This window comes from Rhodococcus sp. KRD175, assembly GCF_017168275.1.
In the GTDB taxonomy this organism is placed as follows: domain Bacteria; phylum Actinomycetota; class Actinomycetes; order Mycobacteriales; family Mycobacteriaceae; genus Rhodococcoides; species Rhodococcoides fascians.
The window spans coordinates 56,058-112,508 of sequence record NZ_JABFAQ010000006.1 but is presented as its reverse complement, the minus strand read 5'-3'; the positions used below and the strand labels follow the sequence as shown (position 1 = coordinate 112,508).

Here is a 56,451-nt window from a genome sequence, read left to right as displayed (position 1 = left end):
GGAGCACCCGTCGAGGGTCTCGACACGACCTCGGATGACACCGTCGTCGACTCCACCGGCGCTACTGTGTGGGAGTTGCCGGATCCGTTCGATACGGACAAGGTCATCGGCAACACTCGTTATTCGATCGACGGTCCGGCGTACGTCGCAACCACGGATTCCGGTGATGTGCGGTGGCATTGGACCATCCCGGCTGGATCCGATGGGTTCACCGACAGCGGCACTATCGCCCAGACGCGATCGGGTGTGTTCTTCCTCGGAACCGATTCGATGGTTCGTCTCGAATCGGTTCCGAGTTGACGCCGAGCAGCACTACCGTGCGGCAGTGCTATTCCCGGTGCGGAGTGCGCTCACCGGTGTTCGGGTCCACGTCGAACAGTTGATCGGTGTTGTCGGGGGAGTAGACGACGGTGTCGACTTCCCGCGTGCGTCGTCGGGCACCGTCGCGAACGGCGAAGAACGCGGCTGCGAACAGTACGACCACGGTGATGCCGGCGACGATCGCCCATCCCTCGAAGCCGCCCGCCAGAGCCGCGATCAGACCGCCCGCGGATGCGATTCCGGCGAAGATCAAGATGACGGCCAGCATGTTCTCGACTGCACGTGCCCAGCTCGTTTTCGAAGGCCTTTTCTCGACCATGGGGATGTTCCTCTCGCTAAGTTCCGTCGCCGAATACCCGAAACCCGGTCGTCTAAGCCCTGCGGTGCTACTGGGCCTTGCGTGCGCGGTACGCGGCAACTGCCGCGCGGTTGCCGCAGGTGGTGCTGCAGAAGCGGCGAGAGCGGTTTCGGGAGAGGTCGAGAACCAGCCCGTTGCAGTCCGGATCGGCGCAGACGTCGAAACGAGAGAGCTCGTCGGCTCGGATGACGTCGATCATGGCCATCGCGGTCTCGACGACGATGCGGGTTGCGAGCGGACTGTCGTCGGCGACGGCATGGATGTGCCAGTCGAGAGTGTCGTGCCGGACCAATCGGGGCAGGGCCGAGGATTCGGCAAGCAAGCGGTTCACCTCGATCACGGCGTCCTCTCGACTGCTGGTCAGCAGTGATCGCAGGGTCGGGCGCAGTGCCCGCACCGCTTCGAGCTCGGCGTCGTCGCCGTCGAACCGTCCGGAGTAGCCCTGGTCGGTGAAGAAGTCGGCCAGCTCCTCGCGAGTGGTCAGCGTGTCCGGGTCTTCGGCGGAATTGACCAATGCCACGGCGGACAGAAGCGACAGTTCTGCGTCATGAGCAAAAAGCATGTTGACACCTTACCAATTCACTCCCTACTGTCACATGTCATGACGGCTTACACTCATGACGCGCAGGTGGATCGCGCAGCTGCACACGACGCTGCGGCACGGTCGCGTCGACTCTCGGGGCTCGGGTTCGCGCTCCTGTCCGCGGCATCGTTCGGGCTCTCCGGCTCGCTGGCCAAAGGCCTGCTCGATGCCGGCTGGACCGCCGGTGCCGCCGTGACGGCGCGCATCCTGCTCGCGGCAGCGGTGTTGCTGATTCCGTCGGTTCTCGCGCTGCGTGGGCGCTGGGGCCTGTTGGCCAAGAATTGGAAGCTGCTCGTGGCCTACGGTGCCTTCGCGGTGGCCGGTTGTCAGCTCGCGTTCTTCAACGCCGTCGGCCGAATGGACGTGGGTGTCGCGCTGCTGATCGAATTCACCTCGCCCGTAGCCGTCATCGGCTGGATGTGGTTTCGGCACCAGCAGCGTCCGGGTCGGCTGACGCTGGTCGGTGCGCTGTTGGCCGCAATGGGACTGGTGCTCGTGCTCGACCTGATCTCCGGCGCGGACGTCGACAGCGTCGGCGTGCTGTGGGCGCTCGGTGCGATGGCGGGAGCCGCCGTCTACTGGGTGCTCTCCGCCGACGAGAGCAACGGCTTGCCGCCGATCGTGCTTGCCGGGGGCGGTCTGCTGGCGGGTGGACTCATTCTGCTCGCCGCCGGGCTGGTCGGCATCGTCCCGTTCGCGGCTCCGCTGACCGACGTCACGTTCGTCGATGCCGTTGTGCCATGGTGGGTTCCGATCATCGGTCTCGGTGTGGTGACCGCCGCTCTGGCGTACGTGCTCGGAATTGCGGCCGGCCGACGCCTCGGCTCGCGGCTGGCGTCGTTCATGGGTCTGATGGAAGTTGTTGCAGCGCTTGTGTTCGCGTGGCTGCTACTCGGCCAGGCTCCGGGACCGATCCAATTGGCCGGTGGCGCACTGATTCTGCTCGGTGTCGTCGTCGTCAAATCAGGTGAACGCGTCACCTCGGACGAACCGGTGGAGCCGCTGCAGAGCAGAGCATGACAATTGCTCAGCCGTCGACGCGTCCGAATACGACGGCGGCCAGAATGGTGTGCGCGCTGGCGATCACGGAGTCGAGAGGTTCGCGTTCGGGGGACAGCAACCATTGCTGAGCGATGGTGAGAACCGCGCCCACCAGCCCCATGGCCAGTGTTTTACGGTTCGGCCCGGCCAGGCCTCGGCTGGACCCGACGGTGTCGGCTACCTGTAGCACCGTCGCCGAGAACGACGTGGTGGTCTTGCGGTACAACGCGTCGACAGTGGGGGATACGCCGAGGATTTCGACGAAGGCGATACGAGCGGACTTCGGTTGCTCGGCGACGAACGTGAAGAAGCCGGTCAGGGCTCCACGGAGCACCTGTTCGCTGGACTCCGTTTCCGAGGCCGCGGCGGCGAGGATGCTCTCGCGCATCGCGTCGGTGGCGCGGGCGTAGGTGGCCATCAGGAGTTCTTCGCTGTTGGTGAATGACTCGTAGAAATAGCGCTTGGTCAACCCCGCTTCGCTGCAGACCTTCTCCACGGTCGCCGTCCGGTACCCGGTGGTGCCGAACACTTCGACGGCGGCATCGAGCAGCCGGGTTCGACGCTCCTGCTGCCGCTGCTGCGGATCGGCACCTCGATAGGTGCGGCCGACTTCACTGTGATGGGTAGTCACAGACAGATCTTGACACCGCTCGGTATCAGATGCAAAGTGTTCGCAGGAATGCATCTCGATCGAGGGGGAGACATGGCGTCATCGACGCTCCGGAACAAGGTCGTTCTGATCACAGGCGCGGCACGAGGAATCGGTGCCGAGACCGCACGTGCGTTGGCAGGTCGTGGAGCCAAGTTGGTACTCGTCGACGTCGACGAGGCTCCGCTGCGGGAGGTCGCGACGCAGCTGAAGGCCGAGGCGTTCGTCGCCGACGTCCGAAATCTGGACGACATGCAGCGCGCCGTCGACGGCGGCATCGCGGCCTACGGAGGCATCGATCTGGTGCTCGCCAATGCGGGAATCGCCAGCTACGGATCGATCCTGCAGGTGGACCCGGCCACGTTCCAGCGCGTCATGGACATCAACGTGATGGGCGTGTTCAACACCGTCCGCGCTGCGTTGCCGTCTCTGATCGAACGCAACGGCTACATCCTCGTCGTCTCCTCGCTGGCCGCGTTCACCCCGTGCCCCGGCTTGGCCGCGTACAACGCCAGCAAGGCCGCAGCCGAGCATTTCGCCAATGCGCTTCGGCTGGAAGTGAACTACCGAGGAGTCGACGTCGGCTCGGCCCACATGGCCTGGATCGATACCCCGATGGTCCAGGACGCGAAGTCCGATCTCACGGCATTCCAGGATTTGCTCGCGGTACTGCCCGGCCCCCTCGGGAAGACGATGACCGTCGAGCAGTGCGTGGATGCGTTCGTCGACGGCCTGGCCAAGCGCAAGCGCCGCGTCTACGTACCGCGGTGGGTGGGTGCGGCGTCCTGGTTCAAGGCCGTCATCACCTCGCGCGTCGGCGATCGCAGCATGTTGGCGCACGTGCCGACGATCCTGCCCAAGATGGACGAAGAAGTAGCGCGTCTCGGTAGGTCCGAGAGCGCACGCAACAAAATCAGCTGACCCCCCACCGAAGGAATCGTTGCTCATGACTGCCGTACTGACCACCCCCGAGGTCGATGTCCTCATCATCGGTGCCGGCCTGTCCGGGATCGGTGCCGCGCGTCACCTCGGGCACGATCTGCCCGGGAAGACGTACACCATCCTCGAAAGCCGCGGGGCGATCGGTGGCACCTGGGATCTGTTCCGCTATCCCGGTATTCGCTCCGATTCCGACATGTACACCCTCGGGTACAGCTTCAAGCCGTGGACGGGAGAGAAGTCCATCGCCGACGGTTCCGACATCCGTAACTATATTGTCGAAACCGCACGAGAAGCGGGTGTGGACAAGCACATTCGATACCACCACAAGGTCGTCGCCCTCGAATGGTCGTCCGAGCAGCAGTTCTGGACGGTCACGGCGCAGCGCAGCGACACGAACGAGACCGTCACGATTACCGCGTCGTTCGTGTTCTCCTGCAGTGGTTACTACAACTACGACATGGGTTTCAGCCCGGAGTTCGTCGGCCAGGAGAACTTCGGTGGGCAGGTGATCCACCCGCAGCACTGGCCCGAGGATCTGGATTACGCGGGCAAGAAGGTCGTCGTGATCGGCAGCGGTGCAACGGCGATCACGTTGGCTCCCAACCTCGCTCGTGAGGCCGAGCACGTGACGTTGCTGCAGCGCTCGCCGAGCTACATCCTCTCGCTCCCCTCGAAGGATCCGATTGCGCAGACACTGCGGAAGCGTTTGCCGAAGAAGTTGGCGTACAGCGTGACTCGGCTCAAGAACGTGTCGATGGCCATGTTGATCTTCACGTTGAGCCAGAAGTACCCGGAATTCATGAAGAAGCGAATCCGGAAGATGCAGGAGGGATGGCTGCCGAAGGGATACGACCTCGACACCCACTTCACCCCGTCGTACAACCCGTGGGATCAGCGCCTGTGCCTGGTGCCCGACAACGATCTGTTCCGCTCGATCCGCAAGGACGAGGTCTCGATCGTCACCGATCACATCGACAGCTTCACCGAGACCGGCCTGAAGTTGAAGTCCGGTCAGCACCTCGACGCCGATATCGTCGTCACTGCAACGGGATTGAACCTGTCCGCACTCGGCGGCGCGACCTTCCGCGTCGACGGTAGAGACGTGGATCTGCCCAGCACCATGGCGTACAAGGGCATGATGCTCACCGGAATCCCCAACTTCGCTTTTGTCGTCGGGTACACCAACGCGTCGTGGACGCTCAAGGCCGACATGGTCTCGAACTACGTCATGCGCCTGCTCGCACACATGGACGAGAACGGGTACAGCACCGTCGAGCTCGAACGCGACCCGTCCGTGGACGAAGAGCCGTTCCTCGATTTCGCCGCCGGCTACGTGCTGCGGGCCGTGGACAACTTCCCGAGGCAGGGCAGTGAAACTCCGTGGAAGCTGCGGATGAATTACTTCCGCGACCTGCCGGTTCTGCGGTACGGCAAGCTCGTCGACAAGGCGATGAAGTTCGGGCGGCCTCGATCGAAGGTCGCGGTCGCTTCCTGACGGGAATAGATCGAGTCCCTGATCGTTTGTTCCGGACATGAAAATTGGCATCATCGGAAGTGGATTCATCGGTGGAACGCTCGTGCGCCGGTTGACGGCGCTCGGTCACGAGGTTCGATTCTCGAACTCACGCGACCCGGAGACTCTGGCGGAGCTGGCGTCGGAAACCGGAGCGACGGCGGTGTGGGCAGCGGACGCGGCGCAGGATGCGGACCTGGTCATCCTCAGCATCCCGCAGAAGAACGTGCCCGACCTCGCCGCCGGTATCGCCGGCGCACGCAAGCCCGGAGCGCCGATCATCGAAACGAACAACTACTACCCGCAGCAGCGCGACGGTCTGATCGAAGACATCGAAGGCGGCACACCCGAGAGCGTATGGGTGTCGCAGCAGCTCGGTGAGCCGGTGATCAAGGCGTTCAACGGAATTTGGTACAAGCATCTGCTCGAGAAGGGTGTTCCTGCCGGAACCGACAAGCGCATCGCACTGCCGATCGCCGGGGACGACGCAGAGTCGAAGAAGTTGGTGTTCTCGGTGATCGACGAGCTCGGCTTCGACCCGGTCGATGCCGGTTCTCTCGCCGAGTCCTGGCGTCAGCAACCGGGAACCCCGGTGTACGGCAAGGACTTCGGCGTCGACGACACGGTGAAGGCGTTGGCCGAGGCGTCCCCGGAACGCTCCGCGGAATGGAAAGCTTGAGCCGAGCTGCTGAACTACCTGACGCGACCCTCGCGGAGTGTGCGCTCCGCGAGGTCGCGTAGCGGCCCGGTCAGGGCCGAATCGCCGACCCGGCACGATTGCTCGCCCACCGACACGTTCCACACGAAGGTGTCGCGGGCCTGCGACTCGGCCGGCTCGGGTGGGGGCGGCTCAGCCAGGTACGGGCGCGCAGCCTCGACCAGCGACTGCCATTCCGGCTCGTCGGTCTCGACCACTCCGCGCTTGGACATTCCGGCGATCCCGCCGGTTCGCAGTACCTCGATGCGCAGGCTCATGCCCCTCGATCACACCCGATCGTCGCTCGGCTCCCGTGTTGACTGAACTCCCACGGTAGACCAACCGGTGGCCACGGCCCGTGCGACGTCGGAATCGGCACCGAATCGCTTCTGCGCTGCGAGCAGCGTCGCCGCGGAGAAACCCGCGAAGTCGACCGTCGGTGCCAGACCCCCGACAGTCATGGTGTCGAACCAGACCTGCCCGACGCGGTCCCACGCCGGGCCACCCAAGGTGGTTGCGGCGACGGCGAACGCGCGGTTGGGAATGCCCGAGTTGATGTGCACACCGCCGTCGTCCTCGGTGGTGACGACGAAGTCGTCCATGCTCGCCGGCTGTGGGTCTTTGCCGAGTACATCGTCGTCGTACGCGGTACCGGGCTCGAGGAGCGACCGCAGCGCCTTGCCCTGCACCGCAGGCAGGAACAGACCTTCGCCGATCAACCACGACGCGTCCTCGGCGTTCTGCTTCGCGGTGTACTGCTCCACGAGTGCACCGAACACGTCGGAGATGGATTCGTTCAGTGCGCCGGCCTGGTCCTTGTATTCGAGCGGGGTGGTGTACTGCGTGAACCCGTGCGCGAGCTCGTGCGCGATGACGCCCAGAGAAACGGTGAAGCGGGCGAACACTTCGCCGTCGCCGTCGCCGAACACCATGCGAGAGCCGTCCCAGAACGCGTTGTCGTAGTCCCGGCCGTAATGCACCGTCGCATCGAGGGGCAGGCCGCTGCCGTCGAGACTCGAGTAGCCGTACACCTCGTCGAAGAACAGATACGTGGCACCGAGACCGTCGTATGCCTCGTCGGTCGCAGCATCACCGGTGGGATCCTCACCCTCGGCGCGAACCTGCTGACCCGGGAGGTCGCGGGTCGCTTTCGCATCGGAGATGGTGCGTTCGAGGGTGCCGCCGGTCCGCGGTGCGATGGCGGTACGTGCCTGGACGACCTCTCGGCCCGCCCGCATCTCGCGGTCGGCCAGCAGAGTCGCGCGGGCACCGGCTCCCTGCAGACGCTCGAGCAGAAACGGTGGAACTACGCCATGCGAGTGGAGCCTGCGGAACGATCCGGAATCGGTATCTGTCGTCATGTGCGGTGACCCCCTAGGTCCGTTGCATGTGCGGTGATGATTCCCAGTGTGCCCGAGGGCACCGACACAATCGGCTCCACCGCACCGAGCTCACTCACGCAGCGTCGACAGATCGATACTGTCCACCTCGCTCGGGGGACGCAGCGCGGTGACGGTCGCCCAGTTCCGGGCCAGCAGGGAGGCGTCGGAGTCGTCGTCCTCGGCGTGGATCTCGTCGAACCGGACGGTGACGAAATCTTCTCCGCGATCGCCTATTTCGGCCTGCACCGCGCCGTACCGGGCCAGCGAGGCCGGAACGATCCCGGCAAAATCCGACCGTGCAACGTCGGGAATGTTGACGTTGACGACCGCATCGACGGTCAGATGCGAGATCATCCATGTCACCGCCAGATGCGCGACGTGTTCGGCGGTGTCCCAGTGCGACGGCCGGGTGGCGAGCGACGACAGCGCCATGGCGGGAACCCCGTGCGTCAGGGCTGTCAGCGCCGCGCCCACCGTCCCCGAATGCAGCACGGCCGCACCGGTATTGGGGCCGTGATTGATGCCGGAGAGGACCACGTCGGGTGGATCGCCGAACGCACCTCGAGTGGCGACGAACGCGATGAGGGCCGGTGAGGCCTGTACCGCATACACTTCGACACCGCGCAACCCCTCGATCTCGGTTCGCCCGATACCCAGGTGATCGTCGACGCCCATCCCCGTCAACGATGCACTGGCACCGCTGCGTTCCTCGTGGGGAGCGGCCACCACGACGTCGAGGCCGGCGTCGAGCGCGACCCGCGCCAGCAGCGCGATGCCTGCGCTGTCCACACCGTCGTCGTTGGTGATCAGGGCTCTCATTTCTTGCCCGCCTTGCCGTACGGACGCACGTCGACCGATTCGGTGAGTCCGAGAACCAGGTCTTTTCGGCCGCTACCGAGGCCGCGGCGGGTGACGTTGGCGGTGCCCGCGCCGCCGCCCAGGCGGAGCGCCTCCGGCATCGACATTCCCTGGGCGATTCCGGCGGCGATCCCGGCGCTCATCGAATCGCCTGCGCCGTGATGGTCGACCATCTGTAGACCCGGGGTAACGATCTCCAGCACGTCTCCTTCGACCAACGCCAAGGCGGGGTCTCCCGCTCGGGAGATCACAACCACCTCGGCACCGTCGTCGTGCATCTTTTTCATCGCGTCGATCAGGTGCTTCGGGTCCTCGGACTCGGCTCCGCCGTCGGCAATGAGGTCCTCGTGGCTGACCTTGAGCACCGTGAGGCCGCCGGCGAGGGCGGCCAGCATGGTGGGGCCTGACAGGTCCGCCACCACCGGGACGTCGAGCGCACGTAGGTCTGCGCACAGTCGCTCGTAGACCTCGGGCGGCACGATGTTGTCGGCGTGCGGACCGCCGAGAATTGCCACGTCGCTGCGGGCACCGGTGGCCAGTGCCGCGCCGAACAGGTCGTCGAGCGCGTGCCTGGCCAGCGGCGGCGGATCGACCGTGGCCAGTACCTCACGCTCTCCGCTTCGGCGATCGTGCACGTAGGAGCCGCTTTCCTGGCCGATGTCGACGGAGACGACGGAGATGCCCTCGCTCTCGACGATGCCCCGCAATACGGCACCGATCTCGCCGCCGAACACCCCGGCGAGGGTGACATCGAGACCCAGCACCGACGCCATCCTGGCGATCCAGTGACCCTGACCGCCCGCGTGCACGTGCAGTTCGGTACTGCCGTTGGGGGCAGCGTCGAGGGTCACCGTCAGTAGTGGGGACGGCGCGAAGACGAGCGCGCTCGGTGCGCGAGAGGAGGTGGACATCGTGAGCGAATGCCCGATATGTCAGGTCCGAAACAGCTACAACTCGAAAACGTGGACTCAGAATCGACGACGCAGGCGCATCCCGACAGGGCGTCCGTCGGGGTCGACGAACAACCGGTAGGCGAGTGCGGCAAGTCGCTGCTGCCAGACGGGCGGCACCGTGATCTCGTGCATTCGCAGTCGGCCGACGGGCCGGGGCTTCGCGGACGGGTTGCGGTGCCAGTTGTCCAGGGCCGTCGCGCTCGCCGAGATCACGTCGAAGAACTGCTGCGGGTCGACGAGGTCGGCGTCGTCGCCGTCGGCCCGCCCGAGGTGTTCGCGGATCAGTTCGAGTCTCAGGTTGCGCGCGTGGGTTCTGGCGCCGTCGCCGAGGCCTGCTGGGTCCAAGGGTGCCCGATCGTCGCGCTGCTCGTCGACAATGGCCGCGGTCAGCTCCGAATCATGGGTCCAGGAGCGGCGATTGAAGTTGTCCGACCCCACTGCCGCCCACACGTCGTCGATGATGCAGACCTTGGAGTGCACGTATACCGGTATGCCACGGTCGTTTTCGATGTCGAGTACCAGTACGCGGTCACCGCCGGCTGCGCGGATGACCCCGAGCGCCGCCGAGTGTCCCAGCAGCGCAGAGGGAATGGTCAAGTTACTGTCGTCGTCGAGGTGCTTGGGGACCACCACCACCAGCCGCAGGTTCGGCTTGCGGCGCAGTGCCGCGGCGAACACGCGCGCGACGTCGACGGACCACAGATATTGGTCCTCGATGTAGATCAGCTCGGTGGCACGGTCCAGGGCTTTGGCGTACGCACGGGCCGCGCTGCGCTCGCCTCTCGTCGCGAACGGGTAGGCGGGGCGTCGACGCGGGTAGGTACGCAGCAGCTGAACCGAGCACGTGCCCTGCGGCTCCGGGGCGGCGGCAGCGGGTGGCAACTCCGACGGTTCACGCGTGACTCCGCGCAGGAAATCGGGAATGGCGTGCCACGGTAGACGCGAGAGCGCCGCGGGATCTTCCCACCGTTCGCGGAAGACGTCCTCCACATCCCGGACTGCGGGGCCCTCGATCTGCACCTGCATGTCGTGCCACGCCGGAATCTCGCCGTACTCGGGCGGGAAGGGGCGCGAGACGGGATCGCCGAAGTGATCGGCGTCGTCGCGTCGAGCACGGGCCAGATCGATACCGCCCACGAAAGCGACGTCGGGCAGATCTTTCCTGCCGTACCGCACGACCACGAACTTCTGATGGTGGCTCCCGGTGACCAGCGCGCGCTGGTCCAGAATGACCTCGCCGCCCGCCTCCTCCAGCCGCAGCGCGAGCTTGCGGTTCTTCGGACCGGTGAAACCGAGGGTTTCCATGTGGGAGCGCCACACCATGCCCTTGACGACGCCACCGCGGTGCGCGACGGCGGCCAGCGCATCCTCGACGGTCACGCCGTCGTCGGTGAGCAGCTGCTCCGGGTCCCCGCGCCAATCGGTGAAGAGCACCAGATCGTCGCGCTCGGTCTGCTCGAGGGCCCGTGCGAGTGCCGCGAAGTACGTCTTGCCGTGCACGAGGTTCTCGACGCGATTGCCCTCGGTCCAGGCCGAAATTCGGGTGTCGTCGTTGCCTCGCTCGGGCGCGGTCAGGAACCATGGGTGCCCCGGATCGAAACTGCGCTCGGGAGCTGTCAGAGCAGAGGTGGACCGACCGAATTTCTCGGCAACTCCGTCTACGACGCGCCGGATGCGCTGCACTATCACGATGGCATTGTTCCACCCGGTTTGAAGGCCACAGTGGGCGGGCACCCCGGCGATATGACTCAGGTACCCAACGTCACGCTCAGAAACGGCAAGCAGATTCCCCAGCTCGGTTTCGGCGTCTTTCAGATCGACGCCGACGAGACCGCGAAGGCCGTCGAAACGGCGCTCGAGATCGGCTACCGACACATCGACACCGCGCAGATGTACGGCAACGAGAAGCAGGTCGGCGAGGGCATTCGTAACTCCGGCATCGACCGCGAATCGGTGTTCGTCACCAGCAAGCTCAACAACGGTTTCCACCGGCCCGACGACGCGCGCTCGGCGTTCGACAAGACGCTCAGCGACCTCGGGACCGACTACGTCGATCTCTTCCTCATCCACTGGCCGCTGCCCACCCGGTACGACGGCGACTTCGTCTCCACGTGGAAGACGTTGGAGGAGTTCGCGGCCGACGGCCGGGCCCGCAACATCGGCGTCTCGAACTTCCAGCCCGCTCACCTCGATCGTCTCGCCGAAGAGACCGAGACGGTTCCCGCGGTGAACCAGATCGAGGTGCACCCGTACTTCGTCAACCACGACGTGTGGGCCTACGGCCGCGAACATGCCATCCCCACCGAGGCGTGGTCGCCGATCGCTCAGGGCAACGTTCTCGACGACGCGGAACTGAAGCGAATCGCCGATGCCGCAGGCAAATCCGTCGCACAGGTAGTGCTGCGCTGGCACATTCAGCGTGGCAACATCATCTTCCCGAAGTCGGTGACTCCGGAGCGCGTGAAGGCCAACTTCGACATCTTCGACTTCGAGCTGAGCTCGGCCGACGTCGATGCGATCACTGCACTCGACAAGGGCGAGGAAGGCCGGAACGGTCCGAATCCGGACACGTTCGACATGATTCCGGACTAGAACGTAACACTGTGGGCCCGAACGTCTTCGGACGTTCGGGCCTACAGTGCTGTTCGAACGGCTGTCGGTGCTTCAGTGCTTCAGGGTTGATCCGGTGGCGGCGATGACCTGTTCGGTGGTCACCCCGGGTGCAAGTTCCACGAGCTCGAGCGTGCCGTCGCCGACGACATCGATGACGGCCAGGTTGGTGATGATGCGGTCGACGACGCCCTGGCCGGTCAGCGGCAGGGTGCACGCGTCGAGGATCTTCGGATTGCCGTCGCGGTCGGTGTGTTCCATGACCACGATGACGCGTCGAGCCCCGTGCACCAGGTCCATCGCCCCGCCCATGCCCTTGACCATCTTGCCCGGGACCATCCAGTTGGCGAGGTCGCCGTTACGGGAAACCTGCATGCCGCCGAGGACGGCCGTGTCGATGTGTCCGCCTCGGATCATGCCGAAGCTCAGCGACGAATCGAAGTACGACGCACCGGGATTGACGGTGACGGTCTCCTTTCCGGCATTGATGAGGTTGGCGTCGACCTCGTCCTCGGTGGGGTAGGGGCCGGTGCCGAGGATGCCGTTCTCCGAATGCAGAGTGACGTTCACCTTGTCGGTGAGGTAGCCCGGGATCAGCGTCGGCAAGCCGATGCCGAGGTTGACGTATTCGCCGTCGACCATCTCGGCCGCCGCACGCTCGGCCATCCGGTCTCGGGTCCATCCTGCGGTCATGCTCGAACTCCTGAACTGACGGTGCGCTTTTCGATGCGCTTGTCCTGTGGACCGGTATGTACGACACGTTGGACGAACACTCCGGGGAGATGCACCTGGGCCGGGTCGATTTCGCCGGGCTCGACGAGCTTCTCCACCTGAGCGATGGTGATCCTGCCCGCCATCGCTGCCAGCGGGTTGAAGTTCATCGCCGTCTTGTCGAACACGAGATTGCCTGCGGTGTCGCCGATCTCGGCGTGCACCAGAGCGAAATCGGCGTTGATCGCCTCCTCGAGCACGTAGCGTTTGTTGCCGAACACCCGTGTTTCCTTGGGCGGTGACTCGATCGAGACGGAACCGTCGACGTTGTAGCGCCACGGCATTCCGCCGTCGGCGATGGGGCTGCCGACCCCGGCGGGGGTGAAGAAAGCGGGAATGCCGGTGCCGCCGGCGCGGAGACGCTCGGCGAGCGTGCCCTGCGGTGTCAGTTCCACTTCGAGTTCGCCGGCGAGGTACTGCCGGGCGAACTCCTTGTTCTCGCCGACGTACGACGCAGTGACGCGGCGAATACGTCCGGCTGCCAACAGAATTCCCAATCCGTAGCCGTCGACGCCGCAGTTGTTGGAGAACACCTCCAATTCGTCCGCGTCGGTGTCAGCGATGGCCTCGATGAGGGCATCGGGGATGCCGCATAGGCCGAAGCCGCCGACCGCGATGGTCGCTCCTCTACCGATGTCCGCCACCGCGTCGGCTGCGGAGTCGTAGGTCTTTCCTGTCACGTGAACTCCTGATGTGTTCGTTGAGCAAACGATGGGTCCAGTGAACTCGACCAGCGTGCATCGCGGCTGTTTTAGGAAATTCTGCTCGAATGTCGAACATCAAGTGCGTCAGCGTTCACTCAGTGGACGTACAGTGGTGCGGTGACCGTACTCGATGCCAACGCAGGCGTCATCGCCAAAGTGTGTGCTCTGCTGCGTGCCGCCAGTGCGGCGGAGGCGACCGGTACCTCGACCACCGAGTTGGCGAGGTCCGCTGGAGTCGCGCGCCCGACGGCGCATCGTCTGTTGACGGAACTGGCCGACGAGGGATTCGTCGACCGCGATACGGCGACCGGACGGTGGGCACTGGGACCGGAAATCTATCTCCTCGGCTCCATGGCCGCGTTACGCTACGACGTCACCGATCAGGCCCGAGATATCTTGCAGGACTTGGCAATGCGGAGTGGTGAGAGCGCGTTCCTGTCCGCGCGTCGAGGTGGCGAGACGGTGTGTCTGCTTCGGGTGGAGGGCAGCTTCCCGCTACGGTCGCATGTGCTGTACGAGGGCATCCGATTGCCGCTCGGGGTGGCCTCCGCAGGCTTGGCCGTTCTCGCCCATCTCCCGGACCGCGAGGTCGACGACTACCTGGACGGCGTCGATCTGGTGCCCGAGTGGGGAACCGACCATTCGGAGTCGGCCATTCGCCACCGTATCGAGCTGACGCGGTCCTCGGGCTACGCCGTCAACCCGGCGTTGCTCGTGGAAGGCAGCTGGGGACTGGGAGCAGCGGTGTTCGACCGCGGCCGCAGGCCGGCATGGGCGTTGAGTCTGACCGGTGTGGAAACGAGGTTTCGAGAGGACAGACGTCGGGAGTTGGGAAAGATGCTGCTCGACGCGGCGCACCGGCTCACCCTGCAGGTGGGCACCCGTCCCGATCCGATCTAGCCGTCCAGTTCTTCGAGAATGTCTGCGGCATCCTGACTTCCGCCGGCTGCCAGCCGCTGCAGTTCGTCGCGGTCCTCGCGCTCTCCGGCGCGTTCGACGAGCATGTCGACGGCGTCGCTGTTGCCGGCTGCGGCAAGTGAACGCAGGTCGTCGACGGTGCCCTGCTCCACCAATTCGTCGATCGCGTCCTGGTCACCGCCCGCAGCCCGTGCACGTAGCGCGGTCAGGTCGGATGGCGTGGGTTCGGTCATGTACGGAGTCTAAGTCGCCCGTGCGAGGCGAGGAACAATTCTGACGTACGCGATCATGCCGATCAGCTCCACCAACGTCTGCGTCACCACGACCACTGCGGCGAGGGAAAGAGCCGGCGGCAGCGCGAGCGCGAGAGGCAGCACCACCAGCGAGTTCCGGGTCGCCCCGGAGAAGATCAAAGCCCGGGTCGCGGGCACGTCCTGGCGGGTGACCCGAGCCGTCGCGAGTCCGACGACGGCCATGACGACCAGGAACGCCACGAAGATCGGCACTGCTGCGATGCGATCAGCTGAGATGCCTCGCTGCGGACTGCGTCGGCTTGAGATGCGACGACGACTGCGAGGGTCGCCATCATGATCGGCACCATCGCCGCTGCCATGGCGTCCATGATGCGAGTGCCGAGGCGTGTGCGTCGTGCCAACCATTGCGTTGCCGCAGCCGATGTCAGTGGCAGCGCGATCAGTAGGACGAAGGCCTCGACGAACGGTGCGACGTCGATGATCTTCACCAGGTCGGGTCCGACGAACAACCAGAGATACAGCGGCAAGAACGCGATCTGCAGCAGCATCAGCAATGGAGCAGCGGCGAGAAGTCGTTCCGATGCCGCCCCGGCCAATCCGCTGAAGACGATGACGTAGTCGATGCACGGAGCCAGCAGCACCAGAAGTATCCCGACGAGCACCGCTTCGTTACTCGCAACGAACCGGGTCAGTGCGAACACGACGATCGGGACGAGTACGAAATTGAGCACCACGACGCTGAGCAAGAAATTCGTGTCGCGAAGCGATACACCGATGGCGGAGAACGGAACTGCGAGGAACGTGGCGTAGAGCAAGACGATCAGCACCGGATTGATGGCGATCTCGAATGCGGGAGCCGATGCCGGTGCCGCCAACCCGACAACAACTCCGACGGCCAACGCCAATAGGTACAGCGGGATCTGGAACTTCTCCAGCCACGCCACTGCCGAACCGGTCACGTGGTACTCGTCGGTGAAGTGCAGAGGGTGGGCACGTACCGAGGATAGGCGTTGTCGAGTATTCGGGGGATGTGGCTCGGGTGCGCGATCATCGCCGCGTCGGTCCGACGACCTGGGGTTCGACGGGTCCGGCGTTCTTGTCGGTGGGTCGGGATACTCTTCTTGCAGTTCGAACATGCGTTCTTGTTTCGATTCACTGGGGGGTGAAGAGATGGCGATACCGACAGTCTCGTTGGATGCGTTGACCGCCGCTGCGCGAGAAGAGAATCGGCTGGCGGCTCGCAAGATTTCCGCGTGCTACTACGTCCATCGGAGCTGGATCACTCTCGACACCAAGCACAAGCACTACAGCCGGTATGGGCGCACCGAGATGGCGGTGGCGTTGGGGTGTTCGGCGACGGTCGCCGAGGCGTATGTCTCGGTCGGGGTCGCCCTGCACACTCGACTGCCGCTGGTGAAGAAGGCATTCGAGGCTGGGGAGATCGACCTCCCGCGAGTGAGGGTGGTGTGCCGGATCCTCGACAACCTCTCCGACGACATCGTGAAGTCGGTCGAGGACGAGATCGTCGAAGCAGCCCGACGGTCGTCACCGGGGCCGCTGGAGAAGGAGATCTGGGACATTCTGCTGCGCGTCGCACCGGAGGAAGCAGCAGCGTTGCGGGAGTTCGCGAAAAAGTTCCGCAGTGTTTCCTACGCCCGGGCTGGGGAGTTGGCGCGGATCCGAGCAGAATTGACCGCCCCCGAAGCCGCGGCCGCATGGCAGCTCCTGGAGGAAATGGCCGACACACTCTGCCCGAAAGACCCACGCGGCAAACAGGATCGGCTGTGTGACGCCTTCATGGCGCGGATGCACGGAGAACCCCGGCTGGTATGCCTGTGTCAACGTGAGGACTGCCCGAAGAAAGATGCAGAGCTGCCGGATCGTCGGGTGCCGTTGACGATGGTCACTGTCGATATCGCGACGCTGATCGGACTGCTCGCGAATCCGGCGTACCTGGCCGGGCACGGATCCATCGATCCCGACCTCGCGCGGGAGTTGGCGCGCAACAGTCACTGGCAGGTCCTGCTCACCGAGGCGGTGACGTTGGCAGAGAAACTCGGACTGGCAGTGCAGAACCCGGAAACCGGTGAATGGGAACAACGCTCGGCAGAAACAACAGCCGAACCGAGTGCGACAGAGCCTGACGCGACACAACCCAACGCGGAACCGAATACAGTGAAATCGGATACGCCGGCAACGCAGACGGATACAGGGACGAGGAGCGCAGGCACGGACACCGCACCACCTCCGCCATCACCACAGTCGCCGCCTGACCCAGGACCGCACACCGGGGCCGGTTCATGCCCACACCCGGGTTCGGTTGCGCCAGAATATCATTCGACGACCAACACAACGCCACCCGAGTCGACCGCGGATCCCGACACCCGGCAACGACGTCGGAATGCCTTGGCGGCCTCTGCAGCCCTGTTCTGTACTCACACACCCGTCGGCAGGGGCACACGGCACAGCTCTGCCCTCGACCTATCCTCGGCGGTCCGCCCCGACAACCCGACGATCCGCCCCGCAGGCCGCACCGCACAGCGCACTTCCTCAGCCATCTACCTCGGCAACGCCTCCCTCGCCGCAGCACTCGAAGCCGCCATCGCCGCCGACCCCACTCTCGGGAAATCCGTAGCACGTGACCCCCTGACCGACCGAGCGCTGATCTACCGACCTGACGCCCTCACCACCGCCGCCGTCCGGCTACGCGATCGCCATTGCCGCTTTCCCGGCTGCCACCGACCCGCGGCACGCTGCCAACTCGACCACATCATTGCCTTCGATCACGCCAATCCCCTCGGCGGCGGCTGGACGACAGTCAACAACCTCCAATGCCTCTGCGAATACCACCACAGCGTCAAAACCGCAGGCTACTGGACCGCCGTTATGCTCCCCGGTGGCGCGGTTCTGTGGACCTCCACCTCGAAGACCGCCCGAATCACCCTGCCCGCCAACGGAACAGCCGTACCCATCATCGGCAACGACCTCCGGCCGTACATACCCACCAAGCCCAAACGATCTGGCATCATCGCCTACCCCGACCCACCGGACAACGAACAGCCCGAGACAGACGACACGGCAGCACCGCCCTTCTAGAGGCCGCGTTCTTGGATGCAACGTTCAGTAGTCGAACGCCTCGAACCTGACGTCTTCACCGGCCACCCACTTCAGAACTGCTTGGTGCAGAGGCCGATCCGCGCACACGTAGAACTGTCGTCGCCCCACGTGGCCTACGGCTTTGACGTCGGACTCGGTCATTCGTCGTATGTAGGTCCGGGCTCGGAGCTGTTCGAGAGTGCGTGCCTTGGCGTGCCCGTCGGTGTCCAACTGTCCGGTGATGAACACCGTGATCGCCATCTCCAAGTGGCCGACCTGCTCGATGACGTCGACGGCGAGAGCCAGGTCCTCTGCGCGGATGCTCCACAGCAGGGTCAGCGCGAGTCCGGATTCGTGGGCAGCATGCGCCTGCGCCATGAAGGGCGTGATCCCGATCCCCGATGCCACGACCACTACTTCGTCGGTATCGGGCTGCGTAGCGGCGTATCTGGTGTCGTCCTCGCCGCCGAAGCCCATGACAGGGACGGCCAGGTCCGACCCTGGAGTCCACCGCGACAGCAGGCGGCTGACCGGTCCGTGCTCCCGAACGGTTATCTCGAATACATTGCTGCCCGAAGTGTTCGGTTCGCTGGACACCGTGAACGTTCTGATGAAGTCGTCGTTGAGGGAGCTCGGGTCATGATCGCGCATGTGCGACCAGCCACGATCGAGTCGATCCGAGAAGTCGAGGGTGACGTGTTGCCCTGCACGCCATCGCACCGGCGTCGACGACTCGCCCGGAGAAAGCCGGAATGTGTAGCGCGATATCGTCGGTGTGATCGGCAGCTTGTGGATCAGCGAGGCAAGCATTCTGTCCGCTGATCTGGGCCGCCGGCCCGAACCTCCGACCTCGCGGGCCAATCTTCGAACCGGCGGGTTGTACGGCGACGGGTCGAGCAGCGTGCCTCGGAATGCAAGGCCCACTCTTACGAAGCGCACTGCCTCGATATCGATCCGTACAGCCATACTGCTATGTGGCAGAACGCTTTCAGCGGCATCTCCGATCAGTACCTCTGCGCGTCCCGTCAGGTAGAGGATGTCGCCGGTGTCGAAATCGGGGAAGGTGAGTCCCACTGCCCGGTCGGAAGTGATGTTTCCCAACGTCTGGTAGAGGCGGTTCCCCGAGTACTCCGGGTACACCAGGGTCACGCCCTCCGTGTCGGAGTTGCTGAATATCCGGACGAATCCTGGTGCCCCACCGCGGATGTTGGTGTCCATGCTGTGGGCGCCGTGTCGGCTGGAGATGAGGAACGTGTCGGATCTGCCGATGAGGGCGAGGGCGTCGGCTGGTAGCGGGAGTGAATCGGTGATCAACTGCGGAGATGATGCGTAGGGTGTTATCGCCCGCTTGTTCAGATATTTGGGGCAGTTTCCGAGGGTTTCGTCGACTGCGACATTCACCTGTACGTCGATAGGTTCGCTGGTCTCCGAAGGCGTTGTGTTCGTTCGCCTTTCCATCACCATCCCGTCGTGCAGCCGTCCTGCGATCTTGACCCGACCCCTGTGCTCGAGATCGATGACGAGGCCCGAGGCCAGCTTTCCTCGTCCGTTCGTGGCTTCGTCGCCCACGAGACCCTCGAGCACTGGGTCGGTGCCCGCCCATCGAGCGTCCGGATCTGCGGGGCGAGGTTCGAGCCAAGTCCTAAACCTCACTCGCAGAACACTGTCCGCGGCCACGGTTGCTGTTCCCGGAGCGCCTCCGAGCAGCGTTGTCCACACACGGCCGTCGACGCCGATCGTCCCGAGCGCCACGAGTGGGCTCCGGCTCATCCAGGGTCCGTATGCGGCGGGCAGCCCTGGGACAGTGGGGTTGTCCTCGTACGGCACCTGCAGAAGACGGTGCATCGTCTCCTCCCCTGGATGCCACTGGCTCGGCATGTGGTCGTCATCTGCTCGCATGACGTCTGGCCTTTCTCGGAGGCTGTTGGCGTACATGGCTATTGGGAATAACTGGTGCGGAATCGAGAACAAGTTCTCTATCAGGCTGCGTGTCGCGCCCCGGAAGATCGGTGCAGGAAGGTGGTGATCAGGGTGGCGACGTCGTCGAGGTGGCTTTCGAGGAGGAAGTGGCCCCCGTCCAGTAGATGAATTTCCGCGTCGGGGAGATCGCGCAGGAACGCGCGCGCGCCGTCGGGTCCGAAGATTTCGTCGTTCTTGCCCCAGACAGCAAGGAGCGGGGGACGACTATCGCGAAAGTAGCGCTGCACCGCGGGATACAGGCGGACGTTGGTCGGATAGTCGGCGAACAGCCGCAGTTGGATCTCGTCGATGCCGGGGCGGGTGAGTAGCGCGTGGTCGTGGATCCAAGCGTCGGGACTCAGGAGCGTCGAATCGGAGACACCGTGGACGTACTGCCATCGGACCGCGTCCAGTTCGAGTGCTTCGCGCAGCGGAGCCGCGGTTTCCGGTGTGCGGTTATTCGCGTAGGTCCATAGAGGAGCCCAGAACGAGTCGACGAACCCTTCCTCGTAGGCATTTCCGTTCTGAGTGACGATGGCGGTGATGCGATCGGGATGGCTGAGGGCGAGACGCCATCCGACGGGTGCGCCGTAGTCCTGGGTGTAGATCGCGTACCGGTCGAGACCCAGCTGCTCGAGGAGGTGATCGGTCACCGCGGTGAGCGTGTCGAAGGTGTAGTCGAAGTTGTCGACGGATGGAGCTGACGAGTATCCGAAGCCGATGAGGTCGGGTGCGATCACGTGAAAATGTTTGCCCAACAACGGGATGAAGTGGCGGAACATGAAAGAGCTCGAGGGCGTTCCGTGCAGCAGCACGATGGTGGGATCGGCGGGATTGCCGGCCTCGCGGTAGAAGACTTCGAGTCCGTCGACGGTGGTGGTGTGGTGATGAACGGCGACCATGAATAACCCCTATGGGTACTTGATGTGGTTACTCCCATGACGGAACCACACTGGCCGTAACCTGTCAAGCGGTCTATGATGGTTACATGGACACCGCGGAAGCACGGGCGATCGATGAGGCACTGCTGATCGACCTGCTCAACACCACACCGGTCGTGGATGATCAGCCGATCGATCTCCTGGCGGGCGACGCCGACGGCCGAGACTGGCTGAGTGCACGCGGCGGGACCGGAAGCGCCGAGGAGCTTCGGGTGTGTCGCGCTCTGCGTGACGACCTTCAGCGGGTGGTGCGGGGTGAGGCGTCACCGTCATCGCTGAGAACGTACTTGGATGGCCTCTCGCGGGTGCCGGTGCTGACCGATGACGCGCTGGACTGGAATCTGCAGGTGGCCGAGGATCGCCGACTGGCTGCGCGAATAGTGCTGGCCTGGGCGGAGATTCGTGAGACTATTCCCGGCGCACTGCGTCCGTGTGCGAATGACGAGTGCCGCCTGTTTCTCCTGGATCGCTCCCGTGCGGGCACCGCGCGGTGGTGTTCGATGGCCACGTGTGGCAACAAGATGAAGGCCCGACGGCACCGTGCTCGGGCAGCGGGCGACTGATTGTCGCGCGCCGCAGCGGGCGCAGGGCGATCGCCCTCGTCGCGAACATTCTGCTGGCCGGCGCGGGGTGTGCCGTCTCCTGCTCGGGCGCAACACGCGAGCCCACGACCGACCGATCGTGGGCTCGTCGTACAGCAGGTGAGAGTCGCCCTCGGGCGCTAGGACCCGAGGGCGACCAGGGCTGGGGGTGTCAGACCAGGTTCCGAATGTGGTCGCGCGTGAATTCGATGCGCTCGTCGACGCGGCCGTCGCCGACCTTGTTCACCCACTCCGGATCGGAGAGCAGCACCCGTCCGACGGCCACCAGGTCGAACTCGCCGTCCTGGAACTGACCGGCCAACGCGTCCAGTCCCGTCACACCGGAGGCCGCGTCCTCCGACCATGCCGAGGTGAACACCGAATCGAGGCCCACGGAGCCGACGGTGATGGTCGGAACGCCGGTGAGCTTGCGCGTCCAGCCGGCCAGACCGAGCTTGCCGTCCACTCCGTCCAGTTCGGGGAATGCCGGATCCCAGTGCCGACGAGTCGAAGCATGCAGTACGTCCACGCCTGCGTCGACCAGTGGCGTGAGGACGCGATCGAGTTCGGCCGGGTTCTCTGCGAGTCGAGCGTCGAAGTGGTTGCTCTTCCACTGCGAGAAGCGGTAGACGATCGCGAAGTCGTCGCCCACCGCGGCACGGATCGCAGCGACCACCTGTGCGGGGAAGCGGGTCCGGGCCTCGAGAGATCCGCCGAACTCGTCGTCGCGCACATTGGTTGTTGCCCAGAGGAATTCGTCGAGGAGATAACCGTGAGCACCGTGCAGTTCCAGGCCGTCGAAGCCGGTGTTCTTCGCGTTGACGGCAGCCTGAACCCAGTGCGAGGTCAGTTCGTCGAGATCGGCGTCGGTGAAGGCGCGACCGACCGAGGAGCCGTCGAGAGCGATGCCGGACGGGCTGACGGTGGTGACGTCGGGGAACAGGCGTGGCTCGGTGCCGCGCTCGACCCCCAGGTGCCACAGCTGCGGGATGATCGCGCTGCCCTCGGCGTGGACCGCATCGACGACGCCCTTCCATCCTTCGAGGCTGGTGTCGCCGTAGATCCTCGGTACGCGGGTGTGCGGTCCTGCGGCGGGGTCGGGGATGTAGGTGCCCTCGGTGATGATGAGGCCGGTGCCGCCTGCTGCACGTTTGCGGTAATACTCCGCCACGTCCGGGCCGGGGATGCCGTCGGGCGAGAACGCCCTCGTCATCGGGGCCATGGCGAAGCGGTTACGCAGCTTCAGCGACTTGACCTCGAACGGCTCGAAGAGCCCGGCGGTGGACAGGTGCGGTGTTGTCGTTGCAGTTTCGGTCACGCCTGCGCACAACCTGGTCGGACTCCGAGCTATTCCCCCTCCCGGACTGTAGCGTCGAAACACTATGAGCCAGTCGCCGCTGATATCAGCTTCCGAATTACACGATCTGTTCGAGATGGGTCGCGGCCCCGTGGTCCTGGACATTCGGTGGACCCTCCAAAACGGTAGCGACAGAGCAGGTTACGAGGCGGGGCACATCCCGACCGCGCAATTCGTCGATCTCGGTACGGAACTGGCCGCACCGCCGGACGATCGTGGTCGCCATCCGCTGCCCGACGCGGATACGTTCGTCGCGGCAATGCGAGGAGCCGGAGTCGGCGACGATTCCGCGGTGGTGGTCTACGACGCGGGCCCGGCAACTGCGGCTGCGCGGGCCTGGTGGTTGCTCCGCTACTTCGGTCACCGGGATGTGCGCGTCCTCGACGGCGGGTTCGCGCGATGGGTCGACGAGGGCTATTCCGTCGGTACCGAGCCCTCGATCGTGGCGGCCGGATCGTTCACGGCGCGGCCGCCGCTGGCCCGGGTCCTCGAAGTCGAGGACGTGCTCGACTTCGCACGCGAGAACGTCCTTCTCGACGCCCGCGCACCCGAGCGATTCCGCGGCGAGGTCGAGCCAGTCGATCCTGTGGCCGGCCACATCCCCGGGGCGATCAACAGGCCGACGACCGACAATGTCGATTCCGACGGGCGCTTCCTGCCCCCGGAGGTACTCGACGGCGCATTCGGTGGACTCGTGCCGAAGGGAAAGGACGTCGCCGTCTACTGCGGCTCGGGTGTGACCGCTGCGCATCAGATTCTCGCACTGGAGTTGGCAGGTATCGATGCCGCGTTGTATCCCGGCTCGTGGTCGGGTTGGATCACCGATCCGACGCGGCCGAGGGCATGACACACCGGCGCTGAGCTGGCAGTTCATTCAACCAGGGTTGAACTTGAATCTGACTTCAACTATACCTGGGGAATGAAGGTTGCAGGCAAGGTCGCCATCGTCACCGGAGGTGGTGGCGGAATCGGCGGAGCCATCGCCGCCAGACTCACCGAACACGGAGCCCGCGTCGTCGTCTCCGATGTCGACGAGTCCACGGCCCGATCCGTGGTCGACGCCATCGAGCGAGACCGGCCGGGCACAGCCGTCGCTGCCGCGGCCGACGCGTCGGACATCGGGGATATCGAGCGGCTGATCGCGGTCGCCGAAGAGTCGTTCGGTCCGGTCGATCTGTATTTCGCAAACGCCGGCATCAGCGGTGCCCCCGGGCTCGACGCCAGCGAACCGGACTGGGACCTGTCCTTCGACGTCAACGTGCGCGCACACATCCGCGCTGCGCAGCTGTTGGTGCCGGGTTGGCTCGAACGTGGTGAGGGCTACTTCGTCAGTACGGCCTCCGCAGCCGGCTTGCTCACCCAGATCGGTTCCGCGACATACGCGACGACCAAGCATGCCGCGGTGGGATTCGCCGAATGGCTCAACGTCACCTACGGCAATCGGGGCATTCGCGTCAGCTGCCTGTGCCCGATGGGCGTCAATACCAAGCTGCTCTACGAAGGCCGCGAATCGGGAGATGCCTTGGGAGCGGCCGCAACTGCCGCGGTGCTGAGCGCGGGCGCTGTGCTCGAGCCGCTCGACGTCGCCGACGTGGTGCTCGACGCGATGGACCGGGAGCAGTTCCTGATCCTGCCCCACGAGAACGTACTGGACATGTACCGCAACAAAGGTGCCGATTACGACCGGTGGTTGCGCGGCATGCGCCGCTACCAGGACAGCTTGCTCGACAACCAACAGGGGAACTGAACGTGGCATTTTTCGAGACCAGCGACCGCGCAAAGAAGTACGAGTCGGATCTGTTGGAGTTCATGGACTCTCACGTCTATCCGGCGGAGGCGGTGTACGAGCAACAGATGCTCGAAGCCGGTGACCCGCACTTCCATCCCCCGATTCTCGAGGACCTGAAGAAGGAAGCGCGCTCGCGTGGACTGTGGAATCTGTTCCACCCGCACCCCGAGTGGGGCCCCGGCCTGACCAACCTCGAATACGCTCCGCTGGCCGAGATCATGGGCCGCAGCCTGCTCGCCCCCGAGGCATGCAACTGCAACGCACCCGATACCGGCAACATGGAGGTGTTCACCCTCTTCGGTACCGACGAGCACAAAGAGAAGTACCTGAAGCCGTTGCTGGACGGTAAGATTCGTTCGGCCTTCGCGATGACCGAGCCCGACGTCGCCAGTTCCGATGCCACCAACATCGCAATGAAGATGGACCGCGACGGCGACGACTTCATCCTGAACGGGCGCAAATGGTGGACGTCGAACGCGATGCACAAGAACTGCAAGGTTCTGATCGTCATGGGCAAGACCGATCCCGAGGCAGCAACGCACCGGCAGCAGTCGATGCTCGTCGTGCCCATCGATGCGCCCGGCGTCACCGTGCTGCGCAACCTGCCCGTCTTCGGCTACGTCGACCGAGAGGGCCACGCCGAGGTTCTCTTCGAGGACGTGCGGGTGCCGGCGAAGGACGTGCTGAAGGGGCCGGGTGAGGGATTCGCCATCAGTCAGGCTCGGCTGGGGCCCGGCCGTATCCATCACGCGATGCGGACCATCGGTGTTGCGGAACGGGCGCTCGAATTACTTTGTCGCCGTGCGGTTTCACGGGTGACCTTCGGCAAGCCGGTCGCCATGCGTGCGAACATCCAGGACTGGATCGCCGAGGCACGCATCGAGATCGAGAAGACGCGGCTGCTCACGTTCAAGGCCGCGTACCTGATGGACACCGTCGGAAACAAGGAAGCACGCACCGAGATCGCCGCGATCAAGGTCGCTGCGCCCGAGATGGCGCTGAAGATCATCGACCGCGCCATTCAGGTGCACGGCGGCGGCGGAGTCAGCAACGACTTCCCGCTCGCCATGATGTACGCACACGTGCGGACGCTGCGGCTCGCCGACGGTCCCGACGAGGTACACAAGATGTCCATCGCGAAGATGGAGCTGCGCAAGTACATGTGAACGTAGCTCACCTCAGGAAGGCAAGGCTGTGCTAATTTCTGCCGATGACAAGGACCTTCCTGGGGTGCGCCTTTGCCGTCGCCACGGCCCTGACGCTGGCATCGTGCAGCAGCAACACCGCTGACGACGCCGGCTCCGACACCCGCAGCGTCACCGTCGACACACTCGCCGGACGCACGCAGATCACGGGAACGCCACAGCGCATCGTCGCATTCGGGCAGCAGTGGGTGGACGCGCTGCTCGAATTCGACGTGCAACCCGTCGGGTATGTCTCCGCCGGATCGAACGGCGACGAACGCGGGCTCTACCCCTGGCAGTCCGCAGTGGATACGGATGCCCAGATGCTCGACTCGGCCGCCGTCGATCAGATGGGGGCTTCGGTGCCGACCGAGCAGATCGCGGCGCTACAGCCCGACCTGATCCTGCTGTCGGGGATACCGTCGATAGAGCCGTACAAGAGCTTGTCCGACGTCGCGCCCACGATATTTCCGAAGGCGGAGAAGGTCGAGACGTGGGAATCGCAGATCGAGACGCTCGGGCGGGTGCTCGATCGCGAGGACGATGCACAGAGCATCATCGACGAGGGGCATGCCGTAACCGATGGCATCCGTCAGCAGTACCCGGCGCTCGACGGTAAGTCGGCTGTGTTGTCGCAGTTCGTTTTCGACAGTCAGCAGCTTGCCGTCGTCGCCGACCCGGAGGACGGTGCCGCGAAGGTCTTCGACAGCATCGGACTCGACGTCCCGCAGGATTTGGTGAACTCGCCCGACATCTCTCACGGCCGGATCGTGCTGAGCCCCGAACGGCTGGACGTTCTCACCGCAGACCTCGTGGTCATTCTCCCCAACGGCGGCACGCGCGAAGACCTCGAACAACTTCCGGGATTCACCAGCCTGCCCGCGGCGACCGGCGGCGGAGTTGCCGTCGTCGACTACGCGACGGTGGTGGGATTCAATACACCATCGAAAGCGTCGGTCGAGTTCTCGCTGAACAAGATTCGTCCGCAGCTCGAGGCTGTGGGTAGCTAGTTGTCGGGTGACCAGGACGGGTCGCGTCCGATGAAGGCCATCAACCTGTCCTGGGCGGACGCGTTGTCGTCGACGTCGACGGCGGGGCCGAACTGCCCGCTCTCGCGGAGCACACGATCCATCGGCTTCATGGCGATCAGCGCTGCGGCGCAACGCTCTTCGTCGAGACCGGGTTCGCGTCCCAGGGCTTTGGCCAGGTCCCAGGTGTGCATCCACACATCGGCGGTGTAGAACCGGTCGATCGCGTCTTCGACCGGCATGTCGCCGATGTGCGGATTGCTCAGGATGCGGCCTGCGGGGGCGTCGAGGATGGCTTGGATGTCGGCGACGTGTTGCGCCCACGCGGCGGCAGGGTCGCGCGTCACGTCGAGTTCGGCGAGCTCGACACCCTCGACACCGCCGAGGAAACCCCGTGACCAACCGACGAGATGTTCGACGACACCCAGCGCGTTCCACTCCGGTACCGGACTGGGTCGAGACCACGCGTCCCCGGAAACGGATTCGACCAACGCCGTGAACGCGGCGGCGTCCCGTGCATGCTGTGCAGCCGGTCCAGTCAACAGTGCATCGAGTTTCTCGTAGCCCTCCCTGACTCCGACATCCATTCCGCTGGAGAGCATCCCGTCTCGGGTTGCGAAGTCGGACAGGACGCTCAACACCCTCAATCGCGTACCGCCGTCGTCGCGGGCCTCGAAAGCCATGGTCTCGAGGGCGACCGAATCCGGATCGCCTTCGTAGGTGAAGGTCCACACGATCCGCTCGTTCGCGCGAACCTCGTGGAAGCTGCCGAAGAATGACGCGATCTCTTCGCCGTCGCGGTCGTTCGCGAACGACCATGCGCCGCCGGTTCGTGCGTTCCACGCGATGATTCGCGTCGTCACCGACCGTGGGCCTACCCACTGCCGATACAGATCGGGGTCGACATGCGCGCGGAACACCTGCTCCGGCGACGCGTCGAACTGCCGGATGATCTCGATTGTGGGTACTTTGTCGTCCGCTACTATCTCGGTTTCGTGCTCGGTCATGACACGTCCTTCTGAGAGTCGTCTTGTGTTACAAGGTGATCCAGCAGGTCGTCGAGGCGTCGGTAGCGCTGTTCGGCCTCCTGGCGATTACGCTCGATCCACTTCGCCATCAGGCCGAACACCTCCGCATCCAAGTGCACCGGTCTGCGCTGGGCGTCTTTGCTGCGCGTCACCAGCCCGGCGTCCTCGAGCACCTTCACGTGCTTGGAGACTGCCTGCAGGCTCATGTCGTACGGCTCGGCCAGTTCGCTGACGTTGGCGTCGGCACTCGCAAGCCGAGCAACCATGTCACGCCGAGTGGGGTCCGCCAACGCTGCAAAGGTTCGATTGAGCTGCTCGATACGGTCGTCCACGGTCACCCACCTCCTCGAATACAGCCAAGATATTCCCCTCGAGCTGCGTAGTCAACCAATTGGTTTACAAGATTCATGGAAGGGTTGACAGCCTGTTGTCAAAAGCGAATGATTGACAGCATCCTGTCAATCGACGTGAGGACCGTTCCATGATCACCGTTGCGCTGTATGCCACCGACACCATGGCCGATTGGGAGTACGGCTACCTCATCGCCGGGCTCGCGATGGCCCGCGAGCAGAATCCCGACGCCAACCGGTTGCTCGTCGCATCGGAGTCGGGGGAGGCGGTGACGACGATGGGCGGCCTGAGGATTACCCCCGATGTTGCGTTGGCCGATCTTCCGCCCGTCGACGCGCTGATCCTGCCCGGTGCCGGCACGTGGGAATCCGCAAACGAGGCAGCGTTGAAGTTGGCCGCCGAACTCGTTGCAACGGGCACTCCGGTCGCAGCAATCTGCGGGGCAACCTACGGGCTGGCTCGGATCGGCCTGCTCGACGACCGGCCGCACACCTCGAATGCGGCCGAATTCCTCACTCAGGCTGCGGAATACCGCGGAGCCGAGCATTACCGCGAGGAGAAGGCAGTGTCCGACGGCACCGTCATCACCGCGGGAGCGACGGCACCGATCGAGTTCGCCAAGCTGGTGTTCGAGCGCCTCGACGTGTTCCCGCAGCCCATCATCGACGCTTGGTACGGGCTCTACACAACGGGGGAGCGCAGGTTTTACGACCAGCTGACGGGCGCATGAGCCGACGAACGCCGGAGGGGGATGCACTCACCGAGGTGGTCCTGCCGGTCTTCGAGCTCAACGGCGAATTCCTCGCTGCCGCACAGGACATCACCGAGCCGACAGGATTGACGCCGGCCTGGTGGCAGGTTCTCGGGGCCACTCTCGACGAGCCGCTCTCGGTGGCCGACATTGCGCGACGCGTCGGTCTGGGTTTGGCGCGGCAGAGTGTGCAACGAACCGCAAACCTGTTGGTGGACAAGGGCTGGGCCGTCTACAGCGAAAACCCGAACCACAAGCGAGCGAAGCTCCTCGAGCCCACCCCGAAGGGGCGCGAGACCGTAGCCGCTCTGCGAGATGCTCAACACGCGTGGTCGGACGCGGTGGGTGCCGCGGTGGGTGAGGACGAATTGCGTTCTTTTGCACAGACTTTGGAGAAGATTATTGCGGCATCCCGCACCTATCGGGCTGGCCGTGCATAATTCGGGGATGTCATCGCTCGCGATCGTTCTTTCCGGCCTCCTGGCCGGATTGCTCTCGCAATCCGACGGGGTCGATATCTTCGGCGACACCAGCGTCGGGGGTGTGGTGTTCTCCAGCGGCGGAGGGGGAGTCGCCGTAGCAGTGATTCTGGCGTCGGGTCTGGCTATGCTCGTCCGTCGGCGCAGTATTCTGGCCGGCCTGTCCATCGCTGCGGCCATTGGCGCCGGGGTGACGGCCCTGATGATGCCCTCCGACCTCGCCGAGCTGGTGGCAGGCGGAGTTCTGTTCGGATGCACTGCAGTACGGACGAACGGTGTACGAGCTCGGCAAGCACTGTCGATCGGGTCGTTCCTCGTCGGACTACTCAGTGCAGGCGCGGTCGAGGCCTTGCAGCATCCGAGTATCCCGCGTCGCTACGCCGACTACCTCACCGAATCCGATATCGGCCCGCCGGTGGTCGTTCCGGTGCTGTGCGTACTGGTCGTAATTGCAGTGGCCTCGGCAGCTCGTGTCGACCGCAGCGACGACCATGCGCCACCGGAACGGAGCATCCGTACGGCCGGGGCGATACTACTGATCTCGATCGGTGGCTTGCTGCTCAATATGTTGTTCGTGCAGATGCTGTTTCGAGCTGAAGACGGCTTCGGTGAAAGGTGGTACTTCGGCCTCGTCGTCGTACCAGTGTTGTTCGGTGCTGCCGCTCTGCTACCGGGTCGCGGAGGCATTCTTGTGCTCGCCGGGACAGCCGTGTTGCTCACCTCGACCACCACCGCTGGGGTGGGCATCGATGTGTCGGACGGTATCTGGGTGCTCGGGCTCGTGGCAATCACGGCAGTTGCGGTGACAGTGGGCGCGGCACTCGGGCTGCGCTGGGGTCGACCGATCGTCGGATTCGCGACCCTGGCGGTGGTGTGTACGACCGCGCTGTTCGAGCGCCCCCGTGGGACAACGTGCACTACGCGGCAAGTCTGGTGATCTTCCCGGCCGCTGCGGCCTACCTGTACGTGGCGTGCACGCCGGCTACTCACACTCCCTCGCCCCCCACGCCCTTGACCATCGGCCTCGCGGTACCGGTGGCAATCACGGTGCCGATGGTCGTCACCTACGGTTGGACGGCGTACACGCCGCTCACATCCGCCCTCCACCACTCCACGTGGCCCTGTGCCGGGCTGTGGCTCTCGACGGGCGCGGCAGTGCTAGCGGTGGTCCTCGCGGGTATCGGAACCCGGTTCCTCGGCCGTCGGCCACTTGTGAATTGATCACCGGAGTACCGTTTTCTTACATGGCTTACAGATACCTCGGAAACAGTGGACTGAAGATTTCGGAGATCACGTACGGCAATTGGTTGACCCATGGTTCGCAGGTGGAGAACGACATCGCGACCCAGTGCGTGCGTGCGGCTCTCGATGCAGGCATCACCACATTCGATACCGCCGATGTCTACGCCAACGGGGCTGCGGAAACGGTCCTCGGTGACGCATTGAAGGGCGAGCGCCGCGAATCGCTGGAGATCTTCACCAAGGTCTACTTCCCCGTCGGACCCAAGGGTCCCAACGACACCGGACTCTCACGCAAACACATCTTCGAAGGCATCGATGCCTCGCTGCGTCGCCTCGGTACCGACTACGTCGATCTCTACCAGGCCCACCGCTACGACGTCGAGACCCCGCTCGAAGAGACCATCGCCGCGTTCGGCGACGTCGTCCGTCAGGGCAAGGCCCTCTACATCGGCGTCTCGGAGTGGACGGCCGATCAGCTCCGCGCCGGCCAGGAACTGGCACGGCAGAACGGGTTCTCGATCATCTCGAACCAGCCGCAGTACTCTGCCCTGTGGCGCGTCATCGAGGATCAGGTGATCCCGGCGTCCAAGGAACTCGGCATCTCGCAGATCGTCTGGTCGCCCATCGCTCAGGGAGTGCTCACCGGCAAGTACCTACCCGGACAACCGCTGCCCGACGGCTCGCGCGCCAAGGACGACAAGGGCGGCGACAAGATGATCGCGCGCTACCTCGACGATCAGACGCTCACCCGGGTGCAGGCACTCAAACCGATCGCCGACGATCTCGGAATCACCATGGCGCAGTTGGCTGTTGCCTGGGTTCTGGCCAACGACAACATTTCCGCCGCGCTGGTCGGGGCATCGCGTCCCGAGCAGATCGCCGAGAACATCAAGGCGTCCGAGGTCATCCTGGACGCGGATGTACTCGCCAAGATCGACGAAGCCCTCGGCGATTCGGTCGAGCGCGATGCGGGTAAGACCGGCTCCCCGGAAGCCCGGTTGGTCTAGAAATTCGTCGCCCGGTCCACGTTTGACGGGGCGGAGCTGCGGTACTCGGCGTTAATGTGGACCATGCGCTCACCACTCCGTAATCGCAGCACCGCCCCGGCTCCTGCATCCCCAGCCCGGGTGGTGGTGGTCGGTGGCGGGTTCGGCGGCTTCTACGCACTGCGCAAGATGCAGAAGCTGTTGGGCCCGGACCGCGCCTCGTTCACCCTGGTTGCGCCCAACGACTACCTGCTCTACAGCCCGTTGCTGCCCGAGGTGGCGACCGGGGTGCTTGATCCGCGGGACATCGCAGTGTCGACACGACAGACGTTGCGGCGCACCAGGTTGGTGCTGGGACACGTCACGTCCGTCGACTTCGAGAGTCGACGCGTTCGCGTCGCCGGTCCCGACGGTGATTCGGAACTGGCCTGGGACAAGCTGATTCTGGCCCCGGGTTCGGTGACGAGGCAGTTCGACATCCCCGGTGTCGCCGAGCACGCACACGGTCTCAAGACCCTGAGCGAAGCGGTGTTCATTCGCAACCACGTGTTGAAGCAGTTGGATGCAGCCGACGAACTGCCCGACACGCCGGAGGGCCGCGCCGAACGCAAGGAACGGCTCACCGTCGTCGCTGTGGGAGCCGGCTATACGGGTACAGAATTCGTTGCGCAGATGCAGAATTGGATTCGCGGTATCGCTACCCGGTGGGCGACGGTCGACCCGTCGGACATCCGGTGGTTACTCATCGACCTTGCTCCGGCGGTGCTGCCGGAACTGGGCGAGCGACTCGGCAAGGAAGCAATGGAAGTCCTCGCGGCTCGCGGCGTGGAGGTGCGTCTCGGGGTGTCGGTGGAATCGGCCACGGCGAACGCGGTGACGCTGACGGACGGCGACGTCGTACCGACACGCACCCTGGTGTGGGGAGCGGGCGTGGCTGCGAGCCCCCTCATCGCGCAACTCGATTTGCCGACCGAAAAGGGGCGGCTTGTGGTCAACCCAGACCTCACGGTCCCCGGCGTGGACGACGTCTGGGCCATCGGTGACGCGGCCGCGGTGCCCGATATCGCCGCCGACCCGTCGAAGCCGACGCCGCCCACCGCGCAGCACGCTCAGCGGCAGGGCACAGCGGTGGCCAAGAACGTCGCCGCGTCCCTCGGTGTCGGCACTGCTCGACCGTACCGACACAAGGATCTGGGACTGGTCGCCGACCTGGGCGGATTCGACGGTGTGGCAAAGCCTTTGGGTGTGCCCCTCACCGGAGCCGTCGCGAAATTCGTCGCCCGTGGTTATCACCTCTATGCCCTGCCCACCGCCTCCGCCCGGGTGCGCGTGGCCACCGATTGGCTGTACTCGACGGTGCTGTCCACCCGTGTGGTCAACCTCGATCAGGTGCGCTCCGAGGATGCGTTGATCGCCAAGGCGCAGGGGACCGGCGTGTACGACTAGATAGCCATGTGCGCGGAAACTCGTAGCCCACTACGAGTTTCCGCGCACGACCGTCACCGAAGGTGATGCACCTCCTGCAGCCCGTAGACCGGGGTGTCGATGCCCTCGTAACGCGCCTTGATCTGCAGCGCCAGGTACAGCGAATAGTGGCGTGACTGATGCAGATTGCCGCCGTGGAACCAGAAGTTCTCCTGCTGCGTCGGCTTCCACATGTTCCGCTGTTCGCCCTCCCACGGACCGGGATCCTTGGTGGTGTCCGAGCCCAGGCCCCAGCACTTGCCCACCTTGTCGGCGGTCTCCTGGTCGATGAGATCGGCGACCCAGCCGTTCATCGAGCCGTAGCCGGTGGCGTAGACGATGAGGTCCGCCGGTAGTTCGGTCCCGTCCTCGAGTACGACGCCGGTCTTGCTGATCCGCTCCACCTGCCCGGCAACGAGTTTGATCTTGCCGTCCGCGACGAGCTCGGATGCGCCGACGTCGATGTAGTAACCCGAGCCGCGGCGCAGGTACTTCATGAACAGGCCGGAACCGTCGTCACCGAAGTCGTGCTGGAAGCCTGCCTTCTCGAGGCGATCGTAGAAATCCTTGTCCTGCTCTGCGATCTGCTGATACACCGGGATCTGGAACTCGTGCATGATCCGGTACGGCAGCGACGCGAACGTGAGATCGGCCTTGGCCGTGGTCATTCCGGACTCCACCGCGCGCTCCGAGTAGAGATCGCCGAGAGCGATCTCGCACAACGAGTCCGACTTGACGATGTGTGTGGACGAGCGCTGCAGCATCGTGACGTCGACGCCCGTCTCGTACAGCGCCTTGCAGATGTCGTGCGCCGAGTTGTTGGAACCGACGACCACCACGCGCTTGCCGACATAGGCGTCGGGACCGGGGTGTTCGCTGGAATGGTGCTGCTCGCCCTCGAATTCGTCCATGCCGGGGAAGTTGGGCACGTTCTTCTTGCCGGACATCCCGGTGGCCATCACCAACTGCTTGGGCCGCAGGATCACTTCCTCGCCGTCGCGGTCGACGACGACTGTCCACTCCTTCGCGGCCTCGTCGTAGGTCGCGGACTTCGCGGTCGTCTTGGTCCAGTACGGAACCTCCATGACCTTGGTGTACATCTCGAGCCAATCGCCGATCTTGTCCTTCGGCGCGAACACCGGCCAGTTCGGCGGGAACGGCAGGTAGGGCAGATGGTCGTACCAGACCGGGTCGTGCAGGCACAGTGACTTGTATCGGCCACGCCACTGATCTCCGGGGCGCTCGGCACGGTCGACGACGATCGCCGGGACGCCGAGTTGACGGAACCGAGCACCGAGAGCGATGCCGCCCTGCCCGCCGCCGACGACGAGGACGTACGGCTGCACGCTGTAGCCGAGCTCCGTCTCTTCCATCTCCTTCTTCTCGGCCCAGTTCTGGGTGTCGGCATTCGAGCCGTGCACGGCACCCTTGATGCGGGACTTGCCCTGCCGCTCCTCGTATCCCTTGAGTTCTTGCATCGTCGTCAGCAGCGTCCACGCCACGTCGTCACCGGTCTCGGCGTCCGTCGTCAAACGCAGATGTCCCTTGCCACGGCTCGTCGCCGTCTCGAATGCGATCCACGCCGAGACGACGCCGTCTGCTTCGTCGGGGGTCTCGGTGGTGTGAAATCCCGTCGGGTCGGTATCGGCGAGCCTTTCACCGAGCATGTCGGCGACGCCGTCCCGGCCCTCGACCGTCTTGAGGTTCCAGGTGAACGTGACGAGATCGCGCCAGAAGCTGCTGACGGCGAACATGCCGGCAACACGAGGAATGTCCCGGGTGACCAGGGCGTCCTCGAACTTCGACAACCAGGCGTCGACCCGTTCCTGCGGGGTGTGCGTGCGGGTGATCGAGTCGGGCTCGATGGTCTGGGTCATGAAAACTCCTTGCGATGAAGAGGTGCCGTGTATGTGACCCAGCACACTCTCTTCGGATAGCCGGGTCGAGAGTTGCAATGCGTTGCAGCGGCTCATGCCGGTGACAGCTTCTTCAACCCCAACGACTGGAATCCAACGACGTAGATCAATGTCCACAGCACCAGCCAGTCGACGAAGCCCAGTGCGTTGCCGGAGATGCCGGCCGCGACGACGGGTTCGTGGAGCACGTGCTCGGCAAGAACGTAGTAGTAGGCCAGGAACGTGCCGATAGCCAGCGCGAAAGTCAGTACTGCGCGTCCCGCCGCCGGGAAGCGATTGCCGAAGCCGTTCGCCCAAAAGATCATCCAGAATGCCCAGCAGACTCCGATCTGCGCCGGGAACTGGTTGATCACCGTGCCGAGTTCTGCGGTGGCTTCCGAACCGACGAGTAGCTTCGCGAGCGGAACCATCAGGAAGTAGATGGCAGTGCCGAGCACCGCGTTGCCGACGGTGGCCGCCAGTGCGGTCCGTCCGCCGCCGCCGGCCAATTTCCAGGGCCAGTTGTCCAGGGTCTGGCCGGTCAGGATCACCGAGACGACGATCGAGTAGAACCAGCCGAGTGCGGTGTCCACGGACATCAGTGGATCGGTGGCCGAGAGCGAGACCGACGGCAGTCCGAACACGAAGTACAACGCGAGGGTCGGGACGGCGACGAATGCGATCTCGCACAGCCCGATCAGCGGTTGCTTCATGCGCAGCACGGTCCACGGCCAGTGCTGCCAGTTGAGGACCACCATGACCCAGGTGCCGAATCCGAACAGCACGAACAGCGCTCCGGCGAAGTAGCCGAGCCCGCCCTCGCGAGAACCGGCGAAATCCGGGTACAACGCCCCGAGGCCGCTGCCGAGGATCCAGGTGACGGCAACGGCGAACACCGCCGTCGAAGTCAGGATCGCGAGCCCGCGCATCGGTTGTTTCAGAGAGTCGAATCCGGCAAATTCACAATCGAATCCGATGAACACGATGAAGAGAATGGCCCAGAACAGCGCGGCGTTGAACGGCAGCGGATAGAAGTTCCAGGGACTGGTGGTGGGATCGGCGAGCACATACCAGGTCGCCAGCGACACGGCCATGACCACGGCGAGGTTGGCCAGTCCGAATATGAGCCAGTTGCCCTGTGCTGACGCCGTTTTCGGCTCGTCGAGGGGTCGGTCTGCGGTTGCGGTCATGGGGGTCTCTTCTCGGTGGGTCGACAGGGTCGCCGTCACTATGAGCTGAATCACAGCCCACCCGTCAGGGTTGCGGGAGGTTGCAGTGCGACCGATTCGATGCAACGCACTGCAACCCTGTCGGAAGTGGTCGTCGTCACATAAACCTGTGTGCATCCAATTCAGTCAGGAGTGAGAACCGATGCGTGCAGCTGTGTATTACGGCCCGAACAAGGTGGAGATCACCGACGTACCCGAGCCGAATCCCGGTGCGGGGCAGGTCAAGGTCAAGGTCGGGTTCAACGGAATCTGCGGAACCGACCTGCACGAGTACTACGCAGGCCCCATCTTCATCCCCACCTCGCCGCATCCGCTGACCGGCCAGGAGATGCCCCTGGTGCTCGGACACGAGTTCTCGGGCACGGTCACCGAGCTCGGCACGGGTGTCACCGGCATCTCGGTCGGCGATCGCGTTGCCATCGAACCGCTCTACCGCTGTGGACACTGCGGACCCTGCCGGGCAGGTAACTACAACATCTGCGCGCAGATCGGCTTCCACGGACTGATGTCCGACGGCGGAATGGCCGAATACACCGTGGTCCCCACGGACATGATTCACGCCCTACCCGACAACGTCTCCCTCGAACTCGGTGCCCTCGTCGAACCGATGTCGGTTGCCTATCACGCTGCGACACTCGGTGATCCGAAGCCCGAGGACACCGCGATGGTGTTCGGTGCCGGCCCCATCGGTATCGGCCTGTGGTTCGCGTTGCGCGGTAAGGGACTCGACAACGTCTACGTCGTCGAACCGTCGCCGACGCGTCGCGCCTCGATCGAAGCGCTCGGTGCCAAGACCCTCGACCCGACGGCAGTGGACGTGCCCGCCTTCATCGCCGATCTGACCGACGGCAACGGGGCCGACGCCATCTACGACGCGGCCGGTGTGCAACCGGCCGTCGAGACCGCGCTGGGCTGCATCGGTGCTCGCAAACCGCTCGTCAGCGTCGCAATTTACGAAAAGCCGCTCACCACACCGCTGCAGAAGCTCGTCATGAACGAATCCCGCATCCAGGGATCGCTCTGCTACACCTCCGCCGATTACGAGGCCGTCATCGATCTGATGAGCCAGGGCCACTACGACACGACGGGCTGGGTGGACAAGATCACGCTCGACGGCGTCATCGACGACGGATTCGAGGCGCTGCATGCAGGCACCAAGATGAAAGTTCTGGTCGACCCCTCGACGGGTGCACCCGCATGAGCGCGGTGTTGGTGACGGGAGCCGGTCAGGGAATCGGACGGGCGATCGCATTGCGGTTGGCCAACGACGGGCACGACATCGCGCTGGTCGACCTGGCCGAGGACAAGATCGCCGACGTGGCCGACGAGGTGCGTCGAACAGGCTCGAAGGCAACGACATTCGTCGCCGACGTCAGTGATCGCGATCAAGTGTTCGCGGCCGTCGAACATACCCATCAAGCGCTCGGCGGCTTCGACGTCATCGTCAACAATGCCGGTATCGCACAGGTCGCGCCGCTCGACCACGTCCGCCCGGAAGACACGAAGAAGATCTGGGCCGTCAACGTCGACGGTGTGCTCTGGGGAATTCAAGCTGCGGCAGCCACATTCAAGGCGCTCGGCCAGAAGGGCAAGATCATCAACGCTTCCTCGATCGCAGGCCACGACGGGTTCGCGATGCTCGGGGTCTACAGCGCAACGAAATTCGCGGTCCGGGCATTGACCCAGGCTGCGGCCAAGGAGTACGCCTCGGACGGCATCACCGTCAACGCGTACTGCCCCGGCGTTGTCGGCACCGACATGTGGGTGACCATCGACAAGCGCTTCGCCGAGCTGACCGGTGCCGCCGAGGGGGAGACCTACGACAAGTTCGTCGGCGGTATCGCTCTCGGTCGGGCGCAGACTCCCGAGGACGTCGCCGCGTTCGTCTCGTATCTCGCCGGACCCGACTCGGATTACATGACCGGACAGGCACCGTTGATCGATGGTGGTTTGGTCTACCGGTGACCCCGCATGAATCCGCTTTGTGAGCTGGAGCACAATTGACAGCGATGACGCAGTCGACAGGCCCTGAACCTGCGCTGGCGGCCGGCGAAGACCCGCGCCGCTACGCGCAGATTCTCACTGCCGTGTACGACGCGACCATGACCGGCGGGAAGTCTCCCGCGCGTCCCCGCGAGGTCATCGGTGACTCCTGGCGGCGGTTGCAGACCCTCGGTATCGACCCGGAACTGGGCAATCCTGCCGAGAGACAGATGGACGCGTCCGATCTCGAGTTCAGTCGACGGGAATCGGGGTTGTTCGACATTCTGGACGACCTCGCCCGTGGCCTGGAATCGGTGGTGCAGGACGGCGACAACATTCTCGTCGTCGCCGATCGGAACGGTCGAGTGCTGTGGCGCAGCGGATCGACGTCGGTGCTCGACCGCGCCGACGGTCTCGGGTTCGTCGAAGGGGCCAACTGGGCCGAGGATTCGGTGGGCACCAATGCCATCGGGACAGCATTGGTCTCACGCCGCGCTGTGCAGATCTTCTCGGCCGAACACTATGTGCGCAGCCATCATTCGTGGACCTGTGCCGGAGCCCCCATTCGCGATCCGCGTACCGGCCAGGTGCTCGGAGCCATCGACGTCAGCGGGCCGGCCAAGACGGTGCACCCCACCACCATCGCCCTGGTCGACGCCGTGGCGAGGTTGGCGGAATCGCAGTTGCGCGAGATTCACCGAACCACCCTGGATCGACTGCGTTCGGTGGCCGCACCGATGCTGGCGCGCCTGCAGTCCCCGGCGCTGGCCGTCGACGCGAACGGGTGGGTCGCGGCCGTCGAATCGGTGGCACTGCGCAATCGCATCCTGCTGCCCGAGGACCTCGCGACGGGACGCTTCTGGCTGCCGAGCCTCGGGGTGTGCGACTTCGAACCCCTGCCCGGTGGATGGCTGGTGCGACCCACTTCTCATGGTCGTTCCGCCGGCTCCACTCCTGGCGAGTCGGCGGACTCGTTCGTCGCGGAGTCCGGTAACACGACGACGATTCGCATCGACCTGCGCGATTCGCAGAAGCCTCGTATCGAGGTGCGCAGCGAGGTGGGGGAGTGGACCCACGAGCCGACGCCCCGGCACGCCGAGATTCTGTACCTGCTGGCCATCCACCGGCAGGGACGCACCGCGTCGCAGATGGCTGCCGACCTCTTCGGCGACGACGGCCGCGCGATCACCGTGCGGGCCGAGATGTCGCGCCTGCGCAAGCACCTCGCCGGCATCATCTCCACCCAGCCCTATCGGCTGGACGAGTCGGCGACGGTCGACGTGATCACGCCGGCGGACATGAACAGGCTGCTACCGCATTCGTCGGCCCCCGCTATCCGGGCCGCACGGGGCTGAGCCGTAGCGCAGAATCGGGGAATGAACCGCCTCGCCCGCATCCTCGACGCGTCGGATCCCGGGCAGTTACGGCTGCGCGGTGCCTCGGCGACGACGCTGACGGTGTTGCTCGCGATGGTGGTCCTGCTGCTCGGTACTCGCGTCATCGGCCAGCCGGTGACCGTGGCGATGCTCGGCACCGTGGTGGCGATGCAGGCGTCGGCGTCGGTCAAGGACAAAGACCAGCACAGCCGGCTCGTCACCACCGCCCTGATGGTGCTGCCCGCCTCGGCGGCAGTGACGGTCGCGGCGCTGCTCTCGCGGCTCGGCGCGGTGGCCGACGTCGGATTCATCGCGGTGTTGTTCGCGGCCGTATGGGTGCGCAGATTCGGACCCCGTGGCACCGCGCTCGGCATGGTCGCGTTCATCTCGTACTTCTTCGCGTTGTTCCTTCAGGCGACCCCGGGGCAAGTGCCGATGCTGATCGCGGCGATCGTCGGCGGAGTGCTCATCGCTCTGTTCGTACGGGCGGTGGTCTTTCCGGACCGACCGATCGTGGAGGTGCGGCGGCTGCTCTACGCCATGCGAGCGGTATCGGAATCGGTGCTCGCAGCGGCATCGGCGCGTGAGGACCGTGATCTGGAACTGTTGCGGCGCAGGCTCGATCGGCTCGGAAACACCGCCCTGATGATCGACGACTGGCTCGACCGTCACGACGCGGGACAACTGCTCAGCGTGACGAGTACCGATCTGTCGCTTCGTGTGTTCGACGCCCAGATCGCCACCGAACAACTCGTCAGCTCACTGTGGGCTCTCGATCCGGCCAAGCCGTGGCCGACCGCGCTGGGGCAAGCGACCACCGCGCTGGGATCGTGCCTGCAGAACGCCCCGTCCGCCGAGCAACTCAAGGCCGCCCGACGGTTGGCCGCCACGGCGGCCGAGCGCGCCGACCCGTCGACCCCCGCCGGTATCGCGACGGTATCCGCGCAACGAGCGGTGCAGGCACACATCGCCATTCATCACATCACCACCAATGCGGTGGCTGTCACGTCGAGTCCTCGACAGGCTCCGGCGGACAAGGACAAGCCTGCCGGCCTGAACCCCAGCACCAAGGCGGCAATCCAGGTTGCTGTCGCGACCAGCGCGGCAACGGTATTGGGGGAGCTGGTCTCACCGGATCGTTGGTACTGGGCCGTGCTGACGGCGTTCCTGGTGTTCACGGGGGCGTCGACGCGCGGTGAGATTCTGACCAGAGCCGGCCAACGCATCCTCGGCACCATGGCGGGAGTGCTTGCGGGAGTGGTGATCGCGGCACTCGTCGGCAATCACCAATCCGTTCAGTTGGTGCTCATCGTCGTCTGTGTGTTCTTTGCGTTCTACCTGGTGACCGTCGCGTATGCGCTGCTGTCGTTCTTCGTCACCATTCTGCTCGCGATGCTCTACGGGCTGCTCGGCACGTTCAGTATCGAGGTTCTCGAACTACGAATCATCGAGACTGCAGTCGGTGGAGCCGTCGGTATCGCGTCCGCCTACTTCATCTTCTCGACCGGGACGCGAAAGACATTGGTGGACAAGGTCGATACGTATCTCGACCAATTGGACGCCCTGATCGACACCAGCGTCGAATCGGTGATCACCCCAGGAAACGCCACCGACCTCGTGGCGTCGACGCGCACGCTCGACAACGCGCTGAAGGAGGTCGTGACGGCGGGGAAGCCGCTCGTGCTCGGGCCGACGACCCGCAGCCGGCGAGGGGCGAAGCGATTACTGCGGGTGCTGACCGTCAGCGGCCGATCCGCCCACGCACTCGCGCGAGCCGGAGTGCTGGCGTCGCGTGCCGAACCGGAGTCGGCACCCTCGGCCGATACGGCCCACGCCCTTCGCGACGCCGCGGCGCTGGTGCGGGGCACCGCTCGGCAGGTCGAGGCAGCGATTGCGGGAAAGCGGGTGGTTCAGCCCGAGAAGGTCACCGACACAACGGTGTTGGATGTGTTGCTCACCAGCGCGAACTCGCCCGGACCGGTGCGGGTCGCGGTGCGGGCGCTGAACATCATGAACCGGACGCTCGCGGACGTCCTGACCCGGGCTTGACCTTCACACGGTGACAAGGTCTTGGCTGACGGCCATGATCGACTCACTTCGGCACCAGAACTCTTCCGTGCGGCTTCGGGCCGCGCTCGACATCGGAATATCGAAGAACCCAGAATTTCTCGACGCACTGCTCGAGCGCTGCGCCGTCGAACCGGATTTCCAGGTGCGAGAGATGTTGACGTGGGCGTTGATTCGTCTCCCCGCTGCATCGACGGTGCCCAGGCTGATGCATGAAGTGCGTGCCGGCGGCGCGCAGGCTCGCAGCCAGGCGTTGCACACGTTGTCCAAGGTCAAGGACCGGGCGGCCTGGCCGGTGATCACCGAGCCGCTCATCTCCGACTCCGACGACGAGGTGGCCCGGAGCGCGTGGCGGGCGGCGGTCGTCCTGGTCCCCGAGGGCAGCGAGCAGTGGTTGGCGACGACGCTGTCCACTCAGCTGGGACGAGGCGGACGGGAAATGCAGCGCAGCCTCAGCCGCGCACTGGTGGAACTCGGGTCGGTGATCGAGCCGATGGTGCGCGAAGCCGCGTCGAGCAAGGATGTTGCTGTTCGCGCGCACGCGCTGGCGACGGAGTCGCTGCTTCGAGACCCCGACAGCGGATTTGCGTTGTTCGAGGCCCAGCGCGTCGATGCACTTGGCGCAGCCGACCCGACGGGGTGAGATAGGCAGATGTTGATCGGTGAGGTGGCGCGGCGGTCCGGAGTCAGCGCGCGCATGCTCCGGCACTACGACCGGCTCGGGCTCGTGCAGCCGACCTCGCGGACTGGCACCGGCTACCGCGAATACTCCCCGGCCGACGTTCGTCGCCTGTTCCACGTCGAATCGCTCCGGTCGCTCGGGTTGTCCCTGCACGACGTCGGACGCGCGCTGGACGATCCGAGTTTCGTGGCGACGGGACTCGTCGACGAGCTGGCTACCCGAGCCGAAGAGCGCATCGCGCGAGATACCGAGCTGCTGACGCGGTTGCGCCGCATCGGAAGCGCCCGACCGGAAGATTGGGAGGACGTACTCGGTGTCATCGGAATGCTCGGAGACCTGGACTCGGTGAGCGCGGGGAAGCGGCAGTCGGCGGCGTTGGCGTCCGTCGGAGATCGCCCCATCCCGGCCGAGGCTCTGGCCGAGGCGGTGCTGCGCGAGCCCGCCACCAACGTCGCCGGCGCGCTGCGATGGGCACTCGCGCAGACCGGGAGCGATGCTGTCGCGGCGCTGCGGCAGGGCCTCGACTCACCGGATCCCGAGGTGCGTCGCCGCGCCGTCGATACCGTCGTCGAAATTCCGCATCCCGACGCCACCGAGGTGCTGCGGGAGGCGCTGGGCCACGAGGACGGGCAGGTACGACGACTCGCGGCGCTGGAACTGGGTACTAGAGGAATCGTCGACGCGATTGCGGTGCTGATCGACATGGTCCACGAGGGTACGAACGACGTGGACGCGGCGGACGTGCTCGGTGAGCTCGGCCACGAAGACTCTACGGTCGCGGCCCTCATGGGCGGCCCGAGTGAGATTGCGGCGCGCCTACGTGTGACCCAGGCGCTGGCCAGCATTCCGGGTCCGGCGGCGGCGCAGGCTCTGCGCGAGCTCACTCAGGATGAGGACCGCTCGATCGCGCTGACGGCGACCTACCTGCTGGATCGGAGAGAACGAGCCGCTTCGGTACCGTCGGAGTCATGAAGGCACTCGGATTGCTCGCGGCACTGTCGATCACATTGGCCGCGACTGCCTGCTCCACCTCGACCACCCCGGCCGCACCCGCCGAGCCCGCTGCCGAGAACCAGGTGACCGTCGCCGACCGGATGTTCACACCGCAGTCTCTGACGATCACGGCGGGCGAGACCGTGACCTGGGTGTTCGCCGACCGCGCGATGGCACACAACGTCGTCGCCGACGACAAGTCGTTCCGCAGCGAACTGATGCAGTCGGGGCAGTTCACCCACACCTTCGACACCGCGGGCACCTACACCTACCACTGCACCCCGCACCCCGATATGACCGCGACGATTATCGTCGAACCGTGATGGACCGATAGTCATGGCAACCCGGACGCGCGGCATCGCCGCTCCTCTCGGCGTCGGCCTGGCCGCAGTCGGCGGTGCTGTGCTGCTGCACGTCCGCGATCCCCGAACCTCGACGTACCTGCCGTGCCCGTTCCACGCCCTGACCGGATTGTGGTGTCCGGGTTGCGGTGCGACCAGGGCTTTCGGCGACCTCACTCGCGGAGACATCGCGGCTGCCGCGTCGAGCAACGTCGTGGCGGTGCTGCTCGGTGTCGTCGCGATCGGTGTCTGGGCCGCGTGGCTTCGAGCACGATGGACCCAGACGCCACTGTCGCTGCCTGGCTTCGGTCGCCCGACCGTCGTCGTCGGCGTGGCCCTACTGGTCTTGTTCACCGTGGTGCGCAACACTGCGTGGGGCAGCGCACTCGCCCCGACCTGACACTCCATAGGAGGCTGCTGTGCTGCTGCAAATCTTCTCGATCATCGTGCTGCTGGGCGTACTCATCGCGCTCATCCCCACGGCCCGACGCGTCTTCAAGAAGGGTGACGACGAATGAGCGACTCACTGCGAGATCGGGTGCGAGCGAAACTGCTCGCCCAGATCGCCGACAACGGAGGCACGGCAGCCGAGCAGGCCGAGGGGGACGACCCACGCCTGAACGCACTGCGCGACGACCTCGAAGCATTGGACGCAGCCCCCGACGGAGACCCGGTGATCGACGACATCGCCGCCAGACACTGGGTGCCCTGACCGCTGGCTCCCCCTCTGGACTCCCCTCGGGGAGTCAATGTGACATGTGGTGGCCTTTTCGACGGTCAATGTCACGTTGAGTGGACCGTCGGGATAGGTCGAGTTGGGTGGACTGCTGAGGCGCATCTAGTATCTATGTTGTGTCCGAGACGAGATCCGCCGCCGATACGGCGTACCTGACTGTCAAGGAGCTCATCATTTCGGGGGAACTTCCTGGTGGTGAGCTCGTCAGTGAAGGGGAGATCGCGACGCGGCTCGAGATCAGCCGCACACCGGTCCGCGAGGCGTTCCTTCGCCTCCAGGTCGAGGGATGGATGCGCCTCTATCCCAAGCGCGGGGCGCTGGTCGTCTCCATCGCGGTGGGTGAGGCGGAGAGCGTCGTCGACGCAAGGCGATTGGTCGAGGCCGGCAGTGTTCGCGCCTTCGTCGGTGATGCGGATGCCCGCGCACGAGTGGTCGAGGCGCTACGCGACAACCTGCGAATCCAGGACAAGCTGGCAGTCGACGGCACCGCAGCGGAGTTCAGCGCCGCCGACGCAGATTTCCATCGCACCGTCGTCCGCGCCGGCAACAACCCGTTGCTCGACGCGTTCTACGACGGACTTCGCGAGCGACAGCGGCGGATGACCGCGGCATCCCTGACCCGTGATCCGGGTCAGATCTCGCGCATCGTCGACGACCACCGCAGACTCGCCGACCTGATCGAAGCCGGGGACGCAGACGAATTCGAGCGAGCCGTCGAACAACACATGCTCAGGGTGCACGGCTTGCGCACAGACAGAGGGGGAACACGATGACCGAGGCCATGATCGACGACGACGTCCGACAGACGACGGCCAGACGCTGGCTGTTGGTTGCCGTCGGCATGTTCGCCGTCGCCTGGGGCGGCAACGAATTCACACCGCTTTTGGTGATGTATCGACTCGACCACGGCTTCTCTGCCGTGGTGGTCGACACGTTCCTGTTCGCATACGTTCTGGGCATCATTCCGGCGATGCTGATCTGTGGTCCGTTGTCCGATCGACTCGGCCGACGCCCGATCATGTTGCCCGCGCCTGCAATTGCCGCGGCCGGGTCCATTCTGATCGCCCTCGGACCCGACAACGCCTACATGCTCTTCGGCGGGCGGGTGCTCAGCGGCATCGCGCTCGGAATCGGTATGGCCGTCGGCGGTAGCTGGGTCAAAGAACTCTCCAGTCGCGACGCCACCGCCAAGCCCGGTGCCGGAGCGCGCCGCGCCGCGATGTCGTTGACGGCGGGCTTCGCCCTGGGAGCCGGCGTCGCCGGTGTGCTCGCGCAGTGGGCACCCTGGCCGACGCACCTCGCGTACAGCGTGCATGTGCTGATCTGCATCGCCGCGTTCGTCGGCATGCTGTCGGTCCCCGAGACACGCAGCGCCGCAGCATCATCGGGAAGGAAGAGCCTCGTCGACGATCTCAAAATCCCGTCGGCGTCGCATCGACGCTTCCTGTTCGTCGTGTTGCCCTTGGCCCCCTGGGTTTTCGGAGCGGCCAGCGTCGCCTATGCGGTGCTGCCATCTCTGATGGCCGACGCGTTGGCCGACGAGCCCGGTGGCGGTTACCCCGTCGCCCTGTCCGCGGCGATGGCGGTGATCGCCCTCGGCTCCGGTTTCGCGATCCAGGCCGTCGGGCGTCGGATCGACACACCCGCCAATGCCCGCGGCGCTTTGGTTGCGCTGTCTCTGTTGGTGGTCGGTATGGCTGTCGCGGCGTGGGCGGCGTCGGTGCTCACCATCGCCGCGGCATTGATCGCGGCAGCGGTGCTCGGTTGCGGATACGGCATGGCGCTGGTTTCGGGTCTGCAAGAGGTGCAACGCATTGCGGGCCCCGACGATCTCGCCGGCCTCACCGCTGTGTTCTATTCGCTGACGTATCTCGGCTTCGCGGTACCCGCTGTGCTGTCGGCGCTGACCGAGACCTGGCCAGGGGTGGTCACGTATCCGATCATCTTCGGATTCGGCGCGGTGATGGCGGCACTGTGTGGCCTGGTAGTGCGATCGAAGACGTCCGCTCACCTGCCCTAGGGTCGTGCGCGTATTGCGTACCTGGAGGGGCGCACAACGCGCACGAGGGAGGCTAGGATCAGCGCCATCATGGTGCAGTCCTCGCGCACGGTCCCGCCGTATCGGGTGCCCCCGACAGTCTTGATCGCTGCTGCCACGGTCTGGAATCGACGCGAAGCGTACTGGTTTCTCGTCGCGGTGATCGTGCCTGCTGCCTGCTGGTCCAGGTATCCCGCGCTGGTGCCCTACATGTTCGCGATCGTTCTGTTCGGGGCTCTGGTGTTTCGCTACCGACGGATCGCCTCGTGGGTGTCGATGTTGCGCTGGGGAGTGATCGCACACGTCGAGACCGTGGACACGGCACTACGCGGCGGTCGCAACCTCCGACTCGCACACGCCACCGGGTGGAACGTCCAACGGCGTTGGTACACAGGACCATTGACGGAATCCACGGTGCGCTATCGAGCGGGGGATGCGCGTGGTCACCTGTTCGTTCGGGGACTGCCGTTCACCACCGGTGTGGTGCTCGCGCATTCGAAACAACCGGCTTCAGCGATGGTCATCAGCGACTTCCCCTGCGATCTGCAACTGGTCGGCAAGGGACGCTGGGCGGCGTCGTTCCCGCAAAATTTCCGGTTGCAAGCACTGGCGACGGTCGCGCTGTACGGCTACGCTGTGGCAGGCCTCGCGGTCTCGTTCGGGTATCGCTGACGACAATCGGCTCCCCAGACTCGGAAATATGCCTCTGATCGGAGGCACATTTCCGAAACCGGGGAGCCGATTGCCCGCTGAATCTACGGCAACGACGGCAATTGCGTATCCACAAGCCATGCGTCCCAGAGGGTTCGGGGGCAACCGAAGCGAGAGGCGAGGTCGGTGAAGTCGGCGGTCGCCACGGTTGAGTAGCGGTATTTGGAGGTCCATTCCTGGATCAGGCCGAAGAATCGTTCGTCGCCGATGGTGCGTCGCAGTGCGTGCAAGGCCAGCGCGCCGCGCTTGTAGACGCGGTCGTCGAAGATGCGGGCGGGCCCGGGATCGGTGAGCTGCAGATCCATCGCGAGCCCTCGCTGAATGGTGTGAGCTCGCTTGGCCTTGTCGTGAGCCGTTGCGCCGCCGGAGTTCTCGGCCCAGATCCATTCCGAGTAGCAGGCGAATCCTTCGTGCAGCCAGATGTCTGCCCACTTGCCGAGGGTGAGGGAATTGCCGAACCACTGGTGCGCCAATTCGTGTGCAACCAGACGCTCGTAGTACCGGGAACCCGAACAGTGGTTGGCACCGAAGATGGACAGGCCCTGCGCCTCGACCGGGATTTCGAGATCGTCGTCGGTCACCACCACGGTGTACGCCGCGAAAGGGTAAGGGCCGTAGAGCCGTACGAAGGTATCCATCATCTGCGGTTGACGGCCGAAGTCGTGATCGAACTGCGCTCGTAGCCGCGGGGGCGTGATCGCGTTCATGGGCACCGGTCCCGGGCTCACGACGCGATGCTCGTACGGCCCGATCTGAATGGTCGCGAGATAACTCGCCATCGGCTCGGGCTGCTCGTACACCCACGTGGTCCGGCTGGCCCGGGTCTGCTTGCGTACCAACGTGCCGTTGGCCACCGCGTAGTACGGCGAATCGGTGGTGATGGTGATGCCGTAGCTGGCCTTGGACACCGGGTGGTCGTCACACGGAAACCACGACGCGGCACCGTTCGGCTGACTCGCGACGATCGATCCCTCGGTGAGCTCCTCCCAGCCGACCTCACCCCAGAAACCGTTGATGGGCTTGGGTGTTCCGCCGTACGCCACCGTGACCACCAGTGCCGCTCCGGACGCGATGGGCTTGGCGGGAGTGATCTTCAGCTTGCCCCGCTGGTGGCTGAACTTCACCGAACGTGACCCGTTGACCGACACCTTCGACACGTTCATCGCCGGGCCGAGATCCAACGCGAACTTCGACACCGTCGCCGTGGTGACCGCGGTGATCTTCGCCTTGCCCGTCAACCGGTTGCTCTCGACCTTGTACTCGAGGTCGAGTTCGTAGCGCGAGACGCGATAGCCGCGGTTGCCGTTCTGCGGAAGATACGTATCGATCGGATTGTCACTGGAGTCGACGTCGAACACCGGTGCCACGAGCCTGTCCGGCACGGTAGATCACCCCTCGTTTCGGTCGTCGCGAATCCGCGGAAAGGGGTCACCCTTGGCCCACGGCGCGATCGGATTGCCCTGCCAACGAGTATGCGCGGGAACCGTATCGCCGCGCATCACCAGGGAGGCAGGCCCCACCGTCGCACCATCACCTATACCCGATGCCGGCAAAGCGACACAGTGCGGTCCCAGGGTTGCGCCTCTGCCGAGATCGACGGTGTCCATGGACATGATCCGATCATGGAACAGGTGCGTCTGCACAACGCACCCTCGGTTCACCGTCGCACCGTCGGCCAACGTCACCAGGTCGGCTTCGGGGAGCCAGTACGTCTCACACCACACGCCGCGGCCGATGTCCGCCCCGAGCCACCGCAGCCACATGTTGAGCACCGCGGTGCCCTCGGCAGCGCGCGCGAACCACGGTGCGGCGACGGTCTCGACGAACGTGTCGGCCACCTCGTTGCGCCAGACGAACGAACTCCACAGCGGATGGTCGGTCTTGCCGATCCGGCCCACCCACAGCCACTTCGCGGCCGCCGACACCGCTGCAGCCACGAAGCCGGCGACGAGCAACACGACACCGCTGAGCGCGGCAGCGAGCCAGTAGCCGATCGAGTCGGCAATCGCGGTCAGTCCGAACAGCACACCGAGGCCGATGCCGAACGTCACGACGACGGGAATCAGCCGGCACGTCTCGACGAGTGAACGGGCGATCTTCAACTTGCGAGGCGGGTCGAACGTCCGCGACGAGTCGGCACTGCCTGCCGCGCGGCGCAACCGTACCGGTGGACTACCGAGCCACGACGAGCCCGACTTCGCCTTGTCCGGTGTTGCCGACAGCACCGCAACGAGACCGTTCTTCGGGACGGTCCGCCCCGGTCCCGTCATGCCGGAGTTTCCGAGGAACGCCCGCTTGCCCACCTTGGCGTCGCCCAGGTGCATCCAGCCGCCGCCGAGTTCGTAGCTCGCGACCATGGTGTCGTCGGCGAGGAACGCGCCGTCGGCGACGGTGGTGAACTTGGGAATCATCAGCACTGTCGATGCCTCGACGTCCTTGCCGATCTTCGCGCCCAGCAACCGGAGCCAATGCGGTGTCAGCAGCGACGCGTAGAGCGGGAACAGGAAGGTGCGCGCCGAATCCATCAGGCGTTCGGTGGCCCACACCTGCCAGCCGATGCGGCTGCGCACGGGGTGGTAGCCGCCGACGAGACCGATGCCGAGCAACCGGACCGCGACGACGGTGATCAGCGCGAACACCGCCAGCGACACCAGAGTGGCGACGGGCAGCATCACCAAGCCGCGCTCGAAGGCCCCCAGCACGGAGTCCGCGGTGTGAATCCACCAGCCCATCAGCACCAGGCTGACGCCGATGGAGAACAGGGCCATGCCGGAGAGGAACAGCGACGCGACGCCGTAGGCGAACACCCACTTGGTGGCGCGCGGCGGGGTCTCCGCCGGCCACGGATGATCGGCCTTGCCCACTTTCTGCGCGGGCGAGCCGGACCACATCTGGCCGGCCTTCACTCGTCCGACGACGGCGGAGCCGGCCGTCACGACCGCGTTCTTGCCGACCTTGGTACCGGGCAGCAGCGTGGAGCGGGCACCGACAGTGGCACCCGCACCGATCTCGATGCCGCCGATGTAGACGAGATCGCCGTCGATCCAATGACCGGATAGGTCGACCTCGGGCTCGATGGAGCAACCGTCGCCGAGTTCGAGCATGCCGGTCACGGGCGGCAGGGTGTGCAGGTCGACGCCCTTACCGATCTTCGAACCGAGAGCGCGCGCGTAGTAGACCATCCACGGTGCACCCGACAGGTTGGACGCGCCACTGGCATCGGTCAATCTCGTTGCCGCCCACAGCCTTATGTGCATGCTGCCGCCGCGTCGATACGCACCGGGTTTCAAGCCCGCCAACAGGATGCGAGATCCGATCACCGAGATCGCCATGCGGCCGACCGGAGTGATGAACAGGACGAACGCGAGAAGAATCCACCACCACGACAGCGTCGGAGCCCACGGCACGTCGTCGAACCAGGCCATGACGTTGAACAGCAGGCCGAGCCAGGTGACCCACTGCAACCCGGTCAGGGTCGTCAACGGCACGGTCGCCAGAATCTGCGCCCACTGCGCGGTGCGGGACGTCGGTGCCACGTCGCGGGGGATTGCCTCCACGACGGGCTTCAGGTCGTCCAGATACTGTGCCAGAGAACCCAATCGCGGGTGATCGTAGAGCTGCGCGACGGTGATCTCGGGGAACCGCTCGCGCAGTGCCGTCACCAGCTGCGCGGCCGACAGCGAACCGCCGCCGTTGGCGAAGAAGTCGGCGTTCTCGTCGTTGACCTGAGCGCCGAGGATGTTGGTCCACAACTCGGCCACCCACCCCGCGGTACCACCGAGCGCCGACGCGCCCGCCATGCCGGGCAGCGGCCACGGCAGCGCATTGCGGTCGACCTTGCCCGAGGTACGTGTGGGCATCTCGTCGACCAGCGCGAGCCGTGGTACGAGCGCCGACGGCAACTGCTCGGCCAACAAGGCGCGCGCGGCCTCCAGGTCGAAGTCGGGATTGGTACTGGCGAGATATCCCACCAGAACCGAGTTGCCCGCAGCGGTCTTGCGGACTGCCGCGGCCGCGCCGCCGACGCCCGGAAGTGCTTGCAGCGCATTGTCTATCTCGCCCAGCTCGATGCGTCGGCCGCCGAGCTTGACCTGGTCGTCGGCGCGGCCCTGGAACAGCAGCCCTTCGAGCTCGAGCTTCACCAGATCGCCGCTGCGATACGCCCGGTCCCACCCGAGAGAGGGCATGGGCGCATACTTCTCGGCGTCCTTGGCCGGATCGAGATACCGGGCGAGGCCGACGCCGCCGATGACGAGCTCGCCCACTTCGCCGACAGCCACCGGAGTGCCCGAGGCGTCGACGACCGCCAGGTCCCAACCGTCCAGCGGTAATCCGATGCGGACCGGACCTTTACCGTCCATGATGGACGCGCACGCGACAACCGTCGCCTCGGTGGGGCCGTAGGTGTTCCAGACTTCCCGGCCTTCGACGGCGAGCCGCTCGGCCAGCTCCGGTGGGCATGCTTCGCCGCCGAAGATCAACAGCCGCACCGCTTCCAGTGCCACGGCCGGCCACAGTGACGCCAGCGTAGGCACCGTCGAGACGACGCTGATGTCTCGGGAGACGAGCCACGGACCGAGGTCGAAGCCGGACCGCACCAGAGAGCGCGGGGCGGGTACCAGGCAGGCACCGTGCCGCCACGCCAGCCACATCTCCTCGCAGGAGGCGTCGAACGCGACCGACAGGCCGGCGAGCACTCGGTCTCCCGGCCCCAGCGGATCCTTCTGCAGGAACATCCGCGCCTCGGCGTCGACGAATGCCGCGGCGTTACGGTGGCTGACTGCAACACCTTTGGGGGTTCCGGTCGAACCCGAGGTGAAGATCACCCACGCGTCGTCCTCGGGTGTGGGCAGCTCGGGCACCGGAGTACCGGCACCCAGTTCGGGCGCATTCTGTTTCGGCGCGGTGCCGGCAGCGATTCCGCCCGCAGTGACGATGGCCGTCACCTGCGCCTCACCGAAGACCAGTTCGGCGCGCTCTTCCGGATCGTCGGCGTCGACGGGGACGTACGCAGCCCCGACGTCGAGGATCGACAGAATCGCGACATAGAGCGAGAAGGACCCCGACGGCATCCTGATGCCGACGCGGTCGCCGCGCCGGACACCGGCGTCGGCGAGCCATTGGGCACCCTCGGCGATGTCGTCCAGCAGTTCGGCGTAGCTGACCGACACCGTCCCGTCGTCGATCGCGGGTGCATCCGGGAAGCGATCGGCGGTCTCCTGCAGTACGTCGATCAGTGTGCGGGCCGGCGGGGCAAGGGGCGAGCGGAGAAACGCGGCCGGAGCAGGTGCGATATCCGTGCTCGAACCCGGCAGATCGTTCTCTTGGTGCACAGACAACCGGGTGTCCTTCTCGTTCGTTGGCAGATGACTCTTGTGGTGCTGGGGAAAGCAGCGCCGTTGGTTATCTCACGTTCTGTTTGCCAGCAGGTGAACGAGCGCGCCTTCCCACCGCGGAAATCCTACTGCTGTGTCGGAGCGATCCCCGGCTTGACAAAACCGTGGCGGGTTTGCCAGTGTCTTGACCACGGTCACGAGTACCAGCATCGAGCCCCGGCTTGCTGGTCGGCAACCCTCCTTCGCGGTGGGGTGCTCCGGGTGACGACCAGGCTGACACCGAACAATCGGTGCGGCAAGCGCGGACTCGTTCACGAATATCTTCCGTTGCGGGTCCCTCGAACGTGAGGGCTTGATCTGTCATGACGTCTGTACTTTCCCGTCCCTGCACTCCTTTTGCCCCTGTTTCCGGCACGGAGTTGCAGGTTCCGGTGGTTCACGGCGGCACGTGCACCTACGCCAATTTCGATTACGCGGCCAGCGCGCCTGCGCTGTCCGCAGTGACCGATCGGATCGCGGAGTTGCTGCCGTTCTATTCGAGCGTGCACCGCGGGGCCGGCTACGCGTCTCGGGTGTGCACCGCGGCATACGAGAAGGCGCGCGAGACCGTGGCTGAATTCGTTGGTGCACAGCCGAATTCAGTGGTCGTGTTCACACGCAACACCACCGATTCGCTCAACCTGTTGGCCGCGTGCGTGCCAGGGGATACCGTGGTGCTCGATATCGAACACCACGCCAACCTCCTGCCGTGGCGCAATCGCCGAGTGGTGGTCGCAGCATCGACGCTGGCCGAAACGCTCGCCCGGCTCGACGCCGAACTGGCTGCGAAACCTGCTGCGCTACTGGCCATCACGGGTGCATCGAACGTCACCGGCGAAGTGCTCCCCATCGAGCAACTGGCCGATCTCGCGCATCGCCACGGTGCCCGGATCGTCGTCGACGGCGCACAACTCGTTCCGCACCGTCGAGTGGACATCGCCGCACTCGGTGTGGACTATCTGGCGTTCTCCGGTCACAAGCTCTACGCTCCGTTCGGCGCGGGTGTGCTTGTGGGAAGCCGTGATTGGCTCGACGCGGGCGAGCCCCACCTGGCCGGCGGCGGTGCCGTGCGCAGTGTGACGATCGAGCACACCGACTGGGCTCCCGCACCGCAGCGTCACGAGGCGGGAACGCCCAACGTGCTCGGAGTCGCCGCGCTGGCGGCGGCGTGCGAGGCCATCGCGTCGTTCGACGAGGATGCCGCGACGGCGCACGAGCGGGAATTGTCCACCCGATTGCGGGACGGGTTGGCCGCACTGAAGGGTGTCGAACTGCTGCAGGTGTGGGCCGACGCGCCCGACGTCGTCGGCATCGTCACCTTCACCGTCGCCGGCCACGACCCCGGTGAAGTGGCGGCGTACCTGTCGGCCGAACACGGCATCGGAGTGCGCGACGGAAAGTTCTGCGCCCACCCGCTGCTGCGCCGGCTCGGTCATGCCGACGGTGCCGTGCGGGCCAGTATCGGTCTCGGCAGTTCCTCGGCCGACGTGGACCGACTCGTCGACGCCGTGGCAGCGTTCGTCGAGTCCGGGCCGACATGGGCCTACGCCGAAGAAGCCGGGTGGTGGAACCCCGTTCCGGACCCTCGGCCGTTCCCCGCCCTGGCCGACGGGGCCGCCGGGGTTGGATCCCCGTGCAGCCCCGCAGGCAGTTAGCATGGCGTCATGACCGTGAGTGTCGTGTCGCGTGGCAATCGCCACTGGTGCAACAGGTATGTCGATCTGTGCCGCACTGCGTCCGGGTCGTGTTCGAGTTCGGCTCCGCTCCGACCGCATGCGCATCCCGACCGACGAATCAGGACCACCACTCATGTCGCACAATCACACCCGCATAGCCATCGAATCCGCTGACGTCTGGAACGAGCTGACCGCCGGGCCCGAGGTGAACACCGTCAGAATCGTTGCCTCGGACCTGCGGGAAGCTCAGCAGCAACGCGCCCGGTTGCACGCAGAAGCCGTCGACCGCGGTGACTCGGCCGACAATCTCGCGGTCTTCCTCGATCTCGAGATCTACATCGCTGCCGACGCCAGGACGGCTCGTCGGGAATTCGCCGCACTCGACGCGCCGGCAAGCCCGTCGTCCATCCGCTACGTCGGTACCCCGTCGGGACTGGCAAGTTTGATCTCCGACGTGACCGCGGCCGACGTCGCCGACGGCGTGACGCTGCAGGTGCACGGCGAGATCGAGCGGCAGTCGACGTTCCTGGCCGCGGGAGTGTTGCCGCTCCTCGAATCGCGCGGCACCCGCCTCGACACCGACGTCGTCGACGCGATCCTCAGCGCACCCCGAATTGCCCCGACCCTCGCGTCCTAGGTCGTTCGAGCTCAGGTGACGTCGATCGCCAGACCTGCGGTGATGCGCAGCAACTCGGAGTACGACGAGCGGAAGATCGTGTCGATGTGCCCGGCCGCGGCCCACAGTTCGGGGTGGGCCGCAAGGTCCTGATCGACGAACGTATCCAAATTCGTCGGATGGCCCACCGGAGCGATTCCCCCGATCGGCTGGCCGGTGGCGTGCTTGGCGGTACGCAGATCGGCCCGGGCGAGCGTGCCGCCGAGACGCTCACCGGTGTGCTCGAGATGAACATTGTGAGCCTCGGACACCAGGAGCAACACCGGCTCGTCGTCGAGCAGAAACACCATCGACTTCACGATCGCACCCACCTCGACGCCCAACGCAGCTGCGGCGTCGGCGGCGGTGTGGGTGCCCTCGGGACTGTTCACCACCACCCCGTGATGACCACGAGAAATCAGGGTGTCGGCAACGTGGGCTGCATTCGGATGAAGTAGCCGGGACATGCCCCAACCCTATTGCCACACGACCGTTTACGCAGACAGGTCGAGATCACCGAACAGTCTCAATCGCGCCATTCCCCCGTCGGGGAAGATGTCCATTCGCACCTCCGACACCGGAGTGTCGTGGTCGAGAACGAAGCGATGCCGAGTGTCGGGCTGCAGTGTCGTTCGCGGCAAGAGTTCGATCCAGTCGCCGTCGCCCAGTCGCCCTTGCAGGGATGCCGCGCCGGGGGCGTTGCCCAGGAAGCAACTGGTGTCCAGCTCGGCCAGCCGGATTCGGCCCGTGCCGGCGAGCTGCACCTGCACCCAGTCGTTGGCGTCGTTGCGTCGACGCGAGGTCTCCCAGCCTTCGCCCATCGAGCGCGGCGGGCCGGGGAACAGCAGATTGTTGGGGGAGCTGTAGAACATGTTGGAGCAGGCCGACACGTATGCGCCGTTCTCGAGCGCGGCCAGGTCGACGGGCCCGACGGCGAGGAACTTCGGGTCCGGGACGCCGCGGCCCAGTACTCGCAGCCGAGCGACGCCGCCGTCCGGGTAGATGGACAGCTTGACGTGCGTCCACCGGGCGTCGGACGCGACTTCGAATCGGTTCTCGCTGTCGCCATCGACGGCACTACGGGCGACGATGGTCGTCCATTCCGTCTCGTACAGCTCGGTCGGTGACGGGAATCCGGTCACCTCGGCGGCCTCGATCGAAACTTCCGGCGGATAGTTGCCGGTGAACCAGGACGTATCGACGATGACGGCCGACACGATGCCGGCAGCTCCGAGTCGCACGATCGCCTCGTCGTAGCCGGCCTCGCGTCGGCGCCGCGTCTCCCACCCGTCGTAGATCTGCCCCTTGTGCCCGAACGTCGCGGTCGAGTAGTCGGCTTTGCCCGGTGTGATCAGATTTTCCTTCTCGGCGAACGTCTCGTCGTTCGCCCACACCACTGCGCCACCGAGTGTGCGGACAGCGAGATCGGGCATCGGCAGAGGGAATGTGGCAGTCATGGGATGCCACTTTACTGGCTCGGCATCGATTCACCGGCGCTGCGACGACGGCGCAGAACCGCTGCCGCAGCCATCAGCAGCACGCCGATCAGGATGTAGAGACCCAGTCCGAGTGCCGGCTGCCCGACCCCCGCACCCGAGAAGTACACGATGCTGCGCACTCCTTCGGTGCCGATGCCCGGGGTGATCCACCGGCCGATCGACGCGTACACATGCGGCAGTACGTTGGCCCCGAAAGCGCCTCCAGCGCTGGGATTTCCGAGGATGACGAACAGCACGATCGCCGCCGGTACCGCAGCCACTCCGATCAGGGCTCGCAGGCCCATCGTGAACAGTCCGGTGGCGAAGACGACCCCGGTGCCCAGCACGGTGAGCGGAAACCAGTGTCCGGCAAAGGTTCCGAGTACGTGGGTGGTCAGCAGTGCTCCCAGTGCGCCCGAGGCAATC

Annotated in this window: 56 protein-coding genes, 1 pseudogene and 1 riboswitch (2 of these 58 running past the window's edge); of the genes and pseudogenes, 33 read left to right on the top strand and 24 right to left on the bottom strand. The window is 65.2% G+C overall.

Features of this window, described 5'->3' with window-relative positions:
* Positions 1-300, top strand: the end of a protein-coding gene (locus J1M81_RS12105; RefSeq protein ID WP_206498095.1) for a hypothetical protein. Its footprint begins 810 nt before the window's first position; the window shows 300 of its 1,110 coding nt (coding positions 811-1,110); the start codon falls outside the window, past its left edge; it ends in the stop codon at positions 298-300.
* A 28-nt stretch (positions 301-328) separates the two neighbouring features.
* Here J1M81_RS12105 and J1M81_RS12100 read toward each other — a convergent pair whose 3' ends face one another.
* Together J1M81_RS12100 and J1M81_RS12095 are read right to left on the bottom strand one after the other, a co-directional pair.
* Entirely contained in the window at positions 329-589 is a 261-nt protein-coding gene (locus tag J1M81_RS12100; protein ID WP_206498094.1) for a hypothetical protein, read from the bottom strand.
* Between the two features lie 118 nt (positions 590-707).
* Positions 708-1,241 carry a CGNR zinc finger domain-containing protein gene (locus J1M81_RS12095; protein WP_206498093.1) on the bottom strand — a complete coding sequence of 178 codons (534 nt, stop codon included), beginning with the start codon at positions 1,239-1,241 and terminating at the stop codon, positions 708-710.
* A gap of 39 nt (positions 1,242-1,280) precedes the next feature.
* Here J1M81_RS12095 and J1M81_RS12090 point away from each other — a divergent pair, with 39 nt between their 5' ends.
* Positions 1,281-2,282: a DMT family transporter gene (locus tag J1M81_RS12090; protein ID WP_032364518.1), complete on the top strand. Its 1,002-nt coding sequence runs from the start codon at positions 1,281-1,283 to the stop codon at positions 2,280-2,282.
* Positions 2,283-2,289: 7 nt separating this feature from the next.
* On the opposite strand, the gene J1M81_RS12085 is transcribed toward J1M81_RS12090, so the two are convergent.
* On the bottom strand, positions 2,290-2,934 hold the full coding sequence (locus tag J1M81_RS12085) for a TetR/AcrR family transcriptional regulator (RefSeq protein ID WP_032364517.1): 645 nt from the start codon (positions 2,932-2,934) through the stop codon (positions 2,290-2,292).
* Positions 2,935-3,006: 72 nt separating this feature from the next.
* Between J1M81_RS12085 and J1M81_RS12080 the strand changes: the two genes are divergently transcribed.
* Genes J1M81_RS12080 through J1M81_RS12070 form a run of 3 tightly spaced genes read left to right on the top strand, consistent with a single transcriptional unit; the run spans position 3,007 to position 6,086 of the window.
* Positions 3,007-3,873, top strand: a complete 867-nt coding sequence (locus tag J1M81_RS12080; RefSeq protein ID WP_032364730.1) for an SDR family oxidoreductase — start codon at positions 3,007-3,009, stop codon at positions 3,871-3,873.
* Between the two features lie 25 nt (positions 3,874-3,898).
* The gene (locus J1M81_RS12075; protein WP_206498092.1) at positions 3,899-5,389 is read left to right on the top strand and encodes an NAD(P)/FAD-dependent oxidoreductase; all 1,491 of its coding nucleotides are present in this window, start codon (positions 3,899-3,901) and stop codon (positions 5,387-5,389) included.
* A gap of 37 nt (positions 5,390-5,426) precedes the next feature.
* On the top strand, positions 5,427-6,086 hold the full coding sequence (locus tag J1M81_RS12070; RefSeq protein ID WP_027494431.1) for an NADPH-dependent F420 reductase: 660 nt from the start codon (positions 5,427-5,429) through the stop codon (positions 6,084-6,086).
* A 14-nt stretch (positions 6,087-6,100) separates the two neighbouring features.
* Here J1M81_RS12070 and J1M81_RS12065 read toward each other — a convergent pair whose 3' ends face one another.
* From J1M81_RS12065 to J1M81_RS12045, 5 genes are all read right to left on the bottom strand, one after another.
* On the bottom strand, positions 6,101-6,382 hold the full coding sequence (locus J1M81_RS12065) for a protealysin inhibitor emfourin (protein WP_027494430.1): 282 nt from the start codon (positions 6,380-6,382) through the stop codon (positions 6,101-6,103).
* A 9-nt stretch (positions 6,383-6,391) separates the two neighbouring features.
* A complete protein-coding gene (locus J1M81_RS12060; RefSeq protein ID WP_094717171.1) occupies positions 6,392-7,465 on the bottom strand; it encodes a M4 family metallopeptidase in 1,074 nt (357 codons plus the stop codon).
* A gap of 90 nt (positions 7,466-7,555) precedes the next feature.
* A complete protein-coding gene (surE, locus tag J1M81_RS12055) occupies positions 7,556-8,305 on the bottom strand; it encodes a 5'/3'-nucleotidase SurE (RefSeq protein ID WP_032369346.1) in 750 nt (249 codons plus the stop codon).
* Complete coding sequence (locus J1M81_RS12050) at positions 8,302-9,255, bottom strand: 1-phosphofructokinase family hexose kinase (protein ID WP_206498091.1); 954 nt, start codon at positions 9,253-9,255, stop codon at positions 8,302-8,304. The genes surE and J1M81_RS12050 overlap by 4 nt, the downstream gene beginning before the upstream one ends.
* A 57-nt stretch (positions 9,256-9,312) precedes the next feature.
* A complete protein-coding gene (locus J1M81_RS12045; RefSeq protein ID WP_206498090.1) occupies positions 9,313-10,986 on the bottom strand; it encodes a phospholipase D-like domain-containing protein in 1,674 nt (557 codons plus the stop codon).
* Positions 10,987-11,040: 54 nt separating this feature from the next.
* Here J1M81_RS12045 and J1M81_RS12040 point away from each other — a divergent pair, with 54 nt between their 5' ends.
* Complete coding sequence (locus J1M81_RS12040) at positions 11,041-11,889, top strand: aldo/keto reductase (protein ID WP_032364727.1); 849 nt, start codon at positions 11,041-11,043, stop codon at positions 11,887-11,889.
* A 72-nt stretch (positions 11,890-11,961) separates the two neighbouring features.
* Here the strand turns inward: J1M81_RS12040 and J1M81_RS12035 are convergent, their stop codons facing one another.
* On the bottom strand, positions 11,962-12,600 hold the full coding sequence (locus tag J1M81_RS12035) for a 3-oxoacid CoA-transferase subunit B (protein ID WP_027494424.1): 639 nt from the start codon (positions 12,598-12,600) through the stop codon (positions 11,962-11,964).
* Positions 12,597-13,358 (bottom strand): CoA transferase subunit A, encoded by a 762-nt coding sequence (locus tag J1M81_RS12030; protein ID WP_032364512.1) that lies wholly within the window; start codon positions 13,356-13,358, stop codon positions 12,597-12,599. Before J1M81_RS12030 ends, J1M81_RS12035 begins: the two co-directional genes overlap by 4 nt.
* Before the next feature lie 141 nt (positions 13,359-13,499).
* Between J1M81_RS12030 and J1M81_RS12025 the strand changes: the two genes are divergently transcribed.
* Entirely contained in the window at positions 13,500-14,282 is a 783-nt protein-coding gene (locus tag J1M81_RS12025; protein ID WP_283348266.1) for an IclR family transcriptional regulator, read from the top strand.
* On the opposite strand, the gene J1M81_RS12020 is transcribed toward J1M81_RS12025, so the two are convergent.
* Together J1M81_RS12020 and J1M81_RS12015 are read right to left on the bottom strand one after the other, a co-directional pair.
* Positions 14,279-14,533 (bottom strand): hypothetical protein, encoded by a 255-nt coding sequence (locus tag J1M81_RS12020; RefSeq protein ID WP_032364511.1) that lies wholly within the window; start codon positions 14,531-14,533, stop codon positions 14,279-14,281. The genes J1M81_RS12025 and J1M81_RS12020 overlap by 4 nt on opposite strands.
* A 9-nt stretch (positions 14,534-14,542) precedes the next feature.
* Positions 14,543-15,537 (bottom strand): annotated as a pseudogene (locus J1M81_RS12015) (arsenic resistance protein).
* Between the two features lie 187 nt (positions 15,538-15,724).
* Here J1M81_RS12015 and J1M81_RS12010 point away from each other — a divergent pair.
* Entirely contained in the window at positions 15,725-17,650 is a 1,926-nt protein-coding gene (locus J1M81_RS12010; protein WP_206498089.1) for an HNH endonuclease signature motif containing protein, read from the top strand.
* Positions 17,651-17,674: 24 nt separating this feature from the next.
* On the opposite strand, the gene J1M81_RS12005 is transcribed toward J1M81_RS12010, so the two are convergent.
* Positions 17,675-19,495, bottom strand: coding sequence for a pyridoxamine 5'-phosphate oxidase family protein (locus J1M81_RS12005; protein WP_206498088.1), 1,821 nt, complete (start codon positions 19,493-19,495; stop codon positions 17,675-17,677).
* A gap of 134 nt (positions 19,496-19,629) precedes the next feature.
* The gene (locus J1M81_RS12000; RefSeq protein WP_206498087.1) at positions 19,630-20,511 is read right to left on the bottom strand and encodes an alpha/beta fold hydrolase; all 882 of its coding nucleotides are present in this window, start codon (positions 20,509-20,511) and stop codon (positions 19,630-19,632) included.
* An 86-nt stretch (positions 20,512-20,597) separates the two neighbouring features.
* Between J1M81_RS12000 and J1M81_RS11995 the strand changes: the two genes are divergently transcribed.
* On the top strand, positions 20,598-21,113 hold the full coding sequence (locus J1M81_RS11995) for a CGNR zinc finger domain-containing protein (protein ID WP_057472604.1): 516 nt from the start codon (positions 20,598-20,600) through the stop codon (positions 21,111-21,113).
* A gap of 190 nt (positions 21,114-21,303) precedes the next feature.
* On the opposite strand, the gene J1M81_RS11990 is transcribed toward J1M81_RS11995, so the two are convergent.
* A complete protein-coding gene (locus tag J1M81_RS11990; RefSeq protein ID WP_206498086.1) occupies positions 21,304-22,449 on the bottom strand; it encodes an NADH:flavin oxidoreductase in 1,146 nt (381 codons plus the stop codon).
* 64 nt (positions 22,450-22,513) lie between these two features.
* Between J1M81_RS11990 and J1M81_RS11985 the strand changes: the two genes are divergently transcribed.
* From J1M81_RS11985 to J1M81_RS11970, 4 genes are all read left to right on the top strand, one after another.
* The gene (locus tag J1M81_RS11985) at positions 22,514-23,335 is read left to right on the top strand and encodes a sulfurtransferase (protein ID WP_206498085.1); all 822 of its coding nucleotides are present in this window, start codon (positions 22,514-22,516) and stop codon (positions 23,333-23,335) included.
* 72 nt (positions 23,336-23,407) lie between these two features.
* On the top strand, positions 23,408-24,235 hold the full coding sequence (locus tag J1M81_RS11980; protein ID WP_032382158.1) for an SDR family oxidoreductase: 828 nt from the start codon (positions 23,408-23,410) through the stop codon (positions 24,233-24,235).
* 62 nt (positions 24,236-24,297) lie between these two features.
* The gene (locus J1M81_RS11975; protein WP_239536539.1) at positions 24,298-25,443 is read left to right on the top strand and encodes an acyl-CoA dehydrogenase family protein; all 1,146 of its coding nucleotides are present in this window, start codon (positions 24,298-24,300) and stop codon (positions 25,441-25,443) included.
* Between the two features lie 44 nt (positions 25,444-25,487).
* Positions 25,488-26,471 carry an ABC transporter substrate-binding protein gene (locus tag J1M81_RS11970; protein ID WP_206498084.1) on the top strand — a complete coding sequence of 328 codons (984 nt, stop codon included), beginning with the start codon at positions 25,488-25,490 and terminating at the stop codon, positions 26,469-26,471.
* Here the strand turns inward: J1M81_RS11970 and J1M81_RS26820 are convergent.
* Positions 26,468-27,496, bottom strand: coding sequence for a TIGR03086 family metal-binding protein (locus J1M81_RS26820; RefSeq protein WP_308051257.1), 1,029 nt, complete (start codon positions 27,494-27,496; stop codon positions 26,468-26,470). The genes J1M81_RS11970 and J1M81_RS26820 overlap by 4 nt on opposite strands.
* A complete protein-coding gene (locus J1M81_RS11960) occupies positions 27,493-27,849 on the bottom strand; it encodes a helix-turn-helix transcriptional regulator (RefSeq protein WP_206498111.1) in 357 nt (118 codons plus the stop codon). The genes J1M81_RS26820 and J1M81_RS11960 overlap by 4 nt, the downstream gene beginning before the upstream one ends.
* 149 nt (positions 27,850-27,998) lie before the next feature.
* Between J1M81_RS11960 and J1M81_RS11955 the strand changes: the two genes are divergently transcribed.
* From J1M81_RS11955 to J1M81_RS11930, 6 genes are all read left to right on the top strand, one after another.
* A complete protein-coding gene (locus J1M81_RS11955; RefSeq protein WP_206498083.1) occupies positions 27,999-28,598 on the top strand; it encodes a DJ-1/PfpI family protein in 600 nt (199 codons plus the stop codon).
* A complete protein-coding gene (locus tag J1M81_RS11950) occupies positions 28,595-29,059 on the top strand; it encodes a MarR family winged helix-turn-helix transcriptional regulator (RefSeq protein ID WP_206498082.1) in 465 nt (154 codons plus the stop codon). The genes J1M81_RS11955 and J1M81_RS11950 overlap by 4 nt, the downstream gene beginning before the upstream one ends.
* 7 nt (positions 29,060-29,066) lie before the next feature.
* Entirely contained in the window at positions 29,067-30,035 is a 969-nt protein-coding gene (locus J1M81_RS11945) for a hypothetical protein (RefSeq protein WP_206498081.1), read from the top strand.
* The gene (locus J1M81_RS11940) at positions 30,011-30,319 is read left to right on the top strand and encodes a hypothetical protein (protein WP_206498080.1); all 309 of its coding nucleotides are present in this window, start codon (positions 30,011-30,013) and stop codon (positions 30,317-30,319) included. Before J1M81_RS11945 ends, J1M81_RS11940 begins: the two co-directional genes overlap by 25 nt.
* Before the next feature lie 23 nt (positions 30,320-30,342).
* A complete protein-coding gene (locus tag J1M81_RS11935) occupies positions 30,343-31,347 on the top strand; it encodes an aldo/keto reductase family protein (RefSeq protein ID WP_206498079.1) in 1,005 nt (334 codons plus the stop codon).
* A 63-nt stretch (positions 31,348-31,410) separates the two neighbouring features.
* Positions 31,411-32,772, top strand: coding sequence for an NAD(P)/FAD-dependent oxidoreductase (locus J1M81_RS11930; RefSeq protein WP_241257976.1), 1,362 nt, complete (start codon positions 31,411-31,413; stop codon positions 32,770-32,772).
* A 53-nt stretch (positions 32,773-32,825) separates the two neighbouring features.
* Here J1M81_RS11930 and J1M81_RS11925 read toward each other — a convergent pair whose 3' ends face one another.
* Both J1M81_RS11925 and J1M81_RS11920 read right to left on the bottom strand, forming a co-directional pair.
* A complete protein-coding gene (locus J1M81_RS11925) occupies positions 32,826-34,667 on the bottom strand; it encodes an NAD(P)/FAD-dependent oxidoreductase (protein WP_032369364.1) in 1,842 nt (613 codons plus the stop codon).
* Positions 34,668-34,759: 92 nt separating this feature from the next.
* Complete coding sequence (locus J1M81_RS11920) at positions 34,760-35,875, bottom strand: hypothetical protein (protein WP_032369365.1); 1,116 nt, start codon at positions 35,873-35,875, stop codon at positions 34,760-34,762.
* Positions 35,876-36,056: 181 nt separating this feature from the next.
* Between J1M81_RS11920 and J1M81_RS11915 the strand changes: the two genes are divergently transcribed.
* From J1M81_RS11915 to J1M81_RS11860, 12 genes are all read left to right on the top strand, one after another.
* The gene (locus J1M81_RS11915; protein ID WP_032364498.1) at positions 36,057-37,115 is read left to right on the top strand and encodes a 2,3-butanediol dehydrogenase; all 1,059 of its coding nucleotides are present in this window, start codon (positions 36,057-36,059) and stop codon (positions 37,113-37,115) included.
* Complete coding sequence (locus J1M81_RS11910; RefSeq protein WP_032399613.1) at positions 37,112-37,879, top strand: acetoin reductase; 768 nt, start codon at positions 37,112-37,114, stop codon at positions 37,877-37,879. The genes J1M81_RS11915 and J1M81_RS11910 overlap by 4 nt, the downstream gene beginning before the upstream one ends.
* Positions 37,880-37,923: 44 nt before the next feature.
* Positions 37,924-39,252, top strand: coding sequence for a GAF domain-containing protein (locus J1M81_RS11905; protein ID WP_027494399.1), 1,329 nt, complete (start codon positions 37,924-37,926; stop codon positions 39,250-39,252).
* Between the two features lie 21 nt (positions 39,253-39,273).
* Complete coding sequence (locus tag J1M81_RS11900; protein WP_032399612.1) at positions 39,274-41,322, top strand: FUSC family protein; 2,049 nt, start codon at positions 39,274-39,276, stop codon at positions 41,320-41,322.
* Between the two features lie 34 nt (positions 41,323-41,356).
* Positions 41,357-41,983: a HEAT repeat domain-containing protein gene (locus tag J1M81_RS11895; protein WP_052061342.1), complete on the top strand. Its 627-nt coding sequence runs from the start codon at positions 41,357-41,359 to the stop codon at positions 41,981-41,983.
* A 9-nt stretch (positions 41,984-41,992) separates the two neighbouring features.
* Positions 41,993-42,994: a HEAT repeat domain-containing protein gene (locus J1M81_RS11890; protein ID WP_032399610.1), complete on the top strand. Its 1,002-nt coding sequence runs from the start codon at positions 41,993-41,995 to the stop codon at positions 42,992-42,994.
* Positions 42,991-43,338, top strand: coding sequence for a plastocyanin/azurin family copper-binding protein (locus J1M81_RS11885; protein ID WP_032369371.1), 348 nt, complete (start codon positions 42,991-42,993; stop codon positions 43,336-43,338). Before J1M81_RS11890 ends, J1M81_RS11885 begins: the two co-directional genes overlap by 4 nt.
* A gap of 13 nt (positions 43,339-43,351) precedes the next feature.
* Complete coding sequence (locus J1M81_RS11880) at positions 43,352-43,756, top strand: DUF2752 domain-containing protein (RefSeq protein ID WP_032399609.1); 405 nt, start codon at positions 43,352-43,354, stop codon at positions 43,754-43,756.
* 114 nt (positions 43,757-43,870) lie between these two features.
* A complete protein-coding gene (locus J1M81_RS11875) occupies positions 43,871-44,068 on the top strand; it encodes a hypothetical protein (protein WP_032399608.1) in 198 nt (65 codons plus the stop codon).
* A 140-nt stretch (positions 44,069-44,208) separates the two neighbouring features.
* The gene (locus J1M81_RS11870) at positions 44,209-44,865 is read left to right on the top strand and encodes a GntR family transcriptional regulator (RefSeq protein WP_027494393.1); all 657 of its coding nucleotides are present in this window, start codon (positions 44,209-44,211) and stop codon (positions 44,863-44,865) included.
* On the top strand, positions 44,862-46,112 hold the full coding sequence (locus J1M81_RS11865; protein ID WP_052061341.1) for an MFS transporter: 1,251 nt from the start codon (positions 44,862-44,864) through the stop codon (positions 46,110-46,112). The genes J1M81_RS11870 and J1M81_RS11865 overlap by 4 nt, the downstream gene beginning before the upstream one ends.
* Positions 46,113-46,181: 69 nt before the next feature.
* Complete coding sequence (locus J1M81_RS11860; RefSeq protein WP_206498078.1) at positions 46,182-46,802, top strand: hypothetical protein; 621 nt, start codon at positions 46,182-46,184, stop codon at positions 46,800-46,802.
* An 83-nt stretch (positions 46,803-46,885) separates the two neighbouring features.
* On the opposite strand, the gene J1M81_RS11855 is transcribed toward J1M81_RS11860, so the two are convergent.
* Complete coding sequence (locus J1M81_RS11855; protein ID WP_032364488.1) at positions 46,886-48,223, bottom strand: M1 family metallopeptidase; 1,338 nt, start codon at positions 48,221-48,223, stop codon at positions 46,886-46,888.
* A 6-nt stretch (positions 48,224-48,229) separates the two neighbouring features.
* Positions 48,230-52,174: a Pls/PosA family non-ribosomal peptide synthetase gene (locus J1M81_RS11850; RefSeq protein WP_230593391.1), complete on the bottom strand. Its 3,945-nt coding sequence runs from the start codon at positions 52,172-52,174 to the stop codon at positions 48,230-48,232.
* A 195-nt stretch (positions 52,175-52,369) separates the two neighbouring features.
* Positions 52,370-52,485, top strand: a riboswitch (SAM riboswitch).
* 54 nt (positions 52,486-52,539) lie between these two features.
* Here J1M81_RS11850 and J1M81_RS11845 point away from each other — a divergent pair.
* Both J1M81_RS11845 and J1M81_RS11840 read left to right on the top strand, forming a co-directional pair.
* Complete coding sequence (locus J1M81_RS11845) at positions 52,540-53,871, top strand: aminotransferase class V-fold PLP-dependent enzyme (protein WP_206498077.1); 1,332 nt, start codon at positions 52,540-52,542, stop codon at positions 53,869-53,871.
* A 154-nt stretch (positions 53,872-54,025) separates the two neighbouring features.
* The gene (locus J1M81_RS11840) at positions 54,026-54,529 is read left to right on the top strand and encodes a hypothetical protein (RefSeq protein ID WP_032399645.1); all 504 of its coding nucleotides are present in this window, start codon (positions 54,026-54,028) and stop codon (positions 54,527-54,529) included.
* A gap of 11 nt (positions 54,530-54,540) precedes the next feature.
* Here J1M81_RS11840 and J1M81_RS11835 read toward each other — a convergent pair whose 3' ends face one another.
* The 3 genes in view from J1M81_RS11835 to J1M81_RS11825 are tightly spaced (at most 27 nt apart) and all read right to left on the bottom strand, a layout consistent with a single transcriptional unit that may run on beyond the window.
* Complete coding sequence (locus J1M81_RS11835; RefSeq protein WP_032399606.1) at positions 54,541-55,014, bottom strand: YbaK/EbsC family protein; 474 nt, start codon at positions 55,012-55,014, stop codon at positions 54,541-54,543.
* 27 nt (positions 55,015-55,041) lie between these two features.
* Complete coding sequence (gene alc, locus J1M81_RS11830; RefSeq protein ID WP_032364485.1) at positions 55,042-56,004, bottom strand: allantoicase; 963 nt, start codon at positions 56,002-56,004, stop codon at positions 55,042-55,044.
* Between the two features lie 11 nt (positions 56,005-56,015).
* Positions 56,016-56,451, bottom strand: the 3' end of a protein-coding gene (locus J1M81_RS11825) for a hypothetical protein (protein WP_032373856.1). The gene runs 560 nt beyond the window's last position; 436 of the gene's 996 nt are visible here — the last part of the coding sequence; its start codon lies off the right edge, out of view; its stop codon occupies positions 56,016-56,018.

Coding starts and splice junctions, on each gene's coding strand:
- J1M81_RS12100 (WP_206498094.1), bottom strand. CDS start 589: ATGCTGGCCGTCATCTTGATCTTCGCCGGAATCGCATCCGCGGGCGGT.
- J1M81_RS12095 (WP_206498093.1), bottom strand. CDS start 1,241: ATGCTTTTTGCTCATGACGCAGAACTGTCGCTTCTGTCCGCCGTGGCA.
- J1M81_RS12090 (WP_032364518.1), top strand. CDS start 1,281: ATGACGGCTTACACTCATGACGCGCAGGTGGATCGCGCAGCTGCACAC.
- J1M81_RS12080 (WP_032364730.1), top strand. CDS start 3,007: ATGGCGTCATCGACGCTCCGGAACAAGGTCGTTCTGATCACAGGCGCG.
- J1M81_RS12075 (WP_206498092.1), top strand. CDS start 3,899: ATGACTGCCGTACTGACCACCCCCGAGGTCGATGTCCTCATCATCGGT.
- J1M81_RS12070 (WP_027494431.1), top strand. CDS start 5,427: ATGAAAATTGGCATCATCGGAAGTGGATTCATCGGTGGAACGCTCGTG.
- J1M81_RS12065 (WP_027494430.1), bottom strand. CDS start 6,382: ATGAGCCTGCGCATCGAGGTACTGCGAACCGGCGGGATCGCCGGAATG.
- J1M81_RS12060 (WP_094717171.1), bottom strand. CDS start 7,465: ATGACGACAGATACCGATTCCGGATCGTTCCGCAGGCTCCACTCGCAT.
- surE (WP_032369346.1), bottom strand. CDS start 8,305: ATGAGAGCCCTGATCACCAACGACGACGGTGTGGACAGCGCAGGCATC.
- J1M81_RS12050 (WP_206498091.1), bottom strand. CDS start 9,255: ATGTCCACCTCCTCTCGCGCACCGAGCGCGCTCGTCTTCGCGCCGTCC.
- J1M81_RS12040 (WP_032364727.1), top strand. CDS start 11,041: ATGACTCAGGTACCCAACGTCACGCTCAGAAACGGCAAGCAGATTCCC.
- J1M81_RS12035 (WP_027494424.1), bottom strand. CDS start 12,600: ATGACCGCAGGATGGACCCGAGACCGGATGGCCGAGCGTGCGGCGGCC.
- J1M81_RS12020 (WP_032364511.1), bottom strand. CDS start 14,533: ATGACCGAACCCACGCCATCCGACCTGACCGCGCTACGTGCACGGGCT.
- J1M81_RS12010 (WP_206498089.1), top strand. CDS start 15,725: ATGGCGATACCGACAGTCTCGTTGGATGCGTTGACCGCCGCTGCGCGA.
- J1M81_RS12005 (WP_206498088.1), bottom strand. CDS start 19,495: ATGCACCGTCTTCTGCAGGTGCCGTACGAGGACAACCCCACTGTCCCA.
- J1M81_RS12000 (WP_206498087.1), bottom strand. CDS start 20,511: ATGGTCGCCGTTCATCACCACACCACCACCGTCGACGGACTCGAAGTC.
- J1M81_RS11995 (WP_057472604.1), top strand. CDS start 20,598: ATGGACACCGCGGAAGCACGGGCGATCGATGAGGCACTGCTGATCGAC.
- J1M81_RS11985 (WP_206498085.1), top strand. CDS start 22,514: ATGAGCCAGTCGCCGCTGATATCAGCTTCCGAATTACACGATCTGTTC.
- J1M81_RS11980 (WP_032382158.1), top strand. CDS start 23,408: ATGAAGGTTGCAGGCAAGGTCGCCATCGTCACCGGAGGTGGTGGCGGA.
- J1M81_RS11975 (WP_239536539.1), top strand. CDS start 24,298: ATGGACTCTCACGTCTATCCGGCGGAGGCGGTGTACGAGCAACAGATG.
- J1M81_RS11970 (WP_206498084.1), top strand. CDS start 25,488: ATGACAAGGACCTTCCTGGGGTGCGCCTTTGCCGTCGCCACGGCCCTG.
- J1M81_RS26820 (WP_308051257.1), bottom strand. CDS start 27,496: ATGACCGAGCACGAAACCGAGATAGTAGCGGACGACAAAGTACCCACA.
- J1M81_RS11955 (WP_206498083.1), top strand. CDS start 27,999: ATGATCACCGTTGCGCTGTATGCCACCGACACCATGGCCGATTGGGAG.
- J1M81_RS11950 (WP_206498082.1), top strand. CDS start 28,595: ATGAGCCGACGAACGCCGGAGGGGGATGCACTCACCGAGGTGGTCCTG.
- J1M81_RS11945 (WP_206498081.1), top strand. CDS start 29,067: ATGTCATCGCTCGCGATCGTTCTTTCCGGCCTCCTGGCCGGATTGCTC.
- J1M81_RS11935 (WP_206498079.1), top strand. CDS start 30,343: ATGGCTTACAGATACCTCGGAAACAGTGGACTGAAGATTTCGGAGATC.
- J1M81_RS11930 (WP_241257976.1), top strand. CDS start 31,411: ATGCGCTCACCACTCCGTAATCGCAGCACCGCCCCGGCTCCTGCATCC.
- J1M81_RS11925 (WP_032369364.1), bottom strand. CDS start 34,667: ATGACCCAGACCATCGAGCCCGACTCGATCACCCGCACGCACACCCCG.
- J1M81_RS11920 (WP_032369365.1), bottom strand. CDS start 35,875: ATGACCGCAACCGCAGACCGACCCCTCGACGAGCCGAAAACGGCGTCA.
- J1M81_RS11915 (WP_032364498.1), top strand. CDS start 36,057: ATGCGTGCAGCTGTGTATTACGGCCCGAACAAGGTGGAGATCACCGAC.
- J1M81_RS11910 (WP_032399613.1), top strand. CDS start 37,112: ATGAGCGCGGTGTTGGTGACGGGAGCCGGTCAGGGAATCGGACGGGCG.
- J1M81_RS11905 (WP_027494399.1), top strand. CDS start 37,924: ATGACGCAGTCGACAGGCCCTGAACCTGCGCTGGCGGCCGGCGAAGAC.
- J1M81_RS11900 (WP_032399612.1), top strand. CDS start 39,274: ATGAACCGCCTCGCCCGCATCCTCGACGCGTCGGATCCCGGGCAGTTA.
- J1M81_RS11895 (WP_052061342.1), top strand. CDS start 41,357: ATGATCGACTCACTTCGGCACCAGAACTCTTCCGTGCGGCTTCGGGCC.
- J1M81_RS11890 (WP_032399610.1), top strand. CDS start 41,993: ATGTTGATCGGTGAGGTGGCGCGGCGGTCCGGAGTCAGCGCGCGCATG.
- J1M81_RS11885 (WP_032369371.1), top strand. CDS start 42,991: ATGAAGGCACTCGGATTGCTCGCGGCACTGTCGATCACATTGGCCGCG.
- J1M81_RS11880 (WP_032399609.1), top strand. CDS start 43,352: ATGGCAACCCGGACGCGCGGCATCGCCGCTCCTCTCGGCGTCGGCCTG.
- J1M81_RS11875 (WP_032399608.1), top strand. CDS start 43,871: ATGAGCGACTCACTGCGAGATCGGGTGCGAGCGAAACTGCTCGCCCAG.
- J1M81_RS11865 (WP_052061341.1), top strand. CDS start 44,862: ATGACCGAGGCCATGATCGACGACGACGTCCGACAGACGACGGCCAGA.
- J1M81_RS11860 (WP_206498078.1), top strand. CDS start 46,182: ATGGTGCAGTCCTCGCGCACGGTCCCGCCGTATCGGGTGCCCCCGACA.
- J1M81_RS11845 (WP_206498077.1), top strand. CDS start 52,540: ATGACGTCTGTACTTTCCCGTCCCTGCACTCCTTTTGCCCCTGTTTCC.
- J1M81_RS11840 (WP_032399645.1), top strand. CDS start 54,026: ATGTCGCACAATCACACCCGCATAGCCATCGAATCCGCTGACGTCTGG.
- J1M81_RS11835 (WP_032399606.1), bottom strand. CDS start 55,014: ATGTCCCGGCTACTTCATCCGAATGCAGCCCACGTTGCCGACACCCTG.
- alc (WP_032364485.1), bottom strand. CDS start 56,004: ATGACTGCCACATTCCCTCTGCCGATGCCCGATCTCGCTGTCCGCACA.